The 57,309-nt window shown below is 56.1% G+C and carries 54 protein-coding genes and 2 pseudogenes (2 of these 56 cut by a window edge); 34 read left to right on the top strand and 22 right to left on the bottom strand.

Features of this window, described 5'->3' with window-relative positions; all coding sequences use genetic code 11:
• Positions 1-1,219, bottom strand: the 5' portion of a protein-coding gene (locus AC2FLA_RS07440) for a class I adenylate-forming enzyme family protein (protein ID WP_496721473.1). It extends 332 nt beyond the left edge of the window; the window shows 1,219 of its 1,551 coding nt (coding positions 1-1,219); the start codon lies at positions 1,217-1,219; the stop codon falls past the left edge of the window.
• 120 nt (positions 1,220-1,339) lie between these two features.
• Positions 1,340-1,837 carry a flavin reductase family protein gene (locus tag AC2FLA_RS07435; RefSeq protein WP_109311127.1) on the bottom strand — a complete coding sequence of 166 codons (498 nt, stop codon included), beginning with the start codon at positions 1,835-1,837 and terminating at the stop codon, positions 1,340-1,342.
• Positions 1,838-2,023: 186 nt separating this feature from the next.
• Here AC2FLA_RS07435 and AC2FLA_RS07430 point away from each other — a divergent pair, with 186 nt between their 5' ends.
• Positions 2,024-3,463, top strand: coding sequence for a coniferyl aldehyde dehydrogenase (locus AC2FLA_RS07430; protein WP_496721472.1), 1,440 nt, complete (start codon positions 2,024-2,026; stop codon positions 3,461-3,463).
• A gap of 110 nt (positions 3,464-3,573) precedes the next feature.
• On the opposite strand, the gene AC2FLA_RS07425 is transcribed toward AC2FLA_RS07430, so the two are convergent.
• The 5 genes from AC2FLA_RS07425 to AC2FLA_RS07405 all read right to left on the bottom strand — a co-directional run bounded on the left by AC2FLA_RS07425 (position 3,574) and on the right by AC2FLA_RS07405 (position 8,601).
• Positions 3,574-4,275 carry an ABC transporter ATP-binding protein gene (locus tag AC2FLA_RS07425; protein WP_496721471.1) on the bottom strand — a complete coding sequence of 234 codons (702 nt, stop codon included), beginning with the start codon at positions 4,273-4,275 and terminating at the stop codon, positions 3,574-3,576.
• Positions 4,275-5,039 carry an ABC transporter ATP-binding protein gene (locus tag AC2FLA_RS07420; RefSeq protein ID WP_496721470.1) on the bottom strand — a complete coding sequence of 255 codons (765 nt, stop codon included), beginning with the start codon at positions 5,037-5,039 and terminating at the stop codon, positions 4,275-4,277. The genes AC2FLA_RS07425 and AC2FLA_RS07420 overlap by 1 nt, the downstream gene beginning before the upstream one ends.
• Positions 5,036-6,322 carry a branched-chain amino acid ABC transporter permease gene (locus AC2FLA_RS07415; protein ID WP_496721469.1) on the bottom strand — a complete coding sequence of 429 codons (1,287 nt, stop codon included), beginning with the start codon at positions 6,320-6,322 and terminating at the stop codon, positions 5,036-5,038. The genes AC2FLA_RS07420 and AC2FLA_RS07415 overlap by 4 nt, the downstream gene beginning before the upstream one ends.
• Complete coding sequence (locus tag AC2FLA_RS07410; RefSeq protein ID WP_109311132.1) at positions 6,319-7,275, bottom strand: branched-chain amino acid ABC transporter permease; 957 nt, start codon at positions 7,273-7,275, stop codon at positions 6,319-6,321. The genes AC2FLA_RS07415 and AC2FLA_RS07410 overlap by 4 nt, the downstream gene beginning before the upstream one ends.
• Before the next feature lie 81 nt (positions 7,276-7,356).
• A complete protein-coding gene (locus AC2FLA_RS07405; protein WP_496721468.1) occupies positions 7,357-8,601 on the bottom strand; it encodes a branched-chain amino acid ABC transporter substrate-binding protein in 1,245 nt (414 codons plus the stop codon).
• Between the two features lie 379 nt (positions 8,602-8,980).
• Here AC2FLA_RS07405 and AC2FLA_RS07400 point away from each other — a divergent pair, with 379 nt between their 5' ends.
• The 11 genes from AC2FLA_RS07400 (at position 8,981) to AC2FLA_RS07350 (ending at position 21,239) form a co-directional block, all read left to right on the top strand.
• Positions 8,981-9,814, top strand: coding sequence for an FAD binding domain-containing protein (locus tag AC2FLA_RS07400; protein WP_496721467.1), 834 nt, complete (start codon positions 8,981-8,983; stop codon positions 9,812-9,814).
• Positions 9,807-12,557, top strand: a complete 2,751-nt coding sequence (locus tag AC2FLA_RS07395; RefSeq protein ID WP_496721466.1) for a molybdopterin-dependent oxidoreductase — start codon at positions 9,807-9,809, stop codon at positions 12,555-12,557. The genes AC2FLA_RS07400 and AC2FLA_RS07395 overlap by 8 nt, the downstream gene beginning before the upstream one ends.
• A complete protein-coding gene (locus tag AC2FLA_RS07390; RefSeq protein WP_496721465.1) occupies positions 12,547-14,040 on the top strand; it encodes a 6-hydroxynicotinate reductase in 1,494 nt (497 codons plus the stop codon). The genes AC2FLA_RS07395 and AC2FLA_RS07390 overlap by 11 nt, the downstream gene beginning before the upstream one ends.
• 6 nt (positions 14,041-14,046) lie before the next feature.
• Positions 14,047-14,910: a UPF0280 family protein gene (locus AC2FLA_RS07385; protein WP_496721464.1), complete on the top strand. Its 864-nt coding sequence runs from the start codon at positions 14,047-14,049 to the stop codon at positions 14,908-14,910.
• Positions 14,903-15,484: an amino acid synthesis family protein gene (locus AC2FLA_RS07380; protein WP_496721463.1), complete on the top strand. Its 582-nt coding sequence runs from the start codon at positions 14,903-14,905 to the stop codon at positions 15,482-15,484. Before AC2FLA_RS07385 ends, AC2FLA_RS07380 begins: the two co-directional genes overlap by 8 nt.
• On the top strand, positions 15,481-16,062 hold the full coding sequence (locus AC2FLA_RS07375) for an amino acid synthesis family protein (protein ID WP_496721462.1): 582 nt from the start codon (positions 15,481-15,483) through the stop codon (positions 16,060-16,062). The genes AC2FLA_RS07380 and AC2FLA_RS07375 overlap by 4 nt, the downstream gene beginning before the upstream one ends.
• Before the next feature lie 88 nt (positions 16,063-16,150).
• A complete protein-coding gene (locus AC2FLA_RS07370) occupies positions 16,151-17,365 on the top strand; it encodes an ABC transporter substrate-binding protein (RefSeq protein WP_496721461.1) in 1,215 nt (404 codons plus the stop codon).
• 67 nt (positions 17,366-17,432) lie between these two features.
• Complete coding sequence (locus AC2FLA_RS07365) at positions 17,433-19,277, top strand: ABC transporter permease (protein ID WP_496721460.1); 1,845 nt, start codon at positions 17,433-17,435, stop codon at positions 19,275-19,277.
• Positions 19,274-20,047 (top strand): ABC transporter ATP-binding protein, encoded by a 774-nt coding sequence (locus tag AC2FLA_RS07360; protein ID WP_496721459.1) that lies wholly within the window; start codon positions 19,274-19,276, stop codon positions 20,045-20,047. The genes AC2FLA_RS07365 and AC2FLA_RS07360 overlap by 4 nt, the downstream gene beginning before the upstream one ends.
• Entirely contained in the window at positions 20,040-20,741 is a 702-nt protein-coding gene (locus AC2FLA_RS07355) for an ABC transporter ATP-binding protein (protein ID WP_496706176.1), read from the top strand. Before AC2FLA_RS07360 ends, AC2FLA_RS07355 begins: the two co-directional genes overlap by 8 nt.
• Before the next feature lie 72 nt (positions 20,742-20,813).
• Entirely contained in the window at positions 20,814-21,239 is a 426-nt protein-coding gene (locus AC2FLA_RS07350) for a MarR family winged helix-turn-helix transcriptional regulator (RefSeq protein ID WP_108859585.1), read from the top strand.
• Here the strand turns inward: AC2FLA_RS07350 and AC2FLA_RS07345 are convergent.
• Entirely contained in the window at positions 21,234-22,346 is a 1,113-nt protein-coding gene (locus AC2FLA_RS07345; RefSeq protein WP_496721458.1) for a CaiB/BaiF CoA transferase family protein, read from the bottom strand. The two genes, AC2FLA_RS07350 and AC2FLA_RS07345, sit on opposite strands and share 6 nt — an antisense overlap.
• 269 nt (positions 22,347-22,615) lie before the next feature.
• Here AC2FLA_RS07345 and fdxA point away from each other — a divergent pair, with 269 nt between their 5' ends.
• Both fdxA and AC2FLA_RS07335 read left to right on the top strand, forming a co-directional pair.
• Positions 22,616-22,945 (top strand): ferredoxin FdxA, encoded by a 330-nt coding sequence (gene fdxA / locus AC2FLA_RS07340; protein ID WP_496721457.1) that lies wholly within the window; start codon positions 22,616-22,618, stop codon positions 22,943-22,945.
• Positions 22,946-22,954: 9 nt separating this feature from the next.
• Positions 22,955-23,761, top strand: a complete 807-nt coding sequence (locus AC2FLA_RS07335; protein WP_496721456.1) for a ferredoxin--NADP reductase — start codon at positions 22,955-22,957, stop codon at positions 23,759-23,761.
• Positions 23,762-23,837: 76 nt separating this feature from the next.
• Here the strand turns inward: AC2FLA_RS07335 and AC2FLA_RS07330 are convergent, their stop codons facing one another.
• Positions 23,838-24,608, bottom strand: a complete 771-nt coding sequence (locus AC2FLA_RS07330) for a crotonase/enoyl-CoA hydratase family protein (RefSeq protein ID WP_496721455.1) — start codon at positions 24,606-24,608, stop codon at positions 23,838-23,840.
• A gap of 9 nt (positions 24,609-24,617) precedes the next feature.
• A complete protein-coding gene (locus tag AC2FLA_RS07325) occupies positions 24,618-25,379 on the bottom strand; it encodes an SDR family NAD(P)-dependent oxidoreductase (RefSeq protein WP_496721454.1) in 762 nt (253 codons plus the stop codon).
• Between the two features lie 208 nt (positions 25,380-25,587).
• Between AC2FLA_RS07325 and AC2FLA_RS07320 the strand changes: the two genes are divergently transcribed.
• From AC2FLA_RS07320 to AC2FLA_RS07305, 4 genes are read left to right on the top strand one after another with little or no spacing between them, the layout of a single operon-like run.
• Positions 25,588-27,432, top strand: coding sequence for a feruloyl-CoA synthase (locus AC2FLA_RS07320; protein ID WP_496721453.1), 1,845 nt, complete (start codon positions 25,588-25,590; stop codon positions 27,430-27,432).
• Positions 27,429-29,057 carry an acyl-CoA dehydrogenase family protein gene (locus AC2FLA_RS07315; RefSeq protein ID WP_496721452.1) on the top strand — a complete coding sequence of 543 codons (1,629 nt, stop codon included), beginning with the start codon at positions 27,429-27,431 and terminating at the stop codon, positions 29,055-29,057. The genes AC2FLA_RS07320 and AC2FLA_RS07315 overlap by 4 nt, the downstream gene beginning before the upstream one ends.
• A gap of 16 nt (positions 29,058-29,073) precedes the next feature.
• A complete protein-coding gene (locus AC2FLA_RS07310; RefSeq protein WP_496721451.1) occupies positions 29,074-29,487 on the top strand; it encodes a Zn-ribbon domain-containing OB-fold protein in 414 nt (137 codons plus the stop codon).
• Positions 29,488-29,498: 11 nt separating this feature from the next.
• Complete coding sequence (locus AC2FLA_RS07305) at positions 29,499-30,647, top strand: acetyl-CoA acetyltransferase (protein ID WP_496721450.1); 1,149 nt, start codon at positions 29,499-29,501, stop codon at positions 30,645-30,647.
• A gap of 205 nt (positions 30,648-30,852) precedes the next feature.
• Here AC2FLA_RS07305 and AC2FLA_RS07300 read toward each other — a convergent pair whose 3' ends face one another.
• From AC2FLA_RS07300 to AC2FLA_RS07290, 3 genes are all read right to left on the bottom strand, one after another.
• Entirely contained in the window at positions 30,853-32,022 is a 1,170-nt protein-coding gene (locus AC2FLA_RS07300) for an amidohydrolase family protein (RefSeq protein WP_496721449.1), read from the bottom strand.
• Positions 32,023-32,309: 287 nt separating this feature from the next.
• On the bottom strand, positions 32,310-32,594 hold the full coding sequence (locus AC2FLA_RS07295) for a hypothetical protein (protein WP_496721448.1): 285 nt from the start codon (positions 32,592-32,594) through the stop codon (positions 32,310-32,312).
• Positions 32,595-32,614: 20 nt separating this feature from the next.
• Positions 32,615-32,743 (bottom strand): hypothetical protein, encoded by a 129-nt coding sequence (locus tag AC2FLA_RS07290; protein WP_496721447.1) that lies wholly within the window; start codon positions 32,741-32,743, stop codon positions 32,615-32,617.
• Between the two features lie 410 nt (positions 32,744-33,153).
• On the opposite strand from AC2FLA_RS07290, the pseudogene AC2FLA_RS07285 reads away from it, so the two are divergent.
• Positions 33,154-33,699: pseudogene (locus AC2FLA_RS07285) on the top strand (MFS transporter); the annotation flags it as partial.
• A 216-nt stretch (positions 33,700-33,915) separates the two neighbouring features.
• On the opposite strand, the gene AC2FLA_RS07280 reads toward AC2FLA_RS07285, so the two are convergent.
• Positions 33,916-34,677, bottom strand: a complete 762-nt coding sequence (locus AC2FLA_RS07280) for an IclR family transcriptional regulator (RefSeq protein WP_496721446.1) — start codon at positions 34,675-34,677, stop codon at positions 33,916-33,918.
• Positions 34,678-34,785: 108 nt separating this feature from the next.
• On the opposite strand from AC2FLA_RS07280, the gene AC2FLA_RS07275 reads away from it, so the two are divergent.
• The 6 genes from AC2FLA_RS07275 (at position 34,786) to AC2FLA_RS07250 (ending at position 38,691) form a co-directional block, all read left to right on the top strand.
• Positions 34,786-35,316, top strand: a complete 531-nt coding sequence (locus tag AC2FLA_RS07275) for a 2,4'-dihydroxyacetophenone dioxygenase family protein (RefSeq protein WP_496721445.1) — start codon at positions 34,786-34,788, stop codon at positions 35,314-35,316.
• Positions 35,317-35,322: 6 nt separating this feature from the next.
• Positions 35,323-36,057 (top strand): SDR family NAD(P)-dependent oxidoreductase, encoded by a 735-nt coding sequence (locus tag AC2FLA_RS07270; protein WP_496721444.1) that lies wholly within the window; start codon positions 35,323-35,325, stop codon positions 36,055-36,057.
• A gap of 113 nt (positions 36,058-36,170) precedes the next feature.
• Positions 36,171-36,362: an aminotransferase class V-fold PLP-dependent enzyme gene (locus AC2FLA_RS07265; protein ID WP_496721443.1), complete on the top strand. Its 192-nt coding sequence runs from the start codon at positions 36,171-36,173 to the stop codon at positions 36,360-36,362.
• Positions 36,362-36,775 carry a hypothetical protein gene (locus AC2FLA_RS07260; RefSeq protein WP_496721442.1) on the top strand — a complete coding sequence of 138 codons (414 nt, stop codon included), beginning with the start codon at positions 36,362-36,364 and terminating at the stop codon, positions 36,773-36,775. The genes AC2FLA_RS07265 and AC2FLA_RS07260 overlap by 1 nt, the downstream gene beginning before the upstream one ends.
• A 503-nt stretch (positions 36,776-37,278) precedes the next feature.
• A complete protein-coding gene (locus AC2FLA_RS07255; RefSeq protein ID WP_496721441.1) occupies positions 37,279-38,139 on the top strand; it encodes a RidA family protein in 861 nt (286 codons plus the stop codon).
• A gap of 273 nt (positions 38,140-38,412) precedes the next feature.
• Entirely contained in the window at positions 38,413-38,691 is a 279-nt protein-coding gene (locus AC2FLA_RS07250; protein ID WP_496721440.1) for a hypothetical protein, read from the top strand.
• A 206-nt stretch (positions 38,692-38,897) separates the two neighbouring features.
• Here AC2FLA_RS07250 and AC2FLA_RS07245 read toward each other — a convergent pair whose 3' ends face one another.
• Positions 38,898-39,533: a TetR family transcriptional regulator C-terminal domain-containing protein gene (locus tag AC2FLA_RS07245; protein ID WP_496721439.1), complete on the bottom strand. Its 636-nt coding sequence runs from the start codon at positions 39,531-39,533 to the stop codon at positions 38,898-38,900.
• A 127-nt stretch (positions 39,534-39,660) separates the two neighbouring features.
• Between AC2FLA_RS07245 and AC2FLA_RS07240 the strand changes: the two genes are divergently transcribed.
• The 8 genes from AC2FLA_RS07240 to AC2FLA_RS07205 are packed head-to-tail and all read left to right on the top strand — an operon-like array spanning position 39,661 to position 49,753.
• Positions 39,661-40,530, top strand: a complete 870-nt coding sequence (locus tag AC2FLA_RS07240) for an ABC transporter permease (RefSeq protein ID WP_496721438.1) — start codon at positions 39,661-39,663, stop codon at positions 40,528-40,530.
• Complete coding sequence (locus tag AC2FLA_RS07235) at positions 40,527-41,315, top strand: ABC transporter permease (protein WP_142640356.1); 789 nt, start codon at positions 40,527-40,529, stop codon at positions 41,313-41,315. The genes AC2FLA_RS07240 and AC2FLA_RS07235 overlap by 4 nt, the downstream gene beginning before the upstream one ends.
• Positions 41,312-42,409, top strand: coding sequence for an ABC transporter ATP-binding protein (locus AC2FLA_RS07230; RefSeq protein ID WP_496721437.1), 1,098 nt, complete (start codon positions 41,312-41,314; stop codon positions 42,407-42,409). Before AC2FLA_RS07235 ends, AC2FLA_RS07230 begins: the two co-directional genes overlap by 4 nt.
• 17 nt (positions 42,410-42,426) lie before the next feature.
• Entirely contained in the window at positions 42,427-43,488 is a 1,062-nt protein-coding gene (locus AC2FLA_RS07225; RefSeq protein ID WP_109310916.1) for an extracellular solute-binding protein, read from the top strand.
• A gap of 60 nt (positions 43,489-43,548) precedes the next feature.
• Entirely contained in the window at positions 43,549-45,609 is a 2,061-nt protein-coding gene (locus AC2FLA_RS07220; RefSeq protein ID WP_496721436.1) for an oxidoreductase, read from the top strand.
• Positions 45,609-46,841: an aromatic ring-hydroxylating oxygenase subunit alpha gene (locus AC2FLA_RS07215; RefSeq protein ID WP_496721435.1), complete on the top strand. Its 1,233-nt coding sequence runs from the start codon at positions 45,609-45,611 to the stop codon at positions 46,839-46,841. Before AC2FLA_RS07220 ends, AC2FLA_RS07215 begins: the two co-directional genes overlap by 1 nt.
• The gene (locus AC2FLA_RS07210; protein WP_496721434.1) at positions 46,834-48,396 is read left to right on the top strand and encodes a trimethylamine methyltransferase family protein; all 1,563 of its coding nucleotides are present in this window, start codon (positions 46,834-46,836) and stop codon (positions 48,394-48,396) included. The genes AC2FLA_RS07215 and AC2FLA_RS07210 overlap by 8 nt, the downstream gene beginning before the upstream one ends.
• The gene (locus AC2FLA_RS07205) at positions 48,389-49,753 is read left to right on the top strand and encodes an aminotransferase (protein ID WP_496721433.1); all 1,365 of its coding nucleotides are present in this window, start codon (positions 48,389-48,391) and stop codon (positions 49,751-49,753) included. Before AC2FLA_RS07210 ends, AC2FLA_RS07205 begins: the two co-directional genes overlap by 8 nt.
• Before the next feature lie 59 nt (positions 49,754-49,812).
• Here AC2FLA_RS07205 and AC2FLA_RS07200 read toward each other — a convergent pair.
• From AC2FLA_RS07200 to AC2FLA_RS07175, 6 genes and pseudogenes are all read right to left on the bottom strand, one after another.
• Positions 49,813-50,496 (bottom strand): annotated as a pseudogene (locus AC2FLA_RS07200) (tyrosine-type recombinase/integrase).
• Between the two features lie 292 nt (positions 50,497-50,788).
• Positions 50,789-51,802 (bottom strand): alpha/beta fold hydrolase, encoded by a 1,014-nt coding sequence (locus tag AC2FLA_RS07195; protein ID WP_496721432.1) that lies wholly within the window; start codon positions 51,800-51,802, stop codon positions 50,789-50,791.
• A 19-nt stretch (positions 51,803-51,821) separates the two neighbouring features.
• A complete protein-coding gene (locus tag AC2FLA_RS07190) occupies positions 51,822-53,261 on the bottom strand; it encodes a glutamine synthetase family protein (protein ID WP_496721431.1) in 1,440 nt (479 codons plus the stop codon).
• A gap of 103 nt (positions 53,262-53,364) precedes the next feature.
• Complete coding sequence (locus AC2FLA_RS07185) at positions 53,365-53,763, bottom strand: cupin domain-containing protein (RefSeq protein ID WP_306201564.1); 399 nt, start codon at positions 53,761-53,763, stop codon at positions 53,365-53,367.
• A gap of 4 nt (positions 53,764-53,767) precedes the next feature.
• Complete coding sequence (gene gloA, locus AC2FLA_RS07180; RefSeq protein WP_085823161.1) at positions 53,768-54,202, bottom strand: lactoylglutathione lyase; 435 nt, start codon at positions 54,200-54,202, stop codon at positions 53,768-53,770.
• A 19-nt stretch (positions 54,203-54,221) separates the two neighbouring features.
• Positions 54,222-55,313 (bottom strand): aromatic ring-hydroxylating oxygenase subunit alpha, encoded by a 1,092-nt coding sequence (locus tag AC2FLA_RS07175; protein WP_496721430.1) that lies wholly within the window; start codon positions 55,311-55,313, stop codon positions 54,222-54,224.
• A 523-nt stretch (positions 55,314-55,836) separates the two neighbouring features.
• On the opposite strand from AC2FLA_RS07175, the gene AC2FLA_RS07170 reads away from it, so the two are divergent.
• Positions 55,837-56,283 carry an Lrp/AsnC family transcriptional regulator gene (locus AC2FLA_RS07170; protein WP_496721429.1) on the top strand — a complete coding sequence of 149 codons (447 nt, stop codon included), beginning with the start codon at positions 55,837-55,839 and terminating at the stop codon, positions 56,281-56,283.
• 397 nt (positions 56,284-56,680) lie between these two features.
• Here AC2FLA_RS07170 and AC2FLA_RS07165 read toward each other — a convergent pair whose 3' ends face one another.
• Positions 56,681-57,309, bottom strand: the 3' portion of a protein-coding gene (locus AC2FLA_RS07165) for a TauD/TfdA dioxygenase family protein (protein WP_496721428.1). It continues 196 nt past the right edge of the window; the window shows 629 of its 825 coding nt (coding positions 197-825); the start codon falls outside the window, past its right edge; the stop codon is at positions 56,681-56,683.

Raw genomic sequence — 57,309 nt, 5'->3', positions numbered from 1 at the left:
CCCGGTCCTTGAGATGTACGTAACCCTCGGCATCGATCACAGCAATATCCCCGGTATGCAGCCAACCATCACGGACGGTTTCCGAATACTCCACCGCTTGGTTCCAATAGCCCGGAATCACATAGGGCGAGTGTATCAGCAGCTCGCCCGCCTCACCGTTTGGAACGTCATTGCCCCGCTCATCCACCACACGCACGTCCACGTAATAAAGTGCTCGACCCGCGCTTTCCAGACAGTTGTGCCCGTCTTTCAAAGCGCGTTCATGATCCGTTGCGGTCAGCATCATGCCCATGCCCATCAGCTCGGTCGTGCCAAACATCTGCAAGAACTTGCACCCGAAAGCCTTGAGAGCATCGCGCACTGTCGCGGGTGGAATTGGCGCAGACCCATACCCCAATTGCCGGATCGACGAGCAATTGTATTGCGTAATCAGGCCGGAAGACAGCAGGTCGTTCAGCATTGTCGGCACCAGAACGCAGATCGTCGCCTGCTCACGGTCAATAAGCTTAAGCGCCGTTTCAGCATTCCACTCGCCGACAATAGCGCATTTGGTGCCGTGGAACATGTTACGCAACAGGTGAATGATCGGAACGCCCGATGCCGGCATCGCGTGCAACCAGACATCGTCCGGACCCGCTCCTTCCGTCAGAGCGATTACACCCATCGACTCGATCATCAACGCGTGAGGATAGATCGCACCTTTCGGCAAACCGGTTGAACCGGTTGTGTAGCAGATCATCAATTGCTCATGCGATGTATGGGTGAAGGCCCCGCGATCAGATGCTGCTGCGATAAAGGTTTCATAATCCTGCTCCAGCGCATGCTGGGCACCGACACCCACCAGCACCGGTTGACGCTTGCTGAAGGTCAACGCCTCTTGGGCAATTGCAACTTTCGTGTCCTGCACGATCAGAACATCCAAGCCCGCGTCGTCAATCAGCGCGCCGATTTCGCGCGGGGCGAGGCGATAGTTCAGACCCACGCGAATTGCACCCGCCTTGGCGCAAGCGCCGATGGTTTCTGCGACCTCGATGCAGTCGGGTAGGATCACGCCGACCCTGTCACCCTTGCGGACATCCAGCGACCGCAACGCATGCGCCAGCGCATCCGTTCGCTGACCCAACTCGCGCCAACTGCGACGGCGGTCCAGTTCCACATAAGCATCTTGATCCCCAAAGCGGTCTGCGTTTCGGTCGATCAGCTGTCCAAGCGTCGGCATTGGTGTCTCCTCCCGGGCATCATCACGGCAAATTTTTAGTTACGTGATGGTCGTTTTTAGTGGCGGTTTTTGGTGGTGTAAGGCGTGCGGAGTCAGGTGAAAATTCACTTTAACCCTACATCAGCCTTCCAGCGGTGTGAGTTTGTGAAATCCCTTGCGCCCATAAATAAGCGCCGATTTTTCCGGGTTCAGGTGAACTTCTTTCACCATACCGAAGAACACCGCATGTGTCTTCGTGTTGGCCCAGTTGTCGACCACGCATTCAAAGGACACGACGGACTCTTTCAAAACAGGCAGACCCAGATCTCCTTTGATCCATGTCCCGGCTGCTTGGAACTGTTGTTCCTTGTCCATTTTCGACGAAAAGGCACCGACAACCTCGGTCATGTCATCAGGTATGAGGTTTACGGCAAACTTTCGGCTGTCCATCACGACCCCATATGTTCGCGCTGTTCGGTTGATGCATACCAGCAAAGCTGGCGGATCGGCAGTTAACGAACATACCGCCGTCGCGGCCATCCCGGCGCGCGAATCTTCGAATTCTGATGTGATTATGGTCGTTGAGGCCGCCAGCAACTGCATGCCGGTCTTGAACCTGTCTTCTGTGGTCAGGGTCATACTGCGCTCTTGCTAATTAGTGAACGATCACTTACCTTCCATAACGCCGGACAAATGTCAACGCAGACTTCGCAGCCCGGCGGGAAAGAAACGAAACCCGACCCTTGTGACCAAGGGACCAGAACGGGCACACAGACCAACAGGACGACGGTTGCACACCGAAAAACCAACCGCAGGAGACGCGTATTGAACCAGCATAGCCCCAACCCCGCCGAGAGCCTCGCGACGCTTTTGGAGACCCAAAAAGCCCACCAGGCAGAGCATGGCGCGCCAAACGCGGCTGAACGCAAGGATCGCATCGCGCGGCTAATCGACCTGGTATTGGATAATCGCGATGCCCTGATTGACGCAATCTCGGCTGATTTTGGCAACCGGTCACAACACGAGACGATCGCGGCCGACATCGCTGGCACGGTGAAACAGTTAAAATTCGCGCGGGACAACCTTGATCGCTGGATGCGCCCTGAGAAGGCAAAAGTCGAGTTTCCCCTGGGATTGCTGGGCGCGCGCGGTCGCATCCATTATCAACCCCTGGGTGTCATTGGGATTGTTAGCCCCTGGAACTTTCCGATCTATCTGGCTATTGGCCCAATGGCCGAAGCCTTTGCGGCAGGCAACTCGGTCATGCTGAAGCCGTCAGAGTTCACATCCCGCACATCCGACCTTTTGAAATCGCTGATAGAAGCAAACTTCGCCCCTCACGAAGCCGTGGTTGTAACCGGTGGCGTCGACGTCGCACAGGCGTTCACCGCCCTGCCTTTTGACCACCTGCTGTTTACCGGTGCCAGCACCATTGGCCCGCACGTCCTTCGTGCAGCAGCTGAACATATGGTGCCCACAACACTGGAACTTGGCGGCAAGAACCCAGCCATCATCGCCCCCAGCGCAGATATGAACCTTGCGGTCGCCCGGATCGCCGCGGGCAAAGGATTCAATGCGGGTCAGGTTTGCCTGGCACCGGACTATGTCTTGGTCCCACGCGCAAAGATGGAAGAATTCGCCACCCAGCTTGCGGCAAAACTTGCCGAGGCCTTCCCGACCCTGTCCGGCAACCCGGACGTCACCCACATCGTGACCGACCGCCAATTCGACCGGCTCAAGGGCCTTGTGGAGCAAGCACGCTCCGCAGGGGTGCGGGTCGTTCAGGTCAATCCCGCCAACGAAGATCTCTCAGCCACAAATGAGAAAATTCTGCCCCCGACATTGATCGTCGACGCCGATCCGGCGCTGGACGTCATGCAGGATGAAATCTTTGGGCCGATCCTGCCAATCCTGCCTTACGATTCGCTTGATCAGGCCATAAGCTTTGCCAACGCCCGTCCGCGCCCCCTGGCGGCTTACGTATTTGCTAAAGACACGGGCGAGCAGGAGCAGGTGATGGAAAGCACCATTTCCGGCGGAGCGTGCATCAACGAGACCATCATGCATTCGACCCAGAACACCCTGCCCTTTGGCGGCGTCGGAAATAGTGGCATGGGCGCTTATCACGGCCTGCACGGCTTCAAACGGTTCAGCCACGCAAAGGCTATTTTCAAGCAGATCAACATGGACGGCGTCTTCAAGGCTCTTCGCCCGCCCTATGGCGAGAAGTTCTTTAAGACAATGGCACCGTTCCTGAAAAAATAACCTGGCGCACTAACAAAAGAAGGGAACTCCGCATGTACGGAGTTCCTTTCAATTTTTTACGGTATAGCTGACAACACGGCTTGCTATAGCGAAATGCCTGCAGCGATGCTTCAGACCTCCAGCCATTCCTTCCGGATTTCGTCATTTTCGCGCAATGCCTGCGGGGTGCCTTCGTAAACCATGTGCCCGTGACCCATGACGTAAACCCGGTTGGTCACACGCAAAGCGATGGTCAGCTTTTGCTCGACCAACAGGATCGAGACGCCACGCTCGGCAATTTGCAGCAGCATATCCCCCACCTGCTCAACAATCTTCGGTGCCAGGCCTTCGGTCGGCTCGTCGATCATGATGAAATCGGGGTTGCCCATCAAGGCGCGGCAGATCGTCAGCATTTGCTTTTCGCCGCCCGACATAACCGAGGCATCCACATCCGCCCGGTTGCGCAGGTTGGGAAACATCTCAAACATGTCCTCCATACACCAGCGGCCATCACCGTCCTTTTGGCCAGGTTTCAGCCCCAGTATCAGGTTTTGGCGCGTTGTGAGACCGGGAAAGATATCCCGGTTTTCGGGCACGTAGCCAATCCCGGCCTTGGCAATCTCAAAGCTCTTGCGGCCAGCGATCTCCTGGCCGCGGAACTTGATCGACCCATGTGGCGCGACCTCGCCCATGATCGCCTTGCAGGTGGTTGATCGCCCAACCCCGTTGCGCCCCAGCAGCGAGACGATTTCGCCCTCGCCCACTTCAAGGTTCACCCCCTGAAGAATGTGACTTTTGCCATAATATGCGTGCAAGTCGGTGACCTGAAGCATTACACCGCCTCCTCTTCCAAACTTGCGCCCAGATAGGCTTCTTTCACTTTCGCCGATGCGCGCACTACGTCCGGCGTATCGGATTCGATCACCTCGCCATAAACAAGGACCGAGATCTTGTCCGCCAAATCGAAAATCACGCCCATGTCGTGTTCAACAATCAATAGCGTCTTATCCTCGGTCACGTTACGGATCAGGTCGACGATCAGGTCGGTTTCCGAATGGCTCATCCCGGCGCAGGGTTCGTCCAGCAGAATTATGTCGGCCCCACCTGCAATCGTGATCCCGATCTCAAGCGCGCGCTGCTCGGCGTAAGCCAGCGTGCCCGCCAGTTCATTCCGGCGCGAGGTCAGATTGATCTGAGCCAGAATATCCTCGGCCTTTTCAGTTACGTCCTGCTGCCGACCAATCATGTGCCAAAACGAATAGCGATACCCCATTGTCCACAACAACCCGCAACGAATGTTTTCGAACACGGTCATGTTGGGAAATATGTTGGTGATCTGGAAAGATCGGCTGAGGCCACGGCGGTTGATCTCGAAGGGCTTCAATCCGGTGACATCTTCGCCGTGCAGAAACACCCCACCCGAGGTCGGCGCGAACCGCCCGGTGATCAGGTTGAACAGGGTCGATTTCCCGGCCCCGTTTGGCCCAATAACCGCGTGGCGTTCACCCCTGGCGATCTGCAGGTTCACACCCTGAATGATCTTGGCCAGACCAAAGCTTTTTTCGAGGTTTTTCAGCTCAATAGCAGGAGCGCTCATGCCCGATCCTCCGCATGGTTGGCATTGTCCCAGGCGTCACGGATTTCCGGCAAAACACGGGAAACAAGGAATAGTGAGATCGCGGCGATGATTACTGCGAACGCTACGGCCTGATAGCCACCACTGTCAAAGGCAATGCCATAGAGGTGCATCTCGTGATCGCCACCGTATCCGTGGCGCTTGTGGAAAAGGATTTCCAAAATGGCGGCCAGGGACAAGACACTCGTGATCGCGGGGATTGCCACCTTGAGATACGGCTTGATCAGCAAATTCAGTTTACCAAGGGCAAGTGGGCGTTGATGCATCGCGATCAACCCGGCAAATCCCGACGGGAAGAACATCACACAGGCCACGAACAATATGCCCAGATACAGCGCCCACAATTCGGTATGCAGGCCAAGAACCGTTTGAAGCAAGGTGAACACGACCGCCCCGATGATCGGCCCGACAAAGAAGCCGGCACCACCAATGAAGGTGATCAGCAGGATTGAGCCTGACGTTGCAAGGTTCAGGTTTTCCTCGGTCAGAATTTCAAAGTTGATCGCAAACAATGACCCGGCGACACCGGCAAAAAAGCCCGAGGCGCAGAAGGATATCCAGCGAACGTTGCGCTGGGAATACCCCAGAAACTCGGCCCGTTCTTCGTTGTCGCGTACTGCGTTGGCGATCCGCCCGATCGGCGTGCGCGAGAACAGATACATCAGCAGTGCTGCCACCAAAAGCCACACGACCGTAAGGTAATAGACCTCTTGTTGTGTAAGGAATTCATATCCGAACACTGGCGGACCCATGGTTCGGTCGCCCGAGATGCCTTCTTCGCCGCCAAAGAACACGACGATGATGACGGAACAGGCGGCGATCAGCTCTCCGACACCAAGCGAGATCATGGCGAATACAGTGCCTGCCCGACGGGTCGAAAAACTACCTATCAGGAAGGCGAAGACCATGCCGAACAAGCCTCCGACTATCGGCAGAAACGGCAATGGCAACCATAGCCCGTCCTCAACCATGTTCATCACGTGCATGGCGAAGAACCCGCCAAGACCCATATAGACCGCATGACCAAAGGACAGCATCCCGCCCTGCCCCAGCAACATGTTGTAGCTCAGCGCGAAGACGATGGTGATTGCCATCTGGTTCATGATCGTCAGCGCCGAACTGGACTGGAACACAAACGGCAGGCACAACAGGAACAAAGCGGCAAATGCCCAGGGCATCACGTTCGAAAGCGATATCAGCCGCGTAGTGCCCGCAGTTAAAGGCGTCTTACTAGCGATACTCATGATTCACGGTTCCCCATAAGACCTTGCGGGCGCAGAACAAGAACGATGATCATCAGCAGGTACGGCAGGATCGGGCCCAGCTGAGGCAATGTTAGTGTCCACAGGTCCTGCAGCGGATGATCCCAGATCATCTCTGGCTTGGTAAAGCCGATCGCGGTCAGCACCTGCTCGGCCGTTACGTCATAGGCGGTGGCAAAGGTCTGAAGCCAGCCGATAATCAGGGATGCAACCAAGGCGCCCCAAAGGGAACCCAGACCGCCGATCACAATGGTCACAAAAACGATTGAACCCAGCTGCAAGGCCATGCCGGGGAAAACACCCAGAACCGGACCAGCGATGACGCCGGCCAGCCCGGCCATCGCGGTTCCTACGCCAAACACGCACATAAAGACCAACGGTACGTTGTGACCCAGGTTCTGCACGGTTTCGGGATAGCTGAGCGCGGCCTGAATGGTCATGCCAATACGTGTCTTGGTCAAAATGTACAGCAGCGTGAGGAATATCCCCATCGCAACGGCGATCATGAAAACCTTGTAGGCAGGGAAAGCATTTCCAGCGATAGCGAAAGCTGCAAAATCCAGCGCGGCAGGTTCCGAGAAGGGAAGCTGACTTTTGCCCCAGAAGAATTGAATCGTTTCTTCAATCAGCAGCGCAAGACCAAAGGTAAAGATCAGTTCCGGCACATGCCCGTATTTGTGAACTCGTCTTAACCCGTATCGCTCGATCAGAGCTCCGATCAAACCGACAATCAATGGCGCGACAAGCAAGCCGACCCAGAACCCGGTGACGAGGCTGATCTGATAGGCGAAATAAGCACCCAGCATGTAAAAACTGGCATGAGCAAAGTTCAGAACGCCCATCATGGAAAAGATCAGTGTCAGACCGCTGCATAGCATGAACAGCAACAAACCAGTCACAAATCCATCCAACACGTTCACGAGGAACAGCGCCATTACGTGTCTCCCTGCATTTTATTGAGTGGTAGCCTGGCGGCCCGCCCGGATTTCGGACGGACCACCAGAGTGGTTAGAGGGTTATGGGCGCTTCATCTCGCACGTGGTGGACGAGTCATTGGACGCCAGTTCGACAACCGTTTCTGCGACCATACCACGGCCAGAATTGTCATAGTCGAACGCAGCCTCGGGTGTCTGCCCTTGCACCGTCACTGTCTGGATCGTCTGGTGATCGCTTTCGCGCATCAATGTCTTGCCTGTGACAATGCTGTCGTACTCCATGCCTTCCAGCGCGTAGGCGATCGCCTTGATATCCGTGGCATTGCCAACTTCGTTGATCGCGGCTGCAAGCATCGGTGCAACATTCGCCATCTGAGGCTGACCGAAGTCCAGATCCGGGAAGCTTACATAGAAAGCTTCGATGAACTCTTGCGCTTCGGGTGTCGGGGCGGGGTTTACCTGACCTGCGCCAACCAGCTTGACGATACCGTCGCCTTCTTCACCAAAGGCCGCGGTGATGCCCGAGGTCGCGCCATAGTAGGTGTAGATCGGCTTGTCGAAACCGGCACCCATGACCGCCTTGCCCAGACCGACCATATCGCCGCCCCAGTTACCGGTGATCACGGCATCTGCGCCCGAACCAACAATCTTGCGCGCGTAAGGCGTGAAGTCTTTGACTTTGCCGATCGGATGCAACTCGTTCCCGACAATCTCAATATCGGGGCGCTTTTCCTGAAGGAACCGCTGCGCTGCCGCAGCAACAGCCTTACCGAACGAATAGTCCTGACCGATCACATAGACTTTTTTGATATCCGGATTGGCCGCAATATCATCGGTCAGCGCGTCCATTTTGATGTCAGCATTTGCATCAAAGCGGAAATGCCAGAACTGGCACTTGTCATTGGTCAACGCCGGATCAACGGCCGAGTGGTTGAGGAAGATAACCGGATCATCAGGATTGCGACGATTGTGCTTGGCAACGGCTTCGGTCAGCGCGTTCGCCACACCGGATGATGCGCCCTGAGCGATTATGCGAATGCCCTGATCCATGGCAACCTGCAACTGGATGAGCGATTCCTTTGCGCTGATCTTATTGTCGAAAGGCACCATCTCGAATTCGGCATTCCCATCCAGCAGCGTGCCTGGTTCGTTCACCAGCTCTTTGACGCTGTGGCGATAGATCGCCAGGCCTTGTGTGCCCGTCGTCGCAAATGGCCCGGATAGCGGATCAATGAAAGCGATTCGTACTTTTTCCTGTGCTGCAGCGGCCCCTGCAACAAGACCAGCAGCAAGTGCGGTCGCCATCATCAAATTGAACTTGTTCATTTCTTCCTCCCTATTGACACCAGGCGGTAGGTTTCAGCCCGTTGTAAGATCCACACATGGGTGAGTGATCGATCACTATCTTCATGTCTGTTTGTTAGTGTGTCAACGAATTACTGACGAATTTTAGAACTTCTGGACGTTCGTGAAACAATTTGGGCAATGCGCTGTCATATCGCTCAATTTTATCGCGACTAAAGTGTGCGCTCCTCAATTCTCTTTGAAAATAAGGGGAAAGATCAATCGACTGAATATCCGTGACCCAATCCTCCGCCGGCGCTCATGATAAACAAGAACCAGCCCAAACAAATCGTTGACATTTTTTTTGTTCGCGTAATATCATTTGTGTACTAACGAGAAATTTCTCATCAGGATAGACACTTTGCGGTATCTCTCTCCCAACACGCTCGACGATGCATTTGATTTGCTGACCAGCAATGATCTGACGGTTGTCGCTGGCGGCACTGACTTTTTCCCATCCCGGCAGCGTCATGAGCTGCACACCGACATATTGGACGTCACCCGCATCAATGATCTTTCGGGCATCAATCTTGTGGATGGCCGTTGGAAAATCGGGGCCGCAACAAGCTGGACAGACATTGCCCGGGCCGATCTGCCCGTCGCATTTAGGGGTCTGCAAATGGCTGCGCGGGAAGTCGGTAGCCTGCAGATCCAAAACAGCGGCACGATTGCGGGGAATCTGTGCAATGCCTCGCCTGCCGCTGACGGCGTGCCGCCGCTGCTGACGCTGGAGGCTAACGTTGAGCTTGGCTCGACCCGTGGCTTTCGCGAGGTTCCGCTGTCAGAGTTCATCACTGGCGTGCGCAAAACGGCGCTGTCCGACGATGAGATTGTGACCGCGATCTACCTGCCCGATCCGCCCAAAGGGACTGTTGGACATTTCGAAAAACTCGGCGCGCGGCGATACCTTGTGATCTCGATCACGATGACTTCTGTCATCATCGGCCTGGATGAAAACCGCCAGATCAACTATGCGCGCGTCGCTGTGGGGGCCGCATCCGCCGTGGCACAAAGGCTGGAAAAGCTCGAAGCCGATTTGATCGGAAAATCCCCTGAAACGGTTGAAGTTTCATCAGAGCATTTAGCACCGCTCAGCCCCATTGATGACGTCCGTGGGGACGCCGCCTTCCGACTGGACGCGGTGGCAGAGCAATGTGTCCGGGCAATCGCAGAGACGGGACAACACCATGGATAAACGCGCTGATGAATTCACGACCGAATTCACTCTGAATGGCCACCCCGTCAGTGCGGTTCCGCGCGCGGGTGAACGCCTGTCGGAAATGCTGCGCGAGCGGTTGGCAGCACGCGACGTCAAGATCGGATGCAATGCCGGCGACTGCGGTGCTTGCACCGTTCTGGTCGATGGTGATCCGGTTTGCGCCTGTCTGGTTCCGGCGCAACAGGCTGCTGGGCGGTCCGTGGAAACGGTATCCGGGCTGACGCAAGATGACCAGATTGCCAAACGTCTGGCAAACAGCTTTCAGAACCACGGTGCGGCGCAGTGCGGAATTTGCACACCCGGCATGATGACCGCCGCCGTCGCTTTGCTGCGCGAGACACCTGAGCCAAACAATGAGCAGGTCCAGGATGCCCTAGGCGGCGTTTTGTGCCGCTGCACCGGGTATCGCAAGATTATCGACGCGGTTGTTGCCGCTGGTGCGCCTGCTTTGCCCGAAGCAACACTGGGACACGCGGGCGACGCCATCTGGCGCGTGGATGGACACAACAAGGTCACAGGCGCAGAGCTGTTTGGCGATGATGTTGCCCCGGCAGGTACGTTGGAAATCCATGTCATCCGCTCCCCTTACCACCGTGCCGGATTTACACTTGGCGATATTGACGCCTGGGCCAATAAGACCCCTGGGATCGAAGCAGTCCTGACCGCGGCCGACATTTCCGGGCGCAACAACTTTGGCGTTATCCCCGACTTTGCAGACCAACCTGTCTTCGCGGAAACCGAGGCTCGGTTCCGTGGCGAGGCTGTCGCCGCCATCATTGGCCTGCCCGAGGTTCTGGCAACATTCGACCCCGCAGATTTTCCGGTAACGTGGGAAGAACGACCCGCAGCGCTGGACTCCCTTGACGCCATGACGCCCCTAGCCGCGCAGTTGCACCCAGATCGCGACGGAAACGTTATGTGTGCCGGTTTCGTGAAATGCGGAACACCAGAAACCGCGTTGGACAACGCAGATGTTGTGGTCGAAGGCCATTTCCGCTCGGGTTTTGTCGAACATGGGTATATCGAGCCTGAGGCTGGGTTCGCCGAGATCGTGAACGGGCGGGTCGAAATCCATGCCTGCACGCAAGCTCCGGTGATGGACCTGGACGCGTTGGAGATCATTCTGGGTATGCCGCGCGATCAGATCCGTATTGCCCCGACCGGGGTTGGCGGCGGGTTCGGCTCAAAACTCGATATTTCGGTTCAGCCTTACCTGGCTCTTGCCGCGCTCAAAACCGGCAAGCCGGTGCGGCTGACCTATTCCCGAACCGAGTCGATGCAGTCCACCACCAAACGCCACCCTTCCGACCTGCGGGTCAAGATCGGGGCAACCAAAGACGGTCGTATCAGTGGGATGACTTTTGACGGGCTGTTCAACACAGGCGCCTATGCCAGCTGGGGTCCGACCGTAGCCAACCGGGTGCCAGTTCATGCCTCAGGCCCCTACGAAATAACAGACTACCGCGCCGAAGCCAAAGGCATCCATACGCATTGCCCGCCATCGGGCGCATTCCGCGGCTTTGGGGTTCCGCAATCGGCCATCGCGCAGGAATGCCTCTTCGACGAGTTGGCGGACAAGCTGGGCATCGACGCGCTTGATTTCCGCATCAACAATGCGCTGGAAAACGGTGTACCCACCGTTTGCGGACAGATCTTCGATCAGGGCGTCGGCATTCGCGCCTGCCTCGAAGCGCTGCGTCCCGCGTGGGCTGGAGAAAATAAAGCAGTTCAGGCACACAACGCACAAAACAATACCTTGAAGCGCGGCGTTGGGCTGGCGGCAGGCTGGTACGGGTGCGGCAACACCTCGCTGCCAAACCCGTCGACGATCAAATCGGGCATCCGGCCGGATGGCAGTTTGGTCCTACACCAAGGGGCGATGGATATCGGCCAAGGGGCAAACACCGTGATCACGCAGATCTTCGCCACGGCGCTTGGTGTCCCGGTTGCGCAGATCGAAATCATTGGGGCCGATACAGATGTCACGCCGGATGCGGGCAAAACCTCGGCCTCACGTCAGACGTATGTCTCTGGCAGCGCTTCGCGTCTGTCGGGTGAAGCGATGCGGGCGCAGATTCTGTCCCGTGTGAACGCCGGGCCTGACGCCGTGATCACCCTAAGCGCAGGAACGATTGTGGTGGACGACAACGGGCAACATCACTCTATCGACCTGACCGTGCTGGAGCCTGACGCCGAAGGTTACGTGCTTCGCGCCGAAGAAACCTATGACCCGCCCACAAAACCTTTGGACGAAAACGGTCAGGGGATACCTTATGCTCAGTTTGGTTATGCTGCGCATCTGGCGGTTGTCGAGGTGGACACAAAGCTTGGCACGGTGAAACCGATCAAATTTGTGGCCGCCCATGACGTCGGCAAAGCGATTAACCCGATGCTGGTCGAGGGTCAGGTGCAGGGCGGTATTGCCCAGGGTCTGGGCATGGCGCTGATGGAAGAGTACCTGCCCGGCCGCACCGAGAACCTGCATGACTATCTGGTCCCGACCATTGGTGACATTCCTCCGATTGAAACCCTGATCATCGAGGAAGAGGATGCCCACGGCCCCTATGGCGCCAAAGGGCTGGGAGAGCACGTGCTGATCCCGACGGCCCCGGCCCTATTCAACGCAATCAAGCGCGCCTGCGGCGTTCGACTGACCCAAGGTCCCGCAACGCCAGCAAAAATGCGCGCAGCAATCAAGGAATTGACAGATGGCAACTGAGCGCACAACACCGGAAAAAATCCGCTGCGACGCCTGTCCGGTGATGTGCTATATCGCAGATGGCAAAATCGGGGCCTGCGACCGCTACGCCAACCATGGTGGCGATCTGGTTCGTCTGGATGCGCTGACCATCATCGAAAGCACAGAAGACACACGTCTGGTCCCCTTTTTAAAGGATGGTAAAGACCCCGAAGATTGGGACGGCGACATCGTGCAGGGCAAACGGCCCTTTGTGACGGCCGTCGGCGCAGGCACGACCTATCCCGACTACAAACCAGCGCCCTTCATCGTAAGCCAGGACGTGGCGGGCGTGGACATGGTAACTGTCGTGACCGAGGGAATTTTCTCATATTGCGGAGTAAAGGTGAAGATCGACACCGACCGTCATATAGGCCACGAACGCGATGTCGTCCGCGTAAATGGTGAGCCAGTCGGGCACGTCATGACCTCGGAATACGGATCCAAGATGTTGTCGCTGGGCGGTGTGGAACACCTGACCGGCGGCACCAAAAAAGAGGGCCGGATCACCTGCGATGCCCTGCTTCGGCTGTGCAATCGCGAGGCCGTCGAGATGGTAATCGGTGATGAAGGGCATGAAACCACGGTGGTTGTTCAGGCCGGCAAAGCACCCATCATCAACGGGGTTGAGGAAAAGCTGATGCGGGTGGGCTGCGGCTCGGCCACAATCGGGATGTTCGCCAAGCAATGGATTGAACACGTGGATGACGTGGTGGTGGTTGACGACCACATCACGGGCGTTCTGTCAGAGCATCAGGCAGGCAAACTGCTGGATGTCGAACCCACGGGCATCAAGATCAATGGCCGCCGTTCGACTCCGGGTCGGTATTTTCAGGTCGCAGAACCTGGCACCGGCTGGGGCGGTACGGATATCGAGGATCCGCTGAAAATTCTGGGCGATTTCAATCCGAAATTCGCGCGTGAAGGTATGAGCCTGTTGATGGTATCTACCACGGGTGAGCAATATGGCTATTTTGAACTGGATGCCGAGCTGAAACCTCAGCCCGTCGAGATTCCCCCGGCGCTGAAGGCGTCTGCCGAGCTGATTGCCGAAAACTGCGAACCTTCGGTTTGCTCGGTCCTGTTCATGGGCGGCGCAGGCGGAAGCCTGCGGGCGGGGGTCACGGAAAACCCGGTTCGCCTCACGAAATCGGTCAAGGACTCGCTGACCTTTGTATCCTGCGGCGGGGCCGAGGCTTATGTTTGGCCTGGTGGCGGCATCACCGTGATGGTGGACATTCTGGACATGCCCACGGGATCGTTCGGATACGTTCCGACCCCGGCGCTGGTCGCCCCCATCGAGTTCACGATGCGTGTCAGCGACTATGGCACGCTGGGCGGGCACATGGATGAGATCAAGCCGGTTTCCGAGGTTGTCTCGGACGAAACCCGCAAGGTGGATCAGTTCGAAAACCAACCCGACCCGATGTCTTCGAAAAATTATCGCTGGGCGAAAGGAGCATAAGGCCGGATGCACCCCACCTCTGCCATATTGCCCTGCGGCCGCAGATTGCATCTGCAACACGGACCGATCGACCTGATCGTCGAGGCAGATGGCGCGCAAGATATCGCATTCGAAGCTGCCCAGTTACGGTTCCAATCCTTGCTGCAGGGCTTGGTGGATGAACTGGGGTTGCTGAAAATGCCCATGACCGCTGAATGCGCCCGCCCTCAAGGACGGGTAGCGCGCCGCATGGATGAGGCTGCGCGCCCTCATTCCAACGTGTTTGTTACACGCATGGCCGCCGTTGCCGGAGCTGTCGCGGACGAAGTACTGGCGGCCATGCTTCACGCCACACCTCTGGATCGCGCGTTGGTCAACAATGGCGGAGATATTGCTGTTTATCTGGGCTCGGGTCAGGACTATCGCATCGCAATGAGCGGGCTTAACGGATGCGATCTGGGCCGCATTGCTATCCGTGCAAGCGACAAGATTGGCGGCATTGCCACGTCGGGTCGCGGCGGGCGCAGCTTGAGCATTGGCATCGCCGACAGCGTTACAGTGTTGGCCAGCAACGCAGCAATGGCCGATGTGGCAGCGACGCTGATCGCCAATGCGGTTGATCTGCCCGGGCATCCGGCCATCCGGCGCCTTCCGGCCAATCAACTGCGCGATGACAGCGATTTGGGCGACCTGCCCGTTCCGGTTTCTGTCGGCCAACTCTCAGCCCAAGATATTCAAGATGCCCTGTCACACGGCCTGAATACTGCCGAGACCTTGCTTGGACGCGGTTTGATCTCTGCCGCCCATCTGTCTCTTGGCTCCTACTCCTGCCAGACGGGCGCGTCTCGACTGGTGATCTCAACCACTCAAAAGGTTCCACAATATGCCTGACGTTCAACTGCGAAAAAAGCTGTTTTCGCTTGAAGAAATCTATCACGAAGGCGGACCGCTGTCCGACACCCCGCTGATGCGGGTGGCTGCGATGGCTGTGATCGCCAACCCGTTTGCAGGCCGCTACGAACCCGAAATTCAGGGCTTTATGGAAGACCTCAAACCTTTGGGTTTGGAAATGGCGCAAACCCTGATCGACATGCTGGGCGGTCCGGAAAACGTGCAAGGTTACGGCAAAGGATCTTTGGTTGGCGAAGGCGGCGAACTGGAACACGGCGCGTTGTGGCACGCGCCGGGTGGCTATGCCATGCGCCAGCTGTTGGGCACCGCCAATGCAATCGTGCCATCGTCCAAAAAAGTTGGCGGCGTTGGCGCACGACTGGACGTGCCGATTACGCATATCAACGCCTCATATGTGCGCAGCCATTTCGACAGCATGGAAGTGGGTTGCAATGACGCCCCCCGCGCGGGCGAGCTGGCCTTTTCGCTGGTCATGACAACCGGGCCGCGGGTGCATTCGCGCTCGGGCGGGCTTGAGGCCTGGGACATCAAAGGAGAGGACGGCCTAAGATGACAAAGATCCGCAAAATCGCAGTCAACGTTGAAGAAACCCATTTCGAAGCAGGGCGCCCGATCTCGCCCGCCACGCGCAAGGCGGTGGCCGTGGCCGTGATCGAAAACCCCTTTGCCGGGCAATATGTCGAGGATCTGACACCTCTGATGGAATCCGGGGCTGAGTTGGGCGCTTTGCTGGGCCGCCGTTGCGTCGAGGCCCTTAACATCACGCCGGAACAGGCTGAAAGCTATGGTAAATCGGCGATGGTGGGTGAGAATGGCGAGCTGGAACATGCCGCCGCCATCCTGCACCCCAAGCTGGGCGCGCCCCTGCGCAAAGAGGTCGAAAAGGGTGCTGCCTTGGTGCCCTCGTCAAAGAAGATGGGCAGCCCTGGGCAGGTTCTGGACGTACCGCTTGGTCACAAGGACGCGGCCTATGTGCGCAGCCATTTTGACGGCATCGAAGTGCAGTTGAACGACGCACCCCGCGCGAACGAGATCATGGTGGCAGTTGCGGTCACCGACAGCGGACGACCGCTGCCGCGTGTAGGCGGACTGACGAACGAAGAGGCAGAAGGCAAAGACGGGCTGCGCTGAATGTAGCAGCTGCGCTCTTTAGGGCTGACAACACATTAAGAAGCCGGGATAACTGGCCGTGAACAATGATCATTGGGAGGAATTTGAAATGAATCTGATCAGACGCACGGTACTGGGCGCGCTTGCGGCGCTGCCCTTCACCGGTTTGACGGCTGGGGTCAGCCTGGCCCAGGACACCATCGTTTTGGGTGAGGTGAACAGCTATACCCGTCTGCCCGCCTTTACAGAGCCCTACAAGAAAGGCTGGCAACTGGCGGTCGAACAGATCAACGCCGCAGGCGGGATCGACGGCAAGCAACTGGAAGTGATCAGCCGGGATGATACCGGTGATCCAGCCACCGCAATCCGGATCGCCGAGGAGCTGGTCTCAAAAGACGGTGCAGTTCTGATCTTTGGCACCTTCCTGTCCAATATCGGTCTGGCCGTTTCCGATTTTGCCAAGCAGAAAGAAGTCCTGTTCATCGCGTCCGAGCCCCTGTCCGACGCGATTGTCTGGTCCAAAGGCAACAAATACACCTATCGTCTGCGCCCCTCGACCCACATGCAGGCCGCGATGCTGGCCGAACAGGCCGCCAAGCTCGACGCCGTGAAATGGGCGACTGTCGCGCCGAACTACGCCTATGGGCAGGATGCGGTGAAGGCCTTCAAATCCGAACTGACCAAATTGCGCCCCGATGTAGAATTTGTCGAAGAACAATGGCCACCGCTGTTCAAGATCGACGCGGGTTCCACCGTACGCGCACTTGAGGCCTCGAAACCGGATGCGATTTACAACGTGACCTTCGGCGGCGATCTGGCCAAATTTGTTCGCGAAGGTTCGCTGCGGTTCCTGTTCGAGGATCGTGACGTGGCATCATTGCTGACCGGAGAACCGGAATATCTCGACCCGCTGGGGGCTGAGGCTCCTGAGGGTTGGATCGTCACCGGATACCCCTCGACCGACATCACAACGGATGAGCATCAAGCGTTTGCTGAAGCCTATATCAAAAAGTTCGGCGAAGCGCCCAAAACCGGTTCAATCGTAGGATATAACTCGATCCTCGCCATCGCCGCAGCGTTGGAAAAGGCCGATTCCACGGACACTGACGCCCTGTTGGCCGCGATGGAGGGGCTGACCGTCGACAGCAGCCCAACCGGCCCCTTCACCTTCCGCGCGGCTGACCATCAGTCCACAATGGGCGCCTATGTCGGCAAAACGGGAACGGTCGACGGCAAACCGTCTATGGTCGATTGGTCCTATGCCGACGGGGCTGATTACTTGCCCAGCGAAGACGACGCAGCAGCCTTGCGTCCGGCGGAATAAGCCAACTTTGGCGGGGCAATAGCTGCCCCGCCCCACAAAAAGAACACGAACAAGGGACGGTGGCCCGATGGGGTTCTATTTTGCACAGCTACTGACTGGATTGGCGAACGCTTCCTCGCTTTTCCTGATCGCATCCGGGCTTTCGATCATCTTCGGCGTCACGCGGATCGTGAACTTTGCGCATGGCTCGTTCTACATGGTCGGCGCTTATCTCGCTTACACATTGGTCACACTCTGGAGCGGCAGCATCCTTGGCTTTTGGGTCAGTGTCATTTTGGCGGCAATGATCGTCGGGGTGATCGGCCTGATCATCGAACTCACTATCCTGCGCCGCATTTACCACGCACCCGAGTTGTTCCAACTGGTCGCAACGTTTGGGGTCGTATTGATCTTTCAGGATGGCACGCTGGCTATCTGGGGCGCAGAGGACCTGCTGGGCCCGCGCGCGCCGGGATTGGATAGTGCCGTTCGCATTATGGGAGAACCAATTCCCGAATATGACCTCGCCTTGATTGCTATCGGGCCGGTCGTATTGGTGGCCATCTGGCTGCTGTTCCACAAAACCCGCTGGGGTGTTTTGGTGCGTGCCGCGACCCAAGACCGCGAGATGGTCGGGGCGCTTGGCGTCAATCAGGCCTGGTTGTTTTCAGCCGCTTTCGTATTGGGCTCGTTCCTTGCGGGTCTGGGCGGCGCACTGCAAATCCCGCGTGAAGCGGTATCGCTGCAAATGGACTTGTCGATCATCGGCGAAGCTTTTGTGGTCGTAGTGATCGGCGGAATGGGCAGCGTATCCGGTGCATTTGTAGCTGCGGTGCTAATCTCAGTCCTGAACGCCTTTGCGATCCTGATCTTCCCGCAAATCTCAATCGTTTTGCCCTTCGTCATTATGGCGATTGTCCTGATCTTCCGGCCCCATGGCTTGTTCGGCAAACCCGGCAGCGAAAAGGGCGCGCCGGAAGAACCGGACCAACCACTGGCGCTGATGGATCAGAAATCAGCAATGGTGCTGATGGCTGCGCTACTGGTTCTGGCCCTTAGCCCCTTGTTCACTGCTGATTTCACTTCGGTCCTGATGGTCGATGTGATGGTCGCGACGTTATTTGCCGTATCGCTGCATTTTATGATGGGCGTTGGCGGCATGGTCAGTTTCGGACATGCCGCCTATTTCGGCGTCGGTGCCTATGGCGCTGCGATGGCCGTCAAATTCCTTGGGCTCGGCATGATCTCGGCTATGCTTTTCGGCCCGGTTTGCGCGGCCATAGCAGCGCTGTTCTTCGGCTGGTTCTGTGTCCGGCTGTCGGGCGTTTACCTTGCCATGTTGACCTTGGCCGCAGCCCAGATCCTATGGGGTGTCACGTTCCAATGGCAGGAATTCACCGGCGGGGATGATGGCATCCTTGGCGTATGGCCTGCCAAATGGGCCAGCTCCGACAAGGTTTATTTCTACATCGCCTTCGTCCTTTGTATCGGCGGCATATGGGCTTTGCGTCGTGTGGCCTTCTCTCCATTCGGCTATATCCTGCGCGGCGTACGCGACAGCCAGACCCGGGCTGAATCGATCGGCATCGATACCCGGTTTCATCAATGGATGGGCTTTGTACTGGCGGGTGGCTTTGCCGGTTTGGCCGGGGTCGTCTTTGCATTCTCGAAGGGCAGCGTCTTTCCTGACAGCCTCGGCATTGCGCTGAGTATCGACGGTCTGATCATGGTTCTTCTGGGGGGCATTCACGCGCTGGCGGGTCCGATCTTGGGGGCCGGTGCCTTTGTCCTGATCGAGGATTGGGTCACGCGGTTGGACTATTGGCGCTTCATCTTCGGAGCCATCATTCTAATCGTTGTCCTAGTGGCACCGGACGGAATTGCGGGCGGTATTCAACGCCTGTTGCGCGGCCTGAAAGGAGGTCGGGCATGACCAACGTTCTCGAAGTCCGCAACCTGTCCAAATCCTTTGGCGGCGTGCAGGCCGTGAAGGATGTGAATTTCGACCTGAAGGAAGGGGAATTCCTTGCCCTGATCGGCCCCAACGGCGCAGGCAAAACCACATGTTTCAACATGTTGAACGGCTATCTTAAACCGAATACAGGCTCGGTATCCTTGCGCGGTCAGGCCCTGATCGGCCACCCACCGCGCAAGATCTGGCGCATGGGCGTCGGTCGAACGTTCCAGATCACGGCAACCTTCCTTTCGATGACCGTTGTGGAAAACGTCCAGATGGCGCTGATCTCACATCACCGCCGGGTGTTCGACCTGTTTTCACGCGCAACGCGGATGTATGTGGATGAGGCAATGGCATTGCTGGAACTGGTCTCGATGCAGGATCAGGCCGGGCGGGCATGTTCAGAACTGGCTTATGGCGATCTGAAACGGCTGGAACTGGCGATTGCCCTGGCTCATGAGCCCGCCCTTCTGCTGATGGACGAACCGACGGCGGGTATGGCACCGTCCGAACGGCTAGCCCTGATGGCGTTGACTGCGGAAATCGTGGCTAAAGGCGGCGTGAGTGTGGTGTTCACCGAACATGACATGGACGTCGTTTTTGCCCACGCCCATCGTATTCTGGTCCTGAACCGGGGTGAGTTGATCGCCGAAGGCACAGGGTCTGAAATCCGCACCAACCCATTGGTCCAAGAGGTATATCTGGGCGGTGGCTCAGTCTTTGAAGCGGAGAGCGCCCATGCTTGATGTCAAAAACCTTGGGGCCTGGTACGGCCGTGCGCAAATCCTCAACGGTGTTTCGCTGAGCGTCGGCGAAAACGAGGTGGTTGCGCTGATGGGCCGGAACGGCGCGGGCAAATCGACCACCATGAAGTCCATCATGGGATTGGTGCGTCACATCAATGGCACCATCCGCTATGCCGAACGCGAGGTTCAGGGGAATACCCCTCATGCGATCTGTCGCCTTGGCATGGGTTATGTCCCCGAAGACCGTCGGATTTTCGGGGATCTGACCATCGAAGAAAACCTCGAAGTCGGACGCCGCGAACCACGTCCAGATGCACCCGAATGGACACAGGAACACTTGTTCGAGCTGTTCCCGAATCTGGCTGAGCGTCGCAAGAACCTGGGCAAGCAACTTTCGGGTGGAGAACAACAGATGTTGACCATCGCCCGTACGTTGATGGGCAATCCCAAGCTGGTCTTGTTGGATGAGCCATCAGAAGGGATTGCCCCCGTCATTGTGGAACAAATGGCCCGCGTGATTGCGGAACTGAAACGAGAGGGGCTGTCGGTGCTGATCAGCGAACAGAACCTACACTTTGCGCGGATCGTGTCGGACAGGGCTTATATCATCGAAAAAGGCGAAATGCGGTTTGAAGGCAGCTTTGCTGACCTCGACGAAAACCCAGAAATTTCAAACACCTATCTTGCCGTCTAATACCTTAGTCTTGTGGGAAGGACTAGGCTTTGTTTATTATAGTACAAACAATTGAATCAGGCAGGAGCCGTCATGACGGAATCCATTGAAAGCTATGCGCTTGACGAGCAGGTCGGCTACCTTTTGAGGCTGGCCAATCAGCGCCACGCGTCGATTTTCCAGTCACACACATTGGACGGCCTGACGCCCACGCAGTTTGCTGCGCTGATCCGTATTGCCGATTTGGGCAAGTGCTCTCAAAACCGGTTGGGGCGGCTGGCGGCAATGGATGTTGCGACGATCAAAGGGGTCGTTGATCGCTTGCGTCAAAAGGGATTTGCGGTTGTCGAGCCCGATCCGGACGACAAGCGACGCACACTGATTTCGCTATCCCCCGAAGGCGAGGCCATGGTCGCGCGCATGAAGGATGTTGGTCAGCAGATCACCAACGAAACGCTCAAGCCGCTGACGGCCGCCGAACAGCGCAACCTGATTCGGATTTTGCGCAAAATCTCATGATTTGAAGGGCCGTTTGGCAGACGCCTTATCCAACTGCAATTCAGACCGGGAAAACCGGATCGGAGTGCGCAGACCGGGCACGCCTTCCGGGTTAATCTGCATCTCGCGATGCTGAATCTGCGGGTCGCTCAGCGCCTCTTGCACTGAATTTATCGGACCGCCTGGCACGCTGTGTTGTTCAAGAGCCGCCAACAGATCGGTCTTGGTCCATTCCAGACAGGAACTCGTCAGCAATTCAGTCAACGCAGCGCGATTTTCCACACGGTCCGCGTTGGACATGAACCGTGTATCGTCGATCAACTCTGGCAGGCCAAGTATTTGGCACAGGCTTGCATATTGCCGGTCGTTGCCGCAGGCGATGATGATGTGTCCATCCGCCACCGGAAACACCTGATAAGGCACGATATTGGGATGGGCGTTACCCAGTCGCGTTGGACACGTACCCGAGGCCAGATAATTCATCGCCTGATTGGCCAGAACGCCCGTCATGCAATCCAGCAGGCTCAGATCCACGTGTTGTCCCTGCCCCGAACGCTCTCGTTCAGCAAGTGCAGCCTGAATGCCGATTACCCCGTAGAGGCCTGTGAAGATATCTGCAAAGGCGACGCCGATCTTTTGCGGCTCTCCTTCTGGGTCGCCCGTCAGGTCCATGATCCCGCTCAAACCCTGGATAAGAAAATCATACCCGGCCCGATGGGCATAGGGTCCATCCTGACCGAACCCGGTGACGGATGCGTAAACAAGTCCGGGGTTGATCTGTTTGACGCTATCATAATCTAGGCCGAATTTTTTCAGCCCGCCAACCTTGAAGTTTTCGATCAGCACATCCGCATCGCGGATCAGATCCATCAACTTGGCCCGATCACCCGCATCCCGGAAATCCAATGCGATACTGTCTTTGCCCCGATTGGCCGCGTGGAAATAGGCGGCAGTCTTATCGCCATCGCGCTCGATAAACGGAGGGCCCCATTTTCGCGTATCATCACCCTCGGGACTTTCGATCTTGAGCACATCTGCCCCCAGATCAGCCAATGTCTGCCCGATCCAGGGTCCGGCCAGAATGCGGGCCAACTCGATCACTTTCAATCCGTGCAAGGGTGTGCTCATGGGTTGAACCTTTCAAAACTCTGCTGCGATCGGCCAACTTGTGTCCGGGATCGAATCCTGCATCTCCCCCAACAGCATAAGTCCGATGTTTCGACAACCAGCTTGTCAGTCATGCCACCCTGCCGAAGTGCTGTATTTTCGTTAGTACACTAACTTTTTTCCCATTTGGGTCAAGAGTCCGACCCAGGAAAATTTCATTTGTATAGAAACGTATTGACAGGTAGGTATTTCTCACAATACTCATTCGTATACTAACGAATAGGCACTCCATGACTTACGTCGTCACCGAAAACTGCATCAACTGCAAATTCACCGATTGTGTGGAGGTTTGCCCCGTGGATTGCTTCTACGAAGGGGAAAATACTCTGGTCATCCATCCGGACGAATGCATCGACTGCGGCGTGTGTGAACCGGAATGCCCCGCCGACGCAATCCGCCCGGACACCGAGGACGGGATGGAAAAGTGGGTCGAACTGAACGGCAAATACGCAGAGGCGTGGCCCGTCATCACCGAAAAGAAAGACCCGATGCCTGACGCGGATGACTGGAACGGCAAAGAAGGCAAGCTTGCGCTCTTGTCTGAAGCCCCGGCAGAATAGGAGACAAATATGTCGTTGGATTCTACGACCAAAACTGAATTCCCCATTCCAGCGGGCGTGTTCGCCCAAACCGTGACCGAAGTGAAGCATTACACCGACCGGCTGTTCAAATTCCGCATCACCCGCCCGGCTTCCTTCCGGTTTCGGTCAGGTGAGTTTGTGATGATTGGCCTGCCGAACGCGGAAAAACCCGTGTACCGCGCCTATTCCATCGCATCACCCAGCTGGGATGAAGAGATCGAGTTCTATTCCATCAAAGTCCCCGATGGCCCGCTGACCGAACACCTGCAGAAGATTCGCGAAGGTGATACGGTTTTGATGCGCAAAAAGCCCACAGGCACGCTGGTCAATGACGCGCTGTTGCCGGGTAAACGGCTTTGGATGTTTTCGACCGGCACCGGCATTGCGCCCTTTGCGTCGCTGATCCGCGACCCCGAAACCTATGAGAAGTTCGACGAAGTAATCCTGACCCATACCTGTCGGGAAAAAGGCGAGTTGGACTATGGCAAGGAACTGGTTGCGGCGCTCAAATCCGATCCGTTGGTGGGCGAGATGGCGCAGAATTTGCGGCATTACTGCACCCTCACACGTGAGAACTATCCGTTCAAAGGCCGGATCACCGATCTTATGGCATCGGGCAAAGTATTCGATGATTTGGACCTGCCGCCAATCTCACCTGAAACAGATCGCGGAATGATCTGCGGCTCGATGGCGATGCTGCAGGATACCAAGGCCGCGCTGGAAGGGTTCGGTCTGGAAGAAGGCGCAAACAACAAACCGGCAACTTTTGTGGTCGAACGCGCCTTTGTCTATTGACCAACCGGGGCTCTGCCCCGCCCTACACCGGGATCTGGTGAAACGCTCTCACACCAGATCCCGCGTGTCTCGGGGCTTACTGATTGTCCCGCTTTCCTGTCTTGTTCAGAAACGCCTCCATCCCGGCCCGCGCTTCGGGTGAGGATTGGGCAATTGCTGCCGCCAGGCTTTCGGTAAAGAAGCCATCACTGGCCGACATGTCGTTGATGCGCGTGATCGCCTGCATCATCATATAGTTTGACAGCGGCGCATTCTCGGTCACACGCCGGGCCAGCTCCATCGCTTTGTCGAACACTGTTCCGTCCGGCTCGACATAATGCGCCAGCCCTAGCTGCAACCCTTCGTCCGAGCCATAACGGCGACCGGTCAGCATCATCTCCATCATCCGGCTTGCCCCGATGATCCGGCCAACACGTACCGTTGCGCCGCCGCCGACAAAGATCGCGCGGCGTCCTTCGGGCAGTTCATAGAACGTATCCTGCTGCGAGACCCGAATGTGGGCGGTCATGGCCAGTTCCATCCCGCCGCCCAAAACACCACCGTTCATTGCGGCGACAACCGGAACCCGTCCGTATTCGATCTTGTCGAAAATCCGGTGCCACAGGCGGCATTCATGCATCGCCCCTGCGGCGTCGCGCATCGAATGTTCCAACAGATCCAGCCCGGCACAGAAATGCTGACCGGAACTGCGGATCACAACGGCGCCGATCTCATCGGGAAGGGTGTCAAAATAGTGCTCGATCTCAAACAGCAGCCCGTGATTGATCGCATTGAACTTGGCAGGCCGGTCCAGCGTCAGGATACCGACCGGGCCGTCTGTTTCCGGGGTGATATGTGAATATTCCATTGCAAAGCCTTACTTGGGTTCCAGACGGATCGCGCCGTCCAGACGCACGCATTCACCGTTCAGCATGGTGTTTTCGATCATGTGCCCTGCCAGGCGCGCAAACTCAGCCGGCTGTCCAAGACGCGACGGGAAGGGAACCTTGGCGCCCAGACTGTCCTGAATCTCTTGCGGCAGCAAATCCATCATCGGGGTCGAGAAGATACCCGGTGCAATCGCCATGACCCGAACGCCCGAGCGCGCAAATTCCCGCGCCGCAGGCAAAGTCAGACTGGCCACCCCACCTTTCGAGGCAGAATAGGCCGCCTGCCCGATCTGTCCTTCAAAAGCCGCCGCCGACGCGGTGTTGATGATAATCCCCCGCTCGTTATCCTCAAGCGGTTCATTTTGCATGATCCGCTCAGCCGCCAAGCGCATGACATTGAAGGTGCCGATCAGGTTGATCTGAACTGTTCTGGCGAACCCGTCCAGCGCGGCCGGCCCGTTGCGCCCAACGATCCGCTCGCCATGTGTGACGCCGGCGCAATTGACGACAACACGGGGCAAACCATTGGCAGCAATTGCCGTGTCCAGCGCCGCAGCAACCTGGGCGTCATTGGTGACGTCGCAAGGCGTGGCTGTCGCCCCCAGTTGCTTTGCGGCCTCGTCCAGCTTGTCGCCGGGCAAGTCGAACAGGGCCACTTTCGCCCCGCATGATGCAAAATACTCGGCCGTCGCAAACCCCAACCCCGAAGCACCGCCAGTCACGATTGCGGATGCGTTTTCGATTCTCATTTCATGTCTCCCTGTGTGCCCCGAACGCCATGACGCAACGAAATCAGGCTTCGGTCTTGCGCGATTTCCTGATGCATCATACCCGTTGAATCGGAACTTAGTGAACGATCAATAATACATTTGCATACTAACAAATTTTTGGATAGCCTGATTTTCAAAATATGCATCATGTCGCGCCCATGGCGACCAGATGACAGGGAGAGGAAAGATGAGCAATTCAGCCCGGCAAAGTGAAGACGGTGTTGTGCCTATCCAAAAATTCGCACCCTCAAAGGTGTTGCGTGAAGACCTGGGCGATGGCGCCTTTGTTTTGCGCAGCCCATACCCGCTGAATATGGATGTACAGTGCGTTTCTGAATATCTGGAACGCTGGGCGGAAGAAGCACCCGATCGCCTGTTTCTGGCCGAACGTGGGCCAGACGGAGAATGGATCAGCGTCACCTATTCCGAGGCTTTGGCGCAAACCCGCTCACTGGCTGCGTTTCTTCTGAACAAGGGACTGGGTAAAGACCGCCCGCTTTTGATCCTGTCGAGCAATTCGGTGCGGCACGGTCTGCTGATGCTGGCTGCTATGCATGTGGGCATTCCGGTGGTGCCGGTATCCGTCCCTTACTCTCTGTTCGACGAGTCCCTGGCCAAACTGCGCCATATCGTCCGGACCACAAATCCCGGCATGGCCTATGCCGATGATGCCAAGGGCTTTGCCCATGCTTTCGAGTTTCTCGCCTCGGAAGGCATCGAACGGCTGTCGGACAATGGCGCACTGACCTTTGAGCACGCCCTAGAAGCCACAGCTGGCGAACCGGTTGCCCAAGCGCGGGCCACGATTGACCATGACACGCTGGCCAAGATCCTGTTCACCTCTGGCTCAACCGGGTTGCCCAAGGGCGTCATCGTAACGCAGCGCATGATGTTGGCCACTCAAGAAGCCGTGGTGCAGATTTGGCCGTTTCTGGAAAGCGCCCCACCTGTCGTGGTTGATTGGCTGCCCTGGAACCATACGTTCGGCGGCAATTTCAACTTCAACATGATGCTGCGCAACGGCGGCAGCTTTTATGTCGATGATGGCAAACCCGTGCCGGGCAAGATTGAAAAGACAATTCGCAACGTGCGCGACGTATCGCCCACCCTATTCTTCAACGTCCCGCGCGGCTTTGACATGCTGTTGCCGGTCCTGCGCGAGGACGAAGCTTTTCGCAGCGCCTTTTTCAAGCGGCTTGATTTAATCTTTTTCTCTGGTGCGGGGCTACCCGACCATCTTTGGGAAGGTCTGGAACAATTGGGCGTGCAGGAGCGGGCAGAGAAGATCCCGTTTGTCAGCGCCTGGGGTCTGACCGAGGCGATGATGGCCACATGTGTACATTTCCCCATCGAAAAGGCCGGCGTCATCGGTGTGCCGGGTCCGGGATCCGAGCTGAAGTTTCTGCCCAATGGTGGCAAGCTGGAAATGCGGGTCCGCGGACCGCATGTGACAACAGGTTATCTGAACAACGCCGAAAAAACCGCCGAGGCGTTTGACGAGGAAGGGTACTTCCTGACTGGAGACGCGGGTCGACTGCAAGATCCAAATGACCCATCAAAGGGCATCGTATTCGATGGCCGCATCTCTGAGAACTTCAAACTGATGACCGGCACTTGGGTCGCCGTCGGCAACTTGCGTGTTGCGTTGCTGCAGGCTCTCAGTCCGATTGCCTCGGATGCCGTCATTACCGGCCATGACCGGACCGAAATTGGTGCCCTGCTGTTCCTGAATGCAGAAGAATGCAGGGCCCTGACTGGACGGGACGACACTTTGGCCGGCTATGCCGATGATCCGACTGTGCGCGCCTTCATCACCGAACGTTTGGCTGCATACAATGCCGGGCAAACCGGCAGCGCCACACGCGTGAAGCGCGTTCGCATCGAACACGACGCCCCGTCGGTTGAAAAGAATGAGATCACCGACAAAGGCTATATCAATCAACGCCTTGCGCTAGAGATTCGGGCTGACGCGGTCACTGGCTTGTATGAAGGGTCCGACGATGTGATCGTATCGGGAAAGGCTACCACATGATCGACTACACCGCCTCTGAAGCCGAAATTGCATTCGTCCTCAAGCATATCGGTCGGCCCGAGCGGCTGCCCGGTTGGAGCGACGATCTGGCCGAGGCTGTAATCCCAGCCTTAGGCCGCTTCATCAACACCGAAATTGCCCCTTTGGACATGATCGGCGAGGAACAAGGCGCGCGTCTGGAAAATGGCCGTGTACGGATGCCACCGGGCATGGTTGCCGCCTATAAGCGCTATGCCGATGCCGGTTGGCCGGGCCTGTGCGCACCTGAAGAATATGGCGGGCAGGAATTGCCACACATTCTGGGTGCGGTTCTGGCGGACATGCTGGCTGGCGCGTGTATTTCCTATGAGATGGTGCTGAGTCTTGCGCAGGGCTGCATTCGAACTCTGAATGCGTCGGGCAATGACGATCAAAAGGCGCGTCTGTTGCCGCCGCTGGTGTCGGGCGAATGGATGGCATCGATGTGTCTGACCGAACCGGATGCGGGGTCAGATCTGGGTCGGATCAAAACAACCGCTACACCCGATGGTGATGGCTATGTGCTCAGCGGCACTAAAATCTTCATCTCGGGCGGTGACCACGACTATACCGACAACGTATTGCATCTGGTGCTCGCCCGCACTCCGGACGCAGCGCCGGGTGTGCGCGGGCTGAGCCTGTTTGCCTGCCCCGCCGTTTTGCCGGACGGTATGCGCAATCAGGTACAAACCGTCCGTATCGAAGAAAAGATGGGGATGCATGCCTCACCCACCTGTCAGATGGCGTTCGACGGTGCAAAGGGCGAATTGTTGGGCCAGGAAGGTCAGGGGCTGGCCGCCATGTTCACAATGATGAACGCCGAGCGTCTGGATGTGGCCCTGCAGGCCGTGGGCCAAATGGACGTGGCCTTTCAGCGTTCGCGATTGCATGCTGCAGGTCGGCGCCAGGGCACGACATCAGAAGGCACGGCGCTAATCACCGAACACGGTGACGTTCAGCGAATGTTGCTGGATATCTATGCCTACACCCTGGGATGCCGGGCGATGGTTTATCGCACCTTTGTGGATATGGATTTGGGCGCCGATCAGGGGTTGCTGGATATCCTTACTCCGACCTGCAAGGCCTTCGCGACCGACGCGGTCAACGCGGCCTCAAGCCAGGCGGTGCAAATCCACGGCGGCTATGGATTCTGCAAGGAATACCGCGTTGAGCAGATCATGCGCGACAGCCGCATCATGGCAATTTACGAGGGCACCAACGGCGTTTTGGCGACCGGAGTGGCCCGCCGCGCGATCCGCGCTAATGGCGGTGCGGCGGCGCAGGCTTTTGCCGAATTGGCCTCAGCGGGCCCCAGCTCGATCGAGCTGGCCGATGCGATCGACGCCTGGAAAACCGCAACCCAAGCCATGCAAAGCTATATGGATATCGGTCCGTCGGTCTCGGACTATATGCGCCTGACCGGGCTGGTATATTTTGGTCGCGTTTGGGCGGATCTCGAGGCCGCCGCGGACAACGCCCCGGAACCCGAATTGTTGCGCGCCACTGCGGCCCATGTCCGGGCGCGCATCCTGCCCGAAGCCGGTTTGCTGCGGCACCGCATCCTTAATCCAGAACCCACGCATTCTGCGGCGATCTTTGCCGCGTGAACATCAAGGACGACACATGACTGACTTTACTCTTCCCGAAGCCAGCCCTCAGGCCGACGCAGCATTCCGTGCCGGTCTGGCCGCTGGAAAATTTCTGGTCCAACGCTCAAAAACCACGGGTGAATACAACTTCTACCCACGCGCCCTGTCCCCTACTACCGGAGCAGACGATCTGGAATGGGTCGAAGCCTCAGGCCGCGGCACTGTCTTTGCCTCGACCATCATCCGGCGTCCGGCAAAATACGGTGGTGACATCAACAACGTGCTGATTGATCTGGACGAAGGCCCGCGCATGTTCAGCCGCATTGTGGACGTGGACAACGAAGCGATCACCATCGGTATGAAAGTACAGGCCGTTGTCATGACCCCCGACTTCGGACCCAACGCAAAATCCGGCGAAGCCGCCGTGTTCTTCAAGCCCGCGGAATAAGGAATTCAATCATGGCACATTCACTTCGCGGCAAATCCGCAATCGTTGGCAAAGGCTATTGGGGCCTGGGCAAAACGCCCAACACCTCACCAATGGAACTGATCGCCAAAGCCACGCAGAACGCGCTGACCGATGCAGGCATGGACCTGTCCGAGATCGACGGCGTCTGTGGCGGAACATTCTACCACTTCTTCCCCACCCTCTCGATCGCTGAGTATCTGGGCATCAAACCAACCTGGGCGAACTCGGACATGGTGGGCGGATCGTCTTTCATGTCCTATCTGGTCGAGGCGACCATGGCGATTCAGGCGGGCTTGTGTAAGAACGTGCTGATCTGCTACGGCTCGAACGCGAAATCCGCGCGCGATCTCAACGGGTTGATCGAAACCCCGCAATGGGAACGCGCCTATGAACCGATGATGCCGGTGCCGGGATACGCCTTTACCGCGCAACGCTATATGCATGAGTTCAACGTACCCAAAGAGCATTTCGGCCATGTCGCCATCTCGGCCCGGAAATGGGCTCAGCTGAACCCCGATGCGACAATGCAGGATGACCTGACGATGGAGGAGTATCTGAACTCGCCCATGGTTGCCGATCCACTGGCGGTTCTGGATTGTTGCCTGATGTCGGATGGCGGGGCCGCGATCATCGTCACCTCAGCAGACCGCGCAAAGGATTATCAGGAAAAGCCCGCCTATTTCCTGGGCGGCGGTAACGCGATTTCCCACCGCGAGATCAGTCAGGCCGCCACGCTGACCACCACCTGTGCCACCGAAAGTTCGAAACGCGCGTTCGAGATGGCCGGCGTCACCACCAAAGACGTTGATGTGGTCGAGCTGTATGACGCCTTCACGATCAACACGCTGCTGTTCCTCGAAGACATGGGCTTTGTAAAGAAAGGTGAGGCTGGGGCCTTTGTCGCCGATGGCAACATCGCGCCGGGCGGCTCGCTGCCGGTTAACACCAATGGCGGTGGGCTAAGCTGTGTTCACCCCGGCATGTACGGCCTGTTCTGCTTGATCGAGGCGGCCACCCAGATACGGGGCGACGGCGGCGATCGTCAGATCGACGATGTGAATATCGCGATTGCCCATGGCAACGGCGGCACGTTCTCGAACGAGTTCACGACCGTTCTGGGCAGCGAAGCTGCGCTTTAAGCGATTAAAATGGGGCGCAAATGCGCGCCCCAAAGCTTGTGATTTTGCCAAAACGATAAAACGCAACCTGCCGAAAACGTACCCTCGGCAAGGGTCATTTGGCGCCTGAAGCAGACAATCCAATTTCGTATTGTTGGTAAAGCCCTAAGCCCGGCCGCCTATCTGGCAGTCGGGCTTAGGCTTCAAACCTACGTTTCCAGTGTCTTTAAAGTACGGGTACGCGCGCTGCAGGAGGGGTCGAGCGCGACCGTCCGGTACGCATCTTTCCATCAATCATAACAGCCCCAACTCCGGGGATGTTGCCGACCGCCATGCCTTCCAAAACGTTCTTACCGTCCGATCCTTCGGGGCGGTCCATGAACACTAGATCGGCCGGGCGGCCTGGTGCGACGATCCCTTGTGCAAGATCCCGTCTCTTTGCCACGTTTCCGGTGCCACAGCACCACGCCAGTTCAGCAGGCAATCCGCCAATACTGGCCAGCAGAGTTGCCATCCGCAGCATTCCATTCGGCTGTACACCAGACCCCGCTGGGGCATCTGTTCCAATCAGGAAATCGGCAAGGCGACCTTCGGCCAACGCGCCTTCCAGCGTCACAATTACCGACTTCTCGTTGCCATTGTGTACCGCTTCAAGCGCCCCTTTCGCGTGGCGGCAAAGCTCTCGGATTTCATCCTGGGAAATTGAGGTTGGTCCACCATTGATATGACTGACTACGTCCGGTTGCGCCTCTAGCACATCTGCTGCTCGAACATCGTGAGAGCCCGCAATCGAAGGGCCGCCAGTATGCATAATGGTTTCAATTCCCAATTCCCGACACCAGCCGGTGACGCGGGCCGCGTCGGGACCTTTGGCAACTGTCCCAAGACCGATCTCACCAATATGCCGGATACCGGCCGCTTTTATCGCCGCATAGAAATCGCGATCAAAATCAAGTTCCGGCACCGGCGCGCCCGCCAAAACCTTGGCACCGGACGGTCGGAAATTTGAATAGCACCGTTGTGCCACCATTGCCAATGCCTTGACGCCTTCGGCATCCTTGGGGCGGCCGGGCAGATGGACTTCGCCTGCGGAAATAAAGCTTGTGACGCCGCCGTTAACATTCATTTCGATCCAGCCAATCTGGCTTTGGCGTGGGGTCCAATCACCGAAAACCGGGTGGCAATGGCCATCAATCAGGCCCGGTGCGACTGCACAACCAGAGGCATCAATGATGCGATCTGCGTCGCCGGCTTCAAGGCCCACAATCACCCCGTCTTCGATGAGAAGGCAATCACTGTCCGCAATAGGCGAGTCCAGATCACCGGTCAGAAGCAAACCGATGTTACGGATTAGTGTGCGACCCTGTTCCGGTGTGTCTTTTGGTGCGTCAGCCATCTGATCCCCCATTTAGCGTGTGATTTCTGGTTCCTTTTCGGATCAAAAAAAGCACGCCAAAAAACCGTTCAGCCGTCGCGCTTCATTCATCCATTTTCATTAGTATACAAGCGATATTAGAGCGCCGGTGTCAAGACCTTCTAATTGGTGCGACGCCGGGAATTGCTGACCCTCGTGCGGTTGAATGACCAGAGCCGACCAATCCTCGCCGGCTAGTAAGAAACCTGCAGTCCTCAAGCCGCCGTTTAGTACCGCGGCTTGGGCGCTGTTGCTTCTATTGCCTCGGCTCAGGAAAACGCCTTGATGACTTTGGCGTAGTTGTCCAGCATCTCAAGCTCTTCATCTTGCGTGAAGTATCCGACGTGATGCCAGACGACGAATTCTTCCGTCCCATATTTCTCTTTCAACGCACCAACCTGATCAATCACCTGGGTTACGGTGCCTTTCCAGACGCGCCCCATCGGCACATGATATGGCGGGGCGTTATAGGCGAAATTGAACAACTCCTCAAAATCGCGATAGTGCTGCTCGGCCTGCGCTTCGGTCGATCCGATGGTCAGATGCCCGCCCAAAACCAGGGTGTTTCCGACCGTCAGATCGGTATGGCCATGGTGGGCGCTTCTTCCAGATAGATCGGCATTGTCATATCCATGAACTCATCCTTGGACACAAAAGACACCAGCTTGGCACCTTCCTTGGCCCAGAACTTGGCCGTCTCCATCGACCACGAGAACGGCACATAGAACGGCGGAAAATCCCGCCCATCCGTCTATTTTGGGAAGTGTCGCAAACTTTTGAGACGGCCTGAGCTAGCGACTTACTGGACACACCTATCCTGCGATCTCGGCAAACAGCGTACAAAACCACATCCCTTGGGAAATGGCAGCCTTTCAAATAGATCATGCTGAAACCTGTTAGAGAATTATTTGTGTGGAACAAATGCCAGAACAGGCTGCCCGTCAATCCGAACCCAAAGTTTGCGAAACATCCTCTGGTCATATTTCTTCGCCTTGATGGTCGCGCCGGGACAGACAGGTTGCTGCCGAACCACCCGTTTGGCCTGAGCACGACGACGGGGCTGCGCTTCTGATGATATAGTCACTATCCGCCGCTACCGTCGTCCTCACCACATTTGGCCCTATTCTGTTGATCGCCATTCATGACGTTTCCGCGTTGACTGCAGGCTATATCATTGCCTGTTCTTCCATCGGTTGGTCGATTGCTGCGGCACTTGTGAGTGGTTCACCGGAGCGATTTGATTGTCAGATGATTGCCGCCGGGATCACGATTGTGGTTTTGAGTATTGTAGGAATCCTCTACGCTGTTCCCAACGGGCCCGTCTGGCGGATTGCGGTGTTAGCTGCGGTGGATGGGGCCGGGTTTGGCGTGGCGTGGACCTTCGTTCTTCGCCGCACAACATCGCTGGCCAATCCGAGCGAAGTCCAGCGTATCACCGGTGCGATGCCCACCGGCCAGAGATTGGGATACGCTTTGGGTGCCGCCTACATTGGGATCGTCGTAAATGCCTCAGGATTCGTTTCCATAAGCACGCCACAGGCGACAACAGATGTTGCCAGATGGGTTTTCCTTGCCTGCTTGCCGTTTGGGATTCTGGCAGTCATAGCGATGATCACATTGGTGCGGAAGCAACCCTCTTTGCAGGAGTTGTCCGCATGAACGTCTGTTCCAATAGGCGGCTTTCCTTCAACGGGTGCTTTGTTCGCGACCAGTAAAAGTCCGTCTGAGAATTACTGCACGGTCAACGGATGTCTGGTCTTTCTGCCGCCCTGCGGCGGGGAAGTACAAGTGTCTGCAGCAATATGCTCACCGTGTGTGCTTGCGGCGACGTATCGACACTTCCGTTATGGCAAATCTCGGATACAAGATGTAGATTCAGCGTTGAAACTCACCGTCGGACAACTCTCGAACGCAGTCCAGTAAGGCGGTTGAGTATCGAGACGTTTCGTCTTTCAGCCGAAACAACGGCACGGACACGCTGACTGCGGCAATTGGCTGGGCGTTTTCATCCAGGATGGGCGCGCCAAAACATGCGATGCCGGTTTCGTTCTCCTGACTGTCAAAAACGAACCCTTGCGCGCGGCATTGATTGATCTGCGCGCGCAATTGGATTGGATCCGTGGTTGTGAACGAGGTGATCGATTCCAGAGTCGCATTTTCCAGGAAAGCGGCCAGCTTTTCTTCTGGCAAAGCCGAAAGGTAGGCTTTGCCGACTCCGCTGGAGTGAAGCGGAACAAACGTGCCTATGGTCGAGTTCATGCGCACCGTTTCAAGGCTTTCGATCTTGTCGATATAAACAAGCCCGTCACCGCTTGGCACGGCGAGATGTACGGTTTCGCCCGTCTGATCCCGGACGCGAACCAAGGCATCCCGCGCCCTGTCACGAATGTCGGACTTGGCTAGCGCAGAACGGGCAAGATTGATCAGGCGCGGGCCGGGTTTGTAGCTTTTGTCCTTTAACTGCACGATCAGCCCTTCTGACTCCAAGCCATTTAGCAGGCGGTACAGTGTTGGGCGCGTAAAGGCGCATTCATCCAGAAGTTCGGCCAGATTTGGCGGGTTTTTGCGGTCGCAAATACGCTGCAACAGGCCGATGCTGCGCGCAAAGCTCTGAGTTCCCTGGACCTGGTTTGCCATTCCTACCTCTCCGATTGACGGGGCGTATTGACGGTGTATATTCCATATATTGAGCAGCTTGTCCATAATGTGGATTTCTAAAGCTGATCGCAATGGGTAGGAACCGAAATGCCACTGACCGAAACTGACGAAAATCCGCGCGCGCCATACAAGCATCCGATGCCGCAGGATGCCTTGCCCGAGATTGTGATCCCTGACGCGTTGGCCGAAGATGATCCGCGCATGTGGGTGCAACAGGCTGAGCACGTATTTTTTCGCCCGCTTTGCCTGAATGTCTCGCAAGGCTACTGGATGAACCTGCTGAAAGTCACCAAGTCCGGTGTTTTGTCGCGCCACCGCCATGCCTGCCCGGTGCATGGTTTCGTGCTGAAGGGGCGCTGGCACTATCTTGAGCATGATTGGTTTGCCGAAGAAGGCAGCTATGTATTCGAACCGCCCGGAGAGACCCACACACTTGTTGTGCCCGGTGATGTCCAGGAAATGATCACCTATTTTCAGGTCAACGGGGTGATGTACTACTGCGATCCCGACGGAAATCACCTGGGCTATGAGGATGTGTTCACTAAGATCGATATGTGCCGTGCGCATTTCGAAGAGGTTGGCCTTGGCGCTGACTACGTGAAAAATTTTATCCGGTAAGACATCATGAGCAATGTAACCTATGACTTCGCAGGCCGTACCGCCGTTATCACCGGCGGGGCAGCCGGGATCGGAGCCGAAATCGCACGCCACTATGTGGCTGCCGGCGCCAACGTGGCGATCTGGGATCTTTCAGAACCAAATGACGCCCCCGAAGGTGCAATCGCTTGCAAAGTGGATATCAGCCAACCAGACCAGATTGCCTCAGCAGTTGCAGAGACCAGAAAAGCCTTCGGTGGCATAGATTTTCTGTCTCACAATGCGGGTTTCGCCGGTCCAACACTTCCGGTCGTAGAAAACGATCCGGCGGTCTGGGCCCGCGTAATTGAGGTCAATCTGATCGGGACTTTTTATTTGGCTCATGCCATCGTTCCCGTGATGCAAGAGGCTGGCTTTGGTCGGATCGTCAACATGGCCTCGCTTGCAGGCAAAGAAGGCACCCCTAACGCCTCGGCCTATTCGGCATCCAAGGCAGGCGTCATCGGTTTCACCAAGTCGCTTGCCAAGGAACTGGCGCAGACTGATATTCGCGTCAATTGCATCGCGCCTGCTGCCATCAAAACAGCGATATTGGATCAGATGACGCCAGATTTCGTGCAGATCATGATCAACAAATCCCCGATGAAGCGCCTCGGCTGGGTTGAAGAGGCCGCGCGCATAGTGATGTGGCTAAGTTCCGAAGATTGCACATTCAACACTGGCGCAGTCTTTGATCTCTCAGGTGGAAGAGCGACCTACTGATGGCGCAGGTTCGGGATTTTACGCCTGGCCCCGTGGAAGTGGCTGCAACTGTGGTGGCGGCACAGCATGGCCCCCAGGGCCTGTATGTTGTTCCCGAGTTTTCATAGGCCTGCGTGCGTGCAGCGCTGTCACAGCGGAAATACGACCTCCGCTGCTTTACCCATGTGGAGACCTCAACCGGATTGCAGCAACCGGTCGAAGCCCTCGCCAAAGTCGCCTCAGAGGCGAGTGTTCCTGTCATGGTCGACAGTGTCAGCGCACTTGGCACATCTCCCGTGCAAATGGATGGCTGGGGGTGTCGGTGATGACGGCGGCCTCGCAGAAAGGGTTGGGCTCTGTTCCGGGGATCGGGTTGATTGCCGTTGCAAATGAGGCCTGGGACCGGATCGAAGCTAAACAGTATCCGCGCGGCGACTTCACGGATGTAATACGGTGGCGGGATCAATACGAGGTCGCAAGGAATTGGCATCCAAGCGTTACGACCATGCCCGTGGCGGTTGTTCATGCGCTGGACGTCGCGTTGGATGACATGCTGAAAGAAGGGCTGAACACCCGCTACGCCCGTCACGCCGAGGCACGCGATTTCTTATGCAACGGTTTGAAACGCCTTGGTCTGGGAATGCAGATCCAAGTAGACGCCCGCGCCGCAGGGGTCACCGCGATCAAAACCGGCGACCGTTTTGCGTCATCCGAACTGGTGACATATCTGATCGCCTAACATCAACTCCGCATTGCCTGAGGTTTTGACACAAATAGAGAAGAAGTGTTCCGAGTGGCACATATGGGCGAAAACGCACAGATCGAAGCGATGAAATCTGTGATTTTGGGCTTCGAAAGCCATTTATCTCGTTATCCCTAGGGGCAAAGTAGAAATCGACCAAAGCCTCTTTAACCTTCCAGGATCCACAATGAAGCCGCTATTCACACGCCTTGCGGCGCAAGCCCAGTATCCAAAACAGTGACGTTAGAACATCCCTCGAAAACAGCCCAGAGCGGATGGAGTGGGTGGCTCCTGCTCCACCGGCGTCGCGATGCGCCATACTGCAGTCGTCTTGGACTGCTCGGAATGGAGCCACCCAATGACAGTTAAAACAGTTGGACTGGATCTGGCCAAGAACGTGTTCTAGGTTAATGGAATTTCGGCTGCTGGCCGCAAGATATTCAACAAGAAGATCAAGCGCCCGAAGCTGCTCGCGTTTTTCGAGACCCTGCTACCCTGACATGCTGTGCGAAATCGAAGGCGTCGCCATTTGCGCTCCTGATGGCAGCACTCTGCCCCGTCAGAATTACCGTCTCGATGCCCAATCACCCTTGCCTAAGGCCTTCTCGCATGTAGTGAAATGCAGCGACATGATCTTTTCCGGTGACATGACCGCCCGCTCCGCCGACGGATCAGTCACCCATCCCGGCGATATAGTGGCGCAAACCCGATTGATGATGGAGCGTCTGTCCTACGCACTTCAGGCCACAGGCGCAGGGATGCAGGATGTGGTCAAGCTCAACGCGTTCTACCTTGGCGACGGCACAGCAGAAGATTGGGAAGTTTCGGCCCGCATCCGCGCCGATTATTTCCCTGATCCCGGTCCGGTGCCCACCGGCATTCCTGTGCCGTCCTTTCCTCATGACGGGCTGACGACACGCATCGTTGCTACCGCCTGCGCCCCGGGAGCGCACCACATCCGTCATGCCTGGCCTGACGGGCATTGGAATTGGACCACTGCACTGCCTTACAAACACGGAGTCGGCCAATTAATCCATGTCGGTGGCCAGGTGGCGCTGGATAAACAGGCAAAGGTTCTGGAACCTGGCGACATGGTCGCCCAAACCCGTATCGCAATGGAGAATGTGGTTCGCGTATTGGATGACTTCGGCGCTACTCTGGACGATGAGGTCAAAGTCACCACCTTCTATCAAGGCAGCGCTTCGGCCGAAGCGCTACACGAAAACCTTCTGATCCGATCCATTTCCTACATCGCACCTGGCCCAGCCACGACAGGCATTCCGGTGCCCAATCTGGTCTACGAAGACGTGGTGATTGAGATAGAGGTGATCGCGAAGCTTGAGAACCATACGATTGCGTGAATTTTCTTCAAAAGAAACAACGCCAATCTTTCTTAGTTGAGGGCGGCCCACAAGAGACATTCATCACCCTCTCGCAATGCTGCGGATGCAGCCCACTTTCCGGGCATTCGATGCGGAAACAATATCTTGAGTTCCGTGATCTCGCAGTTCGCGGGACAGATCAGCCTCTCCAAAATGGGACATGTCGCAAACTTTTAGGATGACCAGAGTTGGCTACACATCTGCATTGGAAATTTCCTGGGAAGATCTCGCCAACAATAACTGGGCTCAGAGATGCACAAGGAACTGATCCCTTCAACTCATGATGTTGCGGAAAGTCTGAAAGGCGAAGGCTACGCCGGTGTTCTGGTGAACAGTTTCGCATCGGGGGCCACACCAGATGACATCAACCTGTTTCTTTGGGATTGGGACGCGGTTGACCATTTGCCGTCAAGCAGACCAAATGTGGTGATGGTCCTACACCGGGATGAACTACCGAACAGTGTGTATCCTGGCAATAACCCCCTGATCTCGAGAATTGCTTCGTTGCCCGAAGACAGTCGGTGGAATTAGCGATCCTCACTGATGGTAGAGGTGAGTGGGTGGACGTGTGCATTCGCCGCAGGTGCAAATGCAATCTTTCTCCAGCGCACAGCAGACGTCGAGTTTCTTCAAATGCGAGGTGGATGCCGTTTAATGGCAAGGGGTCTCACCAGTACCAATCGTCGGCTTTCGAAAAGGGGTTTTGTCTCTACCTCAAATCTGAGCGTCGCTAAGCCTCACAGCATGAATTTGCCTGGGAAAAGTCCGCCTAAAAACCTTCGAATAAGTTCAGCAGAGCGTCGCCGCGAAAATACTTGCATATCGGTAAGGTAATTTACCCACATACCTTCCAGTAAGGCCAACGTTCCGCTAGTGGCATCATTCACCAAGTTCGGATCATGTCCGTTTTGTTGGGCTATCTCCGTGAACGCACGCCGCAAAGTCTCGACAAGTTTGGGATCCTGAGTGCTGCTGTATCGGGCAATACCTGGGTGTGAGCTCGCGATGCCTCGGAATGCATGCCAGATTTTCGTACTTCGTGGATTGAGCAAAGCTTCGGACAGATCCGCCTCGATCACAGCCATCACTCGCTCTTCGGGCGATGCATCCGAGCCCAGATCGGTCATTCTGTCCATCTCGGCATAATACTCAGTACTGAAATGCTGGGCCGCTGCGGTCAGCAAATTGTCCTTCCCCCCAAAATGCAAATGGATCATTCCGCGCGACAGACCTGAGCGCTCGCAGATGCGACTGACCGAGGTATCGGTGACTCCAATATCAGCAATAGTATCCAGTGTCGCCTTGATCAGAAGCTGCCTGTTGGCTTCTGGATCGCGCTTCGAGCCACGCTTTCTTCCTTTAGGCTCTGTCACTCTATTCAATGATTCCATTAGCTTAAAGTCTTCTCATATGGGCAGCTCACAGGGATATTGACACGAAAGGCCTTTCTGGCGCAACATTAAATGGACGATCGTCCATTAGAGACTCGTAAGTACCGAGATGGGAGATAGGGTGATTTTTCGTAGCGAAGCGTCCCGGGGTTATACCCTCAGCGCACCAGCCACGGCATACGTGGGCTTTCTGGTGGCGGCGCCTTTGGTGATCCTGATCGCCTATTCATTCTGGACCCAAACCTACGTAACGCTCGACAAGACACCGACGCTGAAAAACTATAGCGAGGCGTTTGCTGATCCGCTGGTTCGACACTTAATGCTAAGGTCTATCTGGATTGCCGGAGCAGTTACGGTAGTCACTGTCGCACTGGCCTATCCCATCGCGTACTTCATCGCGATGAAGGCCCGGAAAAAGACTATCTGGCTTCTGCTCATCACCATTCCGTTCTGGTCCAGCTATCTGCTGCGCGTATTTGCCTGGAAACTCATCCTTGGGTTCAACGGGGTGATGAATTCTGCACTGCTGATGCTTGGTCTGATCGACGAACCGCTCGACTTCTTGCTCTACAATGAATTCGCCGTCGTGCTGACGCTTGCTCATGCCTGGGCACCTTTTGCGATCCTGCCGATCTATGTCTCGTTGCAGAAGATTGATCCAAGCCTGTTGGAGGCCGCCACCGATCTTGGAAACAGTCCTTTGCAACGCTTCATGCGGGTGACGCTGCCGTTGACGATACCGGGAATCATTGCTGCTTGCCTGATTATCTTCATTCCGACTGTTGGCGATTATGTAACACCGGCACTGGTCGGCGGATCGGACGGGAAGATGATTGCCAATCTAATTCAGGTGCAGTTCGGAGCTGCCAACAACTGGCCCCTCGGCGCCACGCTATCGCTGATCGCGATGCTGTCGGTTGGCTTCGTTGCCATCGTGTTTGTCATTACCGCCACCCAGCTTGGGAGGAGGATCAGATGAAGCGCCCCTCGACCCTGACAGCTTATGCTTTCCTGTATTTGGTTTTTCTGTATCTGCCGGTTCTTTTCCTACCTTTGTTCTCGTTCAACAGCGGTACAATCGTTGCCTTTCCGATAAAAGGCTGGACGCTGGACTGGTATCGGAAACTGGGCGAGCAGGATACGCTGATCCAGGCCCTTTGGAATTCGCTGGGTGTCGGCACGGTCGTCGCAATTCTATCTACCGCTATGGGGCTGTTCGCCGCGCGCGCCTTTGTTCGGTACCGTTTTCGGGGTCAGCGTGCAGCTGAAGGTCTGGTAATGCTGCCTTTGGTTATCCCGGGTATTATCGTGGCTTCGTCAATGCTGGTTCTGTTTCTGTTTCTCGGTCTCAAACCATCTCTGCTGACCGTAGTTCTGGGCCATACGTTTCTTGCGCTGCCATTTTCCGTTTCGATCTTGAAGTCCGCGTTCGATGACTTCGACGCGTCGCTGGAAGAGGCATCCTACGATCTGGGCGTCGGCGTGTTCGAAACCTTCCGTCGTGTGACGCTGCCGGTCGTTTCCCCGGGCATCGTAGCCAGCATGCTGGTCACTTTTACGGTTAGCTTCGATGAGTTCGTCCTGGCCTTTTTCCTGTCCGGCAACCAGCCAACACTGCCGGTCTATATCTGGAGCCAGATCCGTTTCCCCGCCAAGCTTCCAAACGTTTTGGCCTTGGGTTCTATCCTGCTGCTTACCTCGGTTCTGCTATTGGTGCTGGCCGAGTACTTCCGCCGCCGCTCATCCGCATCAGAGGTCCGATGACAGACAGAAACATCATAGAACTCAGGGGCGTCGAAAAGCGCTATGGCACATTCCTGGCGGCCAGCGGGATCGATCTCGATCTCAAAGAGGGCGAGTTTTTCTCACTCCTCGGCCCCTCGGGATGCGGCAAGACTACGGTATTGCGGATGATCGCGGGCTTCCAGGAACCGACCGCGGGTACCGTGCTGATCGACGGTCAGGATATGGAAGGTGTGCCTGCCAACAACCGTCCAACGAACATGGTCTTTCAGAGCTACGCCATCTTCCCGCACCTGAACGTCGGAAACAACGTGGCCTATGGATTACGGGGCAAGGCCCCCAAGGCAGAGATCGACCAGCGCGTAGCCGAAGCCCTGGAAATGGTCGAGCTTGGAGGTCTTCAGGATCGCGGCGCAAGTGAATTGTCCGGTGGGCAGCGGCAAAGGGTGGCGCTTGCCCGGGCGCTGATCATGCGACCCAAGGTGTTGTTGCTGGACGAGCCCTTGTCCGCTCTCGACAAGAAATTGCGCGAACAGATGCAGTTTGAAATGCGCAACCTGCAGCAATCCCTTGGCATCACTTTCGTGATGGTCACACACGACCAATATGAGGCGATGACCATGTCCGACCGCATCGGTGTGATGTTCGACGGACGGCTCAAGCAGGTAGACACACCGACCACGCTTTATGCCCGTCCTTGTGATCAGCAAGTGGCCAGTTTCATCGGTGAAATGAACATACTGCCTGCCCAGTTGTTGGGTGAAACCGGCGATATGTTGTCGATCGATGCAGCCGCCTTCGGGCGGATTGATATCGAGAGAAATCCCAACGTTGTAACCAGCGCTAAAGACATGAACATCGGTATTCGCCCGGAACAATTGGAGATCACTGCTCAAAGGCCCGAAGACTACCCATCAACGGTTCAGGGCACTGTCAGCAACGTCGCTTTTTATGGCGAGAACATTCACTACCACATTCAGGTGGCGGGAACAGAGAAACCAATCTCGGTATCGGTTCCCAACTATTTTCACACGGTCGATTTCAAACGCGGCGACGCAGTTTGGCTGGGGCTTCAGGGGGCAAGTGTGATCGATCTAGGTACAGACACAAAGTAAAATAGTGGGAGGATAAAATGAGACTTCAGGGAATTGCGGCCTTCGCATGTGCGACGGCGATAAGTACGGGAAGTGCCATAGCAGGTGGCGCTGATCTGACGGTTTTTGACTGGTCGGGATATGAAGATCCCGGGTTCTTTGCCAGCTACATGGAAAAATACGGGAATGAAGCACCAAGCTATTCCTATTTCGGAAGTCAGGAAGAAGCCTTTACGAAACTGAGTTCGGGCTTCACGGCTGATCTGGCGCATCCTTGTTCTGACGCGGTCCGGAAATGGGTCGCAGCCGACCTGATCCAGCCGCTGGATGAAAGCAAACTGACCAACTGGGCCGATGTTCTGCCCGAGATCAAGGAAGTCGACGCCATCGTCCTAGACGGCAAGCTTTACATGTTGCCGTTCGAATGGGGTAACACGGGCCTTATCTATCGTACCGACAAAATCTCAGGCGACGATATCTCGCTGCAAATGCTGGCGGACCCGGCTTATGCAGGCAAGATCGCCGTCCCGGATGCCGCGTCATCTGCGTACGCCCTGGCTGCGCTGGCCACTGGAAACGCCGACGATTACACCAATCTGAGCGACGAGCAGTTCAAGGAAGCATCTGATTTCCTGCGCTCGATCCACCCGAACATGCGCTTTTACTGGTCCGATGCAGGTCAATTTGATCAAGCCATGACCAGCGGTGAGATCGAATTGGGTTGGGCCTGGAACCAGTCAGAACTGAACCTGATCTGGAACGAAGTGCCTGCCGCGATGATGCGTGATGTCGATAAGGGCATCGCGACCTGGGCGTGCGGTTACGTGCATCTGAAGTCTTCGACGACTCCGGTCGATCAGGTCTATGATCTGTTGAACGCGCTCACTGACCCTGCCAGCGGTCAGTACATCATCGACAACTGGGGCTACCCACATTCCAACGCAAAAGCGTTCGAAGTTGCCGATCAGGCCAACATCGAAGCCTATGGTTTTGCTGACCCCAAAAGCTTCTTCGAAGGCAGTTTGTTCTTTGATGCGGTGAACCCCGAGCTTGAGGCGAAAATGCTGGCAGAATTTGAACGGATCAAAGCCGGCTTCTAACACAACCACTTTTCCGGGGCCTTACGGCTCCGGATCCCAAATACAGGAAAACGCGTGAACATGTCGAACGCGAACCCATATGCTCTGCTTTTTGAACCGGTTCAGATCGGACCAGTCACAGCCAGAAACCGCTTTTATCAGGTGCCGCATTGCACCGGGTTGGGGCATGTCCGACCGCGGGCGGATGCCGCCGTTCGTGGGATGAAGGCCGAAGGTGGGTGGGCGGTGGTTTCCAATCAGGAGACCGAGATTCACCCAACCTCAGACCTGTCTCCTTATGCCGAGGGGCGCCTATGGGACGGGCGCGATGTTCCGGCGTTGCGGCTGATGACGGATGCGGTACATGCGCATGGGGCGCTGGCAGCTATCCAGCTGGTGCACAATGGCAACCATGCGCAGAACCTGCTGACCCGGGCTCCGGTTCTTGCACCTTCTGAGATGTCCGTCGATACGACGCATCCCAAGCAGGCGCAGGCCATGGATAAAGCTGATATTCGCGAGTTCCGCCGCTGGCACCGCGAGGCCGCCCTGCGCGCAAAAGATGCCGGATTTGACATCATTTACGTCTATGCGGGACACAACATGACTTTGGCGCAACATTTCATGCTGCCACATATGAACCAGCGTAGTGATGAATATGGCGGGTCGCTCGAAAATCGTGTGCGCCTGACACGCGAACTGCTGGAAGACACCCACGAAGCTGTAGGTGACAGCTGCGCTGTGGCGCTCCGTTTTGCCATTGATGAGATGGTGGGCGCTGACGGCATGCAGGCTTCAGAAGATGGCCGTGCCGTGGTCGAGCTTTTGGCCGATCTTCCTGACCTATGGGATGTGAACGTTGCCGACTGGTCCAATGACAGTGCCACAACCCGTTTTCAGCCGGAGGATGGCTATCAGAACGCGTTTCTCTCGCACGTCAAACAGATCACACGGAAACCTGTGGTTGGTGTCGGTCGCCTGACGTCCCCCGATATGATGCTGTCGATGGTCAAAAAGGGAATTGTCGACCTTATCGGAGCGGCGCGACCTTCCATCGCGGACCCATTCATTCCCAAAAAGATTGAAGAGGGCCGCATTGATGAAATCCGCGAATGCATCGGCTGTAATATCTGCGTCTCATCTGACAATCTGGGCATCCCGATCCGCTGCACCCAAAACCCGACCATGGGCGAGGAATGGCGCCGCGGTTGGCACCCCGAGATCATTGCGCCGAAAAAGAGCAACGCGGATACTTTGGTTATTGGCGGTGGCCCCGCCGGTCTTGAATGCGCCACGCAATTGGCAAGGCGAGGATATCAGGTGACCTTGGCCGAAGCCTCAGCTGAATTTGGTGGACGTGTTGCAATGGAAAGCAAACTTCCCGGCCTCGCGGCTTGGTCCCGCGTCGTCGATTATCGCCTGAATGATCTGAAGCAGCGCGGCAACGTTCAGTTGTTCACTGACAGCAGACTTGATGGCGATCAGGTAGCAGAGCTTGGCGTCGAACACGTCTTTGTGGCCACCGGCAGCCACTGGCGTACCGACGGCATGGGCCGTAGCACGCAGCGCCATATGCCTCAGATCGAGCAAAGCGCTAAAGTGCTGACGCCTGATGACATCATGAACGGCGTTCTGCCTCCGAATGGGCCGGTGATGATCTATGATGATGACCATATCTATCTGGCAGGGGTGATCGCTGAAAAACTGGCAACCGCCGGATACCAGGTGGTCTTTGTCACGCCAGAGAGTTTAGTTTCAACTTACGCTGTCAATACTTTGGAGCAGCCTCGCGTTCAGGCCCACCTGATCGAGCTTGGTATCGACATTCGATGCAATCAGGTGCTGACGGCGGTTGAAGGTGACATCGCGCGCATCGGGTGTGCCTTTACCGGTCGCGTAACGGATATTCCGTGTGCCTCGACAATTCTGGTTACCGAGCGCCACCGAGAGACAGCGCTTTATGACAGCTTGCGCGGGATCGGTTTGAAAACCCTCGAACTTATTGGCGATGCCGCGTCTCCGGGGTTGATCGTGGACGCAGTCTTCGCAGGCCACCGCGCGGCACGCGATTTTGAACGCCCAAAGGCAGAAGCGGACAAGGATTGGTTTCGCCGCGAGATAATCGATTTGGAGGATACGTGATGAACAGCCGACCGTTTGAGTTAGATGCTTTGATGGCCTCGCACCAGTACGGCCACGCGCTGCCGCGTGTATTCTATACCTCGCAAGACATCTATAACTATGACATTGCCCAGGTCTGGAACCGTAACTGGCTTTGGGCAGGGCATGTCAGCCAAATCCCAAACCCCGGAGACTATTTTCTGTTCGACTATGGCCCGGAGAGCATCATTATTGTTCGCGACCGCGAAGGAGAAGTTCGCGCTCATTTGAACGTCTGTCGGCATCGGGGATCTCGCGTCTGCACTGAACAATCCGGCAACTCCCGTGTGCTAGTTTGCCCGTATCACGCCTGGACATATGAGCTATCGGGAAAACTTCGTGCAGGCCACAACATGGGGGAACACTTTGACCCATCCAAATTCGGGCTATTTCCCGTTCAGGTGAGTGTCTTCAAAGGCCTGATTTTTGTATGTGCCGATGCAAACACGCCATCGCTTGATCCTGTCCTCAGCCAACTTTCGTCACTCGTCGAACCCTATGGTTTAGACGACTTGAAAATTGCGCATACGGCGTCATTTCCGGTTCCAGCGAATTGGAAACTGGCGGTTGAGAACTATCTTGAATGCTACCACTGCGGACCAGCACACAAAGAATACTCTCGCTCTCATAGCCTGAAATCGCCACAAGACATGGCTGGCTTGGTCGAGCCGCTGAATGCAAGGGCTGTAGAAGTCGGGCTGACGCCTGATGAATTGGCGCTTGTTGGCGAGGCTGCGCCCACCCCATTCACCAGCGGGTACTATCGGCGCTACCCGCTTTACCAAGGTTACAAAACCGGAAGCAAATCGGGCGAGGCGCTTGCGCCATTGCTTGGAACGCTGAAAGGCTTCGACGGTGGAGCAACTGACTTTGATATTGGTCCATTGAATTGGTTCCTGATTTATTCAGATCACATGGTGGGTTACCGCTTTGTTCCACGTGGTCTGCAGGAAACCGACATTCAGGTGGTCTGGCTGGTTCGCGCTGACGCCGAAGAAGGCCAGGATTACGACAAGGAAGACCTGACCTGGCTTTGGCATGTCACATCTTTGGATGACGAACGTATCATTCGCCACAACCAGTCCGGTGTGAATTCTCAATACTTCCAACCGGGGCCCTTGGGCGAAATGGAAACCTCGATCCAGGATTTTTACGATTTCTATTTCGCCATGATCAGCCCGGAACCAGAACAAAGGATGGCCGGTAATGGCTGAGGTAAAATCACGCCGTCGCGGTGGTGGTGGGCGCGCCGCGCGCATAAAGGTGCAACAGGCGACTACGGGCAACGAGGCCGTGCGTGGAGGCTTAAGCGGCGGGCGCTATAAGCCGTTGACCCAAACAGATATGGAGAACATCCACCAAGCGGCCTTGACCGTTCTGGAAAACACCGGCGTCACCGACCATTTCCCGGAACTGCTTGATCTGGTGCTGCCCAAGGGCGCGGTGATGAATGACCTCAATCGGCTGTGCTTCCCACGCGCCCTGATGGACGACATCCTGGCTGGTGCTGCCAAGGAATTTTACGTCTATGCCCGCGGAGAGCGTGAAGGCAAAGACGACATGCATTGCTCGGCTGAAAGCGTTTACTTCGCCAACTCTGGCACCGCCGTCACCACCTTCGATTCCGAGACCAAAACTTATCGCCCTTCGGTCCTGCGCGATGTTTATGATTTCACCCGTCTGGTGGACTGTTTGGATAACATTCATATGCTGGGCGACACGGTTTTGGCCACCGATGTGACCGATGATTTCGCTCACGACATGAACACCATATATGCAATGCTCGCAGGTAGCCAAAAACCTGCCTGTCTGACCTTTCGCGACCGCAGCCATATCCCGCACGCCATCCGCATGTTTGATTTAGCGCAGGGTGGTGAAGGGGCTTTCATAAAAAAGCCAAGCGTCATTTTTGGCGGCTGCCCCATGGTTTCCCCCTTGCGGATCGGCAAGGAGAATATGGAAATCCTGATTGATACTGCCAAGTTGGGCCTGACGGTCGATCTGGCTGTGCCTCCTCAGGCCGGGGCCACAGCCCCCGCGACGCTTGCGGGAACACTGGTGCAAACCGTGGCCGAAACGCTGGCCTGTGTCGCCATCGTAAACCTCATCACACCGGGCTGTCCGGTCTGCTTTGCCGCCTGGCCCTTCATCACAGATTTACGCAGCGGATCGTTCACAGGCGGCAGCGGCGAACAGGCTCTGATCGGGGCGGCAGCCATTCAGATGGGCAACCTCTATGGTCTTCCCACATCCGTTGGTGCAGGCATGACCGATGCCAAAATACCCGACGCGCAATACGGGTTGGAAAAGGCGCTAACCTTCACGCTTGCCGCTCATGCTGGTGCCAATCGTTTGTGCGAATTCGGAGGTATGATTGGTAGCCTGATGGGATGCAGCTTTGAAAGCATGGTCATCGATGACGAAGCGGGTGGTATGATCCTGCGATCGTTGCGCGGGATAGAGGTCACAGATGAAACCATGGCGGTGGATGTGATCCACCAGTGTGCCATCGACCCTGGTCACTTCCTCGGCAACCCACACACGCTGAACTATATGAACACCGAATTTGTCTACCCGCGGCTCATGGATCGTGAGCGTACAGATACATGGGAAAACGAAGGTAAAACTGACCTGCTGGACCGCGCCCGTGACAAGGCCAATTCCATTCTCGACAGCCATTTCCCCAACTACTTCGGCGCTTCAGACGCTCAGGTGCGCGAAGAGTTCCCAATTGTGATGAGCGCAGAAAGTATGGCCCGCCGTGGATAACTCTAACGCCAAGCACTGGGATAACGACCACTTCCTGCACCCGTGGGAAGGAATGGCAACCTTGGGCGAAAACGACCGGACATTTATTGAAGGTGCCAGCGGCATCCATGTGGTGAATGAAAAAGGCGAACGCTTGATCGACGGACCGGGAGGCATGTGGTGCACCCAGATCGGTTATGGGCGAGAGGAGATGGCCGAAGCCATGGCTGACCAGGCTCGGAACCTTGCCTATTTCTCGCCCTTTAACAACTCCAACTCGACTGCCGCGCGGTTCGCACGCGAAATCGCCAAACGTGCGCCGGGCGACTTGAACAATGTCTTTTTTACCACCGGCGGTTCCACTGCGGTTGATACGGCCATCCGGTTTGTCCATTTCCGCAACAACCTCTTGGGACGCCCCGAGAAAAAGAAAATCATTTCAAGGCAAAAAGCTTATCATGGAAGCACTTATCTGGCGGCCAGCATCAGTGGAAAAGAGCGTGACAGGCTTTGGCTCGACAAGGCGGATGACCTCGCACATTTCCTGCCAGACGTGAATCCGCTTTATCGTGCACCTGGTCAAAGCGAAGAGAGCTTTCTGAAAGAGAAAGTTTCGGACCTGGAAAACGCCATTGTGACGCTGGGCCAAGAAAATGTTGCTGCTTTTATCGCCGAACCGGTTCTTGCCTCAGGTGGCGTGATCGTGCCGCCAAAAGGATATCACGAAAGCTGCCTAAACATCTGCAGGAAGTATGATGTTTTATACATTTCCGACGAAGTAGTGACGGCTTTCGGGCGATTGGGCCATTGGTTTTCGTCTGAGGCAGTTTTTGGCATTCAGCCGGACATTATCACCTGTGCCAAAGGAATGACATCTGGGTATGCACCAATGGGCGCCGCGATTATCTCGGATAGATTGATCGCCGATGTTGCGGGAAAAGATGCCACCTTTTCTAATGGCTACACCTATTCTGGTCACCCTGTCAGCGCGGCCGCTGGTCTGAAAAGTATGGAAATTATTGAACGGGAAAAGCTTCTCGAACACGTTCGAAGGGTCACTCCGATTTTTCAGGATCAGCTACGGCAGCTGCGTCAGATTGATATCGTTGCCGATGTGCGCGGCATGGGGTTGATGGGATGCGTACAATGCTCAGTCGATGGTGATCCCCAGAGCGATCTGGGGTGCGACTACGAAATTGGTGGTCAAATCGATATCGAATGCCAGAAACGTGGGCTACTTGTTCGACCTGTGATCAACATGTGTGTTCTTTCACCGCCCCTTGTTATTAGCGAAAGTGAAATTGAGCAGATGTTTTCTGTCTTGCGAAAAGGGCTTGAAGCGACAAGTGCGTGGCTCGGCGGGATCAGAGGCCAATGAATCGCATGCGCTTTTGCTGTGAATGTCCGGAGATCGGGATATTACTGCAGCATTCGCATTCAGCGCTCAATGCCTGTTTTGGGCAGCCTAGGAAAGACGACCCATTGGCACTGGGTCTCAATGGCTTCGGCGATGGCTAAGGCATCCTCGAGGTCGACACCGAGATACCGGACTGTACCGTCCATCTTGGTATGGCCTGGCAAGAGCTGGACCGCTCTGAGATTGCCGATCTTTTTGTAGGTTTGGGTGACTTTCGTGCGCCTTATGGAATGGGTTCCCTATGCGCTTGCTTCAAGGCCGATAGATGTGACCCAGTCTCGAACAATCCGCGCATATTGACGTGTCGAGATGTGTAATCTTTCGTGGATTCTGCCAGGCCAGAGGTATTCTGAACCAACCATGAGTTCATCTTCCATCCATTTCCCAACAGAAGCACGGGTGCCCTCGGATATCCCGAAGCGCACAGGTTTCTGCGTCTTGCTTTGCAATAACGAAGCGCGTTCCTTGCTCTGACCCGATGACATGATATCGACCACCTTTTTCTTCACCAGATCACAGCCGCGAAGCTTGCTGTCGATTGCCATGTTGAAGAGCGCAAGATGGCGATGGTTGTCTGCAAGCTCGAGGCGAACTCGGGTTGCCCAGACATGTTTTGGTTTCAGCGGGGGCTTCTGACCCACGACACGGCCTTTGTTCCAGGCTGGGCGAAGTGCGCGAATGGCAGGTAAGTTTGGTGTATCCATGACTGATCCTCCGATCCGCCATGCCCACCCACAACGACAACCCGACGTTGACACGATCCAACATCACAGGATGCTGCGATTGCTCCGAGGTCCTCTTAGGGCTCGATTTGACCGATACTGCGACTGGTATCGGCGTCTGCAGTGGGCTTTAAAAAGTTGACCGAACTAACCAAAGTGGATCTATACCTAAACCACCATGTATACGTTCCAGTTGCCGTATTGCCGCCCCCCACTTGCAGGAAAGCATCGGTAGCTAGTTCATACGTACAGTCCCCCAATTATTCACCAAGCGTTACTCTTCTAAAAGTTCCCGAATATTGGCATCTAACTGCGCCGTGAAACCTTTGTCATTGCCTGGGTTGGCAGCGCAATGGCCCCAAGGGGAATTGTAAGGGCGGAAGATGGCGCGAGGTATGTGGTGGGCCTCAATTTCGTTGTCCTCGGGAGGGAAATATAGATCCTGAGTACAAGGCATCAGAATGGCTCGAGCCTTGATGGCACCTAGCGCCAGTTCAAAATCTTCATTGTAAAGCGGCCCGGCTGAGATGTCGCCTGCCTGCCAAGTGGCAAGCTTTGCCAGTAAGTTGTTGGCATCCCAGCCCTGCACATGGTCCTGCTCCCAATCCTGCATCAGTTCTTCAATGGATTGAAATCCCAGCTGCCGATATAGCCCCTCGCGATAGAAGGTCTGAGAGAAGGCCCAGCCTGCGTAAACCCGGCCAAAGGCGCTAAGCCCAGCCTCGGGTGGGCTGTCATAATTACCGCCGTTCCAATTCTGATCCGCACAAAGGGCGGCCTTGACCCCTTCGAGGAAGACAAAATTATGCGGTGAGGTCTTGGCCGAGGCGCAGAAAGGCAGGATCGCCTGGACCATGTCCGGGTATTGCGCCGCCCACTGGTAGGATTGGCAGCCCGCCATTGACCAGCCAGCGACTAGGGCGATTTTCTCGATCCCCAGGTGATCATGGATCAACCGATGCTGGGCAGCGATGTTGTCCCACATCTGCACCAGCGGAAATCGCGGGCCGTCCTGCGGCGCAGGCGTATTCGATGGCGACGATGAGCGACCATTACCGAACAGGTTCGGGCTGACGATAAAATGGCGGCTTGGATCAATCGCGCGACCCGGGCCAAAGAACCCCTCGTTACGGGAACTAGTGCCGGTATAAAAGGTGGGCAGAACGATGACGTTGTCACGGGCGGCCGACATTGTACCGTAGGCCTGATAGGCAAGCTTGGCATCCTTCAATACCTCGCCCGACAAAAGCGGAAAGTCGCCCAGCTCGTAAATCTCAAAATCCGGCACCACCTGATCCTTTCCTGTCTTAGTAGAGCCGCAGATATTCCTGCACTTCCCAATCGGTGACCGATTGGTGATACCGCTCCCACTCATCGTTTTTGTATTCGAGATAGGAATTACGCATCACCGGGCCCATCACATGTTCCGCCATGGCATCGCCACGCAAAGCCTCAATCGCGTTATAGAGTGTTCGCGGCAATCGGCGGATTCCGAGCTCGGCAAGTTCAGCTTCGGTCTTAGAATAGAGATCAAAATCCGTTGGTTCGCCCGGGTCGGTCTTTTCTTTGATGCCCTTAACACTACAGCTCAGATGCATCGCCATTGCCAGATAGACGTTCATGGTCATGTCGCAGGCACGGTTTTCGATGCAGTGACGGCTTTGCGGCAGGCGGAACTGGGCCGAGCGATTGTTGAAGCCATATGTGATATTGGTCGGAGCCCAGGTGACGGTGCCGCCTTCAAAACCGCCAACGCGCGGCACCAACCCGTTATAGGAATTCACGGTCGGACAGGTGATTGCCGTGATGGCTTCGGCGTGCTGCATCAATCCGCCCACTGCCCAGCGGCTCTCGTCGCTCCAGTTGCCATCGGGGGTCTCAAAAATGTTTTCGCCGGGGCGACTTTCATGCTGCATCGACATGTTGATATGCGCCCCGGACCGCCAGTCCCCCACAGTTGGCTTTGGCATGAAGGTCACAAACAGCCCATGCTGCTTGGCCACCTCTTTCAAGGTGATGCGCAGAAAAGCCAATCGGTCGGACATTTCCAGCAGGTTGGTGTAGTGGAAATCAAGCTCAAACTGGGAGTACGCACCCTCGGCAACCACGTCATGCAGGTTCCAGCCTAATCCTTCGATGATGTCGATCAGGGTTTTTAGGAATGGCATCGAGTCGATGGAATACTCAACATCATAACCAAATGCCTGACGACGCGGACGAAGCCCATCTGCAGGGTCATCGTCAAATGCCTTTACCGGCTGCCCAGCGTCGTCGTATTTCATCACGATAAACTCGGGTTCTACCCCGGCGTAACCAGTGTACCCTTCCAGCGCGGCCTCGTGCATGGCGCGTTTCAAGGCCTGACGCGGACAAACGTTGTAAGGAGCGTCTTCCCAGTAGAGGTCCGAGAAGATGATCGCCATCGATGTGTCCCACGGACAGACGTAGACGGCCTCGAGATCCGGAACCACCACCTGATCGCTGTCGGCGGGGCTTAGCTCGGGCACGTACGAAATCGAATGCACCGCGAATTGCGGGCCTTTTCCAAGGCATAGCGGTTCAAAGTCACTCATTGGTACGGGTTTGGTTTTTGGAATACCGTGCAGGTCAATCCAGGCGGCCATCACGTATTTGACGCCGGCCTCTTCCAGACGTTGCCGTACCTCTGCGATACGCGGGCGGTTACGCTCGACAGCGTCATGGAAAGTCTCGTAGTAGATGCGGGTGCTGGCATTATCCTTGGGCATTCGGCGTCCTCCCATCGAATGGCAATCAGATTTGGTTCACCGAGGGTGACCCCTCAGTGTTGGTACTGGTTTCGGTTGTTCTGTCGCTCAGCGGTTAAGATGTTCAGCCGGGGACAAAATCGTCAGGGTCGATGCCCGGAACCTGCGTGATCCCGGCAAGCTGTTTCCAGTTGTGAGGGTAGGCGGCATAGAAGATCACGCATTTGCCGTCCGCCTCGTAGGAAATGTGGTTGTCCTTCGGGACAAACAGCACATCACCACGATTGCAAACATAGCTTTTGCCATCGCAAACCAGTCGGAATGTACCCTCAAGGCAATAAATGATCTCGTCGCAGGTCAGATCCCACGGCACCTTGATGTTGTTCAGGACGTTGATACCGCCGCACATGGACTTGCTGAATTCACTGGTCACCATCGGTTTGATGTAAGTATCGCTGTCGCCCATCGAGTCGTAGCGATTTTGAACCAGATCGAATTTGAAAAGTTGAGGTGTGTCACCCATTTGGTCAGCCTTCCTGTGCCAGGTGTTTCAGTATGGATTCGTTCAATTCGACCTTGTAACCGTCAGGGTCCTCGCAAAAGGCGATGACCCTTGTGCCGTTTTTCATTGGCCCCGGTGGGCGGGTGATGTTTACCCCCGCCGCAGCCAGCTGTTCGCACGCGGCATAAACATCTGGCGTTTCGATGCAGATGTGACCCCAGCCGTCGCCTTTGTCATAAGGCGTGCCCTGATCCCAATTGGCGGTCAGCTCCAGCGTTGGAAACTCGGCCTCAGGCCCATAGCCGATAAAGGTATTGGTGAATTTGCCTTCGGGGTAATCCGTGCGCCGCTGCACTTCCATACCCAGAATTCCGCAATAGAAGTCCAGTGACTTCTCCATATCTGTGACCCGCATCATCGTATGGGCCAGACGAAACCCTTTGGATATGGACTTGTTCATCGTTATTGTTCCTTCTTGCTTAGGCACCAGCTACGTCGCGCTCGATCAGATCCTGAAAGGCGCGCACGCTGTCTTCCCAAGCTGGCGACAACAGGCCTCCATCCTCGGCGACTGGGGATTTGCGGCCCTCAAACATGCGTTCAACCATCTCGTGATCTTCCTTGTGGACATCCCACCAAAGGTTTCTGAGGGCTTGTACTTCCTCGGCGCTCAGTTCCTGGCCTTCTGTCGTGTAAAGTGCTCGGTACTGGCGCATCTTTCCGGGACCAATGGGCACGTTCAGATAGACGCCCAGCTGATCCGGAAAATAGCGGCCCAGAATGAAATTGGGGTACAGCGTCAGGTAGCGAGAGCTGACACCCAGACTGCCGGATGTGCCCAATTCTTCGTTCAAGTCCACGGCGCTGCCGATACAGTTGCCATCGATGAGGGTATAGTGGTTTTCCAACGGCTGATCAGTGGTTGAGGCATGGACAAACTGAACGTGGTAGGGCTCGATAAAGTTCTCCATGATCAGCTTCCAGTTGGTGCCAATCTCACCAAAGTCGAGCAGGCCAATTGGTTCCACTCTGGTGAAATCCATCCCCTCCAGCCGGCTGATCAAAGGCGCGGCATAGTCTTCGAAATCAGGCGCGTTCCCATCCAGATTGACGAAAATCCAATCATGCCAGACATGGGTGCGTACAGGCTTGAGGCGATGATTTTTGATGTCAAAGCCGTCGAACTCCTGCTTGCCGGTTCCGGCAAAATGCGGCGCAGCCCTCAGGCGGCCATCCAGGTCATAAGCCCAGGCATGATAGGGGCAGCGGATCAGCTTGCCGACGTTCTTGGGCTTGTCGACCAATGTCATGCAGCGGTGCAGGCAAACATTGTGAAAAACCTGGATGTCGCCATCACGACCGCGCACCGCCAACAGTGGCAAGTTTGCGCAGGTGACCGGATGAGCGTCGCCGGGGGTTGCCATCTGATGGGCAAACCCGATGAATACCCAGTTCTTGGCCAGGACCGTCTGGCATTCCCGCTGCCAGAACTCTTCGCTACGATACGCCCCGGCGGTCAACCCGTGCTGAGGCCCTCCAACGGCCTGGGCTCTATCCTCGGCAATTGTCATTTGTCCTCCCTTCGACACTGCCACCTGTACCCGTCGGTCCAACGACAGGCGCATGGTTTTTCCGTTTCTCGCGGTCTTCCTACTTGCCGGCTCTGTCCCGCCGCTCCGGGACTTGAGGTTTCGACTGCGAATATCGCATTCTTCGACCAGAAATTTTTCGTTTTCCGCGACTAATTGGAATTTTGAGGCAAGAATCAGAAATAATCTGGTCAAAAAACGGCATGATGGTGCGAATTTCGAATAGCGGGATCGTGTGAATAGCGAGAGTCGCAATTCCAACGGGATTTTACAGAAAATTTGGCAATAGACCCGCGTCACCGTCCTTGGAATCTGCGGTGTCGAGGGCAAAGGATGTCGTTTTCTGCACTTCCCGCCACAGAATTCACAGGGGAGAATTGCGGATTTCGATGTCCTCACCTAGTGTCAGCTACGAATGCAGCAATCGAGCATCGGGTATATGGCAGTCAAAAAGCAATCAAACGTGCGCGCCACCGCACAGAGCATTAGGTCCCCAAAGGATGACTTGAACCAACAGATCATCCGGCTGTTGCAGCAAGATGGCCGGATGGCCTTTTCGGAGATTGCGCAGCAGTTGAACGTGTCCGAAGGAACCATCCGCAACAGGGTGAGCGGTCTGCGAGACAATAACATGTTGCGGATCGTCGCGATGTCGGATCCCGTGGCCACAGAGTACACAACCGACGCGATGATTGGGTTGAATGTGGCTGTTGGCATGACCCCACGCCAGGTGGCGGAGCGGCTTAAAAAGAACCCTCGGGTTGTTTTCATTCTGTGGGTCGCGGGTCGATATGACCTGATCATTGAATTGGTCAGCGACGATGATGACGCATTGAAGGAATTTCTGGAGCATGAAATCCACGCGAATGACGATATCGCCAATGCCGACGTTATGCCGGGGCTGAAGAACTTCAAGAATCAGTTCCTGCTAAAGCAGGATGTGAGGGAATGATTGGGGAGAAGCCCATCGCTGAAGCCAATTGGGCGAAAGGATTTTGACAGAGTTTTTGCGGAGATATTATGCGCCGGTCTTAATGTCGCCTCCGACAGCAATCAGTCTTCCCAACTGTGCGAAAGATGTTGTCTGACAATTCACTGTGAATGCCGGGTTGCTTCAGCAAAATATCGCTTTGCGTTGGCGAACAACAATTGTGCTCAGACAAGCGAACGGCGGGTTTATCCCGTTTGTCACGCACTCCACTAGTTCATTTAGGTCTCAGCTTTGCGCTCGCAGCGAATGTAGGCCAAATGGGCTGCGCTTGCTCCGATGGCAGCATTGAGCCCAAAATGTCAGATTCTGCGCGGCGTATGAATGGCCGCTTCGCGCTTGCACGACCAGCATCGGACTTCTAACGCGATAAGGCTACGCCATCCACAGTGATCCTGTGCATGAGACGCCGGAACCCGTGATAATCGTTGATCGCCTTGTGCCAGGTGGCACGATTGTCCCACATTGTGATGTCGCCTTCCTGCCAGCGGACACGGGCCTGAAATTCGGGCTGTCTGCAATGTTCATATAGCATATTGAGGATGGCCGCGGATTCGTCGGCCGTCAGGTCTTCAATGTGTGTAGTAAAGACGGGGTTTATGAACAATCCACGGCGCCCGCTGAGCGGATGTGTGATGACGACAGGATGGCGCGCATCTTGCGTCGCCGCCTCGGCATTAGCCAACCTTCCGCTTTTGGCCGCCTCGCTATCCAACGTGGTCTCGCCAAAGACGTGGCGCGAAGAATGCACGGCCGTCAGCCCATCAAGAAACCGGCGCATGGAATCCGACAGAGCCTCATAGGCCGCGCCCATCGAAACGAACAGCGTATCACCGCCGTAGGGGGGCATTTCAATAGCATGCAGGATTGATCCCATCGCCGGGACCTGGTCGTAGGAATGATCGGTGTGCCAGCCTTCGCCCACCGCTTCTTTCTGGTCCTTTTCCTTCAGGACGGTTGCAATTTCAGGGTACCCGTCGACAGGTTTGA

The sequence above is a fragment of the Ruegeria sp. CDSA033 genome, assembly GCF_059612305.1.
The sequence above is the reverse complement of the archived record's forward strand: the minus strand, read 5'-3'. Positions and strand labels throughout refer to the sequence as shown.

Bases quoted from the DNA above. Each gene is read 5' to 3' on its own strand.
- AC2FLA_RS07435 (WP_109311127.1), bottom strand. From the start codon at position 1,837: ATGACCCTGACCACAGAAGACAGGTTCAAGACCGGCATGCAGTTGCTG.
- AC2FLA_RS07425 (WP_496721471.1), bottom strand. From the start codon at position 4,275: ATGCTTCAGGTCACCGACTTGCACGCATATTATGGCAAAAGTCACATT.
- AC2FLA_RS07420 (WP_496721470.1), bottom strand. From the start codon at position 5,039: ATGAGCGCTCCTGCTATTGAGCTGAAAAACCTCGAAAAAAGCTTTGGT.
- AC2FLA_RS07415 (WP_496721469.1), bottom strand. From the start codon at position 6,322: ATGAGTATCGCTAGTAAGACGCCTTTAACTGCGGGCACTACGCGGCTG.
- AC2FLA_RS07410 (WP_109311132.1), bottom strand. From the start codon at position 7,275: ATGGCGCTGTTCCTCGTGAACGTGTTGGATGGATTTGTGACTGGTTTG.
- AC2FLA_RS07405 (WP_496721468.1), bottom strand. From the start codon at position 8,601: ATGAACAAGTTCAATTTGATGATGGCGACCGCACTTGCTGCTGGTCTT.
- AC2FLA_RS07395 (WP_496721466.1), top strand. From the start codon at position 9,807: ATGGATAAACGCGCTGATGAATTCACGACCGAATTCACTCTGAATGGC.
- AC2FLA_RS07390 (WP_496721465.1), top strand. From the start codon at position 12,547: ATGGCAACTGAGCGCACAACACCGGAAAAAATCCGCTGCGACGCCTGT.
- AC2FLA_RS07385 (WP_496721464.1), top strand. From the start codon at position 14,047: ATGCACCCCACCTCTGCCATATTGCCCTGCGGCCGCAGATTGCATCTG.
- AC2FLA_RS07380 (WP_496721463.1), top strand. From the start codon at position 14,903: ATGCCTGACGTTCAACTGCGAAAAAAGCTGTTTTCGCTTGAAGAAATC.
- AC2FLA_RS07375 (WP_496721462.1), top strand. From the start codon at position 15,481: ATGACAAAGATCCGCAAAATCGCAGTCAACGTTGAAGAAACCCATTTC.
- AC2FLA_RS07370 (WP_496721461.1), top strand. From the start codon at position 16,151: ATGAATCTGATCAGACGCACGGTACTGGGCGCGCTTGCGGCGCTGCCC.
- AC2FLA_RS07365 (WP_496721460.1), top strand. From the start codon at position 17,433: ATGGGGTTCTATTTTGCACAGCTACTGACTGGATTGGCGAACGCTTCC.
- AC2FLA_RS07360 (WP_496721459.1), top strand. From the start codon at position 19,274: ATGACCAACGTTCTCGAAGTCCGCAACCTGTCCAAATCCTTTGGCGGC.
- AC2FLA_RS07355 (WP_496706176.1), top strand. From the start codon at position 20,040: ATGCTTGATGTCAAAAACCTTGGGGCCTGGTACGGCCGTGCGCAAATC.
- AC2FLA_RS07350 (WP_108859585.1), top strand. From the start codon at position 20,814: ATGACGGAATCCATTGAAAGCTATGCGCTTGACGAGCAGGTCGGCTAC.
- AC2FLA_RS07345 (WP_496721458.1), bottom strand. From the start codon at position 22,346: ATGAGCACACCCTTGCACGGATTGAAAGTGATCGAGTTGGCCCGCATT.
- fdxA (WP_496721457.1), top strand. From the start codon at position 22,616: ATGACTTACGTCGTCACCGAAAACTGCATCAACTGCAAATTCACCGAT.
- AC2FLA_RS07335 (WP_496721456.1), top strand. From the start codon at position 22,955: ATGTCGTTGGATTCTACGACCAAAACTGAATTCCCCATTCCAGCGGGC.
- AC2FLA_RS07330 (WP_496721455.1), bottom strand. From the start codon at position 24,608: ATGGAATATTCACATATCACCCCGGAAACAGACGGCCCGGTCGGTATC.
- AC2FLA_RS07325 (WP_496721454.1), bottom strand. From the start codon at position 25,379: ATGAGAATCGAAAACGCATCCGCAATCGTGACTGGCGGTGCTTCGGGG.
- AC2FLA_RS07320 (WP_496721453.1), top strand. From the start codon at position 25,588: ATGAGCAATTCAGCCCGGCAAAGTGAAGACGGTGTTGTGCCTATCCAA.
- AC2FLA_RS07315 (WP_496721452.1), top strand. From the start codon at position 27,429: ATGATCGACTACACCGCCTCTGAAGCCGAAATTGCATTCGTCCTCAAG.
- AC2FLA_RS07310 (WP_496721451.1), top strand. From the start codon at position 29,074: ATGACTGACTTTACTCTTCCCGAAGCCAGCCCTCAGGCCGACGCAGCA.
- AC2FLA_RS07305 (WP_496721450.1), top strand. From the start codon at position 29,499: ATGGCACATTCACTTCGCGGCAAATCCGCAATCGTTGGCAAAGGCTAT.
- AC2FLA_RS07300 (WP_496721449.1), bottom strand. From the start codon at position 32,022: ATGGCTGACGCACCAAAAGACACACCGGAACAGGGTCGCACACTAATC.
- AC2FLA_RS07290 (WP_496721447.1), bottom strand. From the start codon at position 32,743: ATGGAGACGGCCAAGTTCTGGGCCAAGGAAGGTGCCAAGCTGGTGTCT.
- AC2FLA_RS07280 (WP_496721446.1), bottom strand. From the start codon at position 34,677: ATGGCAAACCAGGTCCAGGGAACTCAGAGCTTTGCGCGCAGCATCGGC.
- AC2FLA_RS07275 (WP_496721445.1), top strand. From the start codon at position 34,786: ATGCCACTGACCGAAACTGACGAAAATCCGCGCGCGCCATACAAGCAT.
- AC2FLA_RS07270 (WP_496721444.1), top strand. From the start codon at position 35,323: ATGAGCAATGTAACCTATGACTTCGCAGGCCGTACCGCCGTTATCACC.
- AC2FLA_RS07260 (WP_496721442.1), top strand. From the start codon at position 36,362: ATGACGGCGGCCTCGCAGAAAGGGTTGGGCTCTGTTCCGGGGATCGGG.
- AC2FLA_RS07255 (WP_496721441.1), top strand. From the start codon at position 37,279: ATGCTGTGCGAAATCGAAGGCGTCGCCATTTGCGCTCCTGATGGCAGC.
- AC2FLA_RS07250 (WP_496721440.1), top strand. From the start codon at position 38,413: ATGCACAAGGAACTGATCCCTTCAACTCATGATGTTGCGGAAAGTCTG.
- AC2FLA_RS07240 (WP_496721438.1), top strand. From the start codon at position 39,661: ATGGGAGATAGGGTGATTTTTCGTAGCGAAGCGTCCCGGGGTTATACC.
- AC2FLA_RS07235 (WP_142640356.1), top strand. From the start codon at position 40,527: ATGAAGCGCCCCTCGACCCTGACAGCTTATGCTTTCCTGTATTTGGTT.
- AC2FLA_RS07230 (WP_496721437.1), top strand. From the start codon at position 41,312: ATGACAGACAGAAACATCATAGAACTCAGGGGCGTCGAAAAGCGCTAT.
- AC2FLA_RS07225 (WP_109310916.1), top strand. From the start codon at position 42,427: ATGAGACTTCAGGGAATTGCGGCCTTCGCATGTGCGACGGCGATAAGT.
- AC2FLA_RS07220 (WP_496721436.1), top strand. From the start codon at position 43,549: ATGTCGAACGCGAACCCATATGCTCTGCTTTTTGAACCGGTTCAGATC.
- AC2FLA_RS07215 (WP_496721435.1), top strand. From the start codon at position 45,609: ATGAACAGCCGACCGTTTGAGTTAGATGCTTTGATGGCCTCGCACCAG.
- AC2FLA_RS07210 (WP_496721434.1), top strand. From the start codon at position 46,834: ATGGCTGAGGTAAAATCACGCCGTCGCGGTGGTGGTGGGCGCGCCGCG.
- AC2FLA_RS07190 (WP_496721431.1), bottom strand. From the start codon at position 53,261: ATGCCCAAGGATAATGCCAGCACCCGCATCTACTACGAGACTTTCCAT.
- AC2FLA_RS07185 (WP_306201564.1), bottom strand. From the start codon at position 53,763: ATGGGTGACACACCTCAACTTTTCAAATTCGATCTGGTTCAAAATCGC.
- gloA (WP_085823161.1), bottom strand. From the start codon at position 54,202: ATGAACAAGTCCATATCCAAAGGGTTTCGTCTGGCCCATACGATGATG.
- AC2FLA_RS07175 (WP_496721430.1), bottom strand. From the start codon at position 55,313: ATGACAATTGCCGAGGATAGAGCCCAGGCCGTTGGAGGGCCTCAGCAC.